37 protein-coding genes (1 of these 37 cut by a window edge) are annotated in these 43,279 nt (G+C 68.0%); 17 read left to right on the top strand and 20 right to left on the bottom strand.

Features of this window, described 5'->3' with window-relative positions:
- Positions 1-363: 363 nt before the first annotated feature.
- The 4 genes from LJ725_RS18120 to LJ725_RS18105 are packed head-to-tail and all read right to left on the bottom strand — an operon-like array spanning position 364 to position 4,767.
- A complete protein-coding gene (locus LJ725_RS18120; RefSeq protein WP_230552046.1) occupies positions 364-1,590 on the bottom strand; it encodes an ABC transporter substrate-binding protein in 1,227 nt (408 codons plus the stop codon).
- 12 nt (positions 1,591-1,602) lie between these two features.
- Positions 1,603-2,937 carry an MmgE/PrpD family protein gene (locus LJ725_RS18115; protein ID WP_230552045.1) on the bottom strand — a complete coding sequence of 445 codons (1,335 nt, stop codon included), beginning with the start codon at positions 2,935-2,937 and terminating at the stop codon, positions 1,603-1,605.
- A gap of 5 nt (positions 2,938-2,942) precedes the next feature.
- Positions 2,943-3,866, bottom strand: a complete 924-nt coding sequence (locus LJ725_RS18110) for a polysaccharide deacetylase family protein (protein ID WP_230552044.1) — start codon at positions 3,864-3,866, stop codon at positions 2,943-2,945.
- A 1-nt stretch (position 3,867) separates the two neighbouring features.
- A complete protein-coding gene (locus LJ725_RS18105; RefSeq protein WP_230552043.1) occupies positions 3,868-4,767 on the bottom strand; it encodes a polysaccharide deacetylase family protein in 900 nt (299 codons plus the stop codon).
- Positions 4,768-4,847: 80 nt separating this feature from the next.
- Between LJ725_RS18105 and xdhA the strand changes: the two genes are divergently transcribed.
- Positions 4,848-6,233 (top strand): xanthine dehydrogenase small subunit, encoded by a 1,386-nt coding sequence (gene xdhA, locus LJ725_RS18100; RefSeq protein ID WP_230552042.1) that lies wholly within the window; start codon positions 4,848-4,850, stop codon positions 6,231-6,233.
- Entirely contained in the window at positions 6,230-8,548 is a 2,319-nt protein-coding gene (gene xdhB, locus LJ725_RS18095) for a xanthine dehydrogenase molybdopterin binding subunit (RefSeq protein ID WP_230552041.1), read from the top strand. Before xdhA ends, xdhB begins: the two co-directional genes overlap by 4 nt.
- Here the strand turns inward: xdhB and LJ725_RS18090 are convergent.
- A complete protein-coding gene (locus LJ725_RS18090; RefSeq protein WP_230552040.1) occupies positions 8,481-9,119 on the bottom strand; it encodes a TetR/AcrR family transcriptional regulator in 639 nt (212 codons plus the stop codon). The two genes, xdhB and LJ725_RS18090, sit on opposite strands and share 68 nt — an antisense overlap.
- A gap of 67 nt (positions 9,120-9,186) precedes the next feature.
- On the opposite strand from LJ725_RS18090, the gene LJ725_RS18085 reads away from it, so the two are divergent.
- Positions 9,187-9,612 carry a VOC family protein gene (locus tag LJ725_RS18085; RefSeq protein WP_230552039.1) on the top strand — a complete coding sequence of 142 codons (426 nt, stop codon included), beginning with the start codon at positions 9,187-9,189 and terminating at the stop codon, positions 9,610-9,612.
- A gap of 47 nt (positions 9,613-9,659) precedes the next feature.
- A complete protein-coding gene (locus LJ725_RS18080; protein ID WP_230552038.1) occupies positions 9,660-10,457 on the top strand; it encodes an SDR family oxidoreductase in 798 nt (265 codons plus the stop codon).
- Positions 10,458-10,583: 126 nt separating this feature from the next.
- Here LJ725_RS18080 and LJ725_RS18075 read toward each other — a convergent pair whose 3' ends face one another.
- Positions 10,584-11,540 carry a hypothetical protein gene (locus LJ725_RS18075; protein WP_230552037.1) on the bottom strand — a complete coding sequence of 319 codons (957 nt, stop codon included), beginning with the start codon at positions 11,538-11,540 and terminating at the stop codon, positions 10,584-10,586.
- Positions 11,541-11,545: 5 nt separating this feature from the next.
- On the bottom strand, positions 11,546-12,715 hold the full coding sequence (locus LJ725_RS18070) for an acetyl-CoA acetyltransferase (RefSeq protein ID WP_230552036.1): 1,170 nt from the start codon (positions 12,713-12,715) through the stop codon (positions 11,546-11,548).
- Between the two features lie 189 nt (positions 12,716-12,904).
- Between LJ725_RS18070 and LJ725_RS18065 the strand changes: the two genes are divergently transcribed.
- The 12 genes from LJ725_RS18065 (at position 12,905) to LJ725_RS18010 (ending at position 25,733) form a co-directional block, all read left to right on the top strand.
- Positions 12,905-13,276, top strand: coding sequence for a hypothetical protein (locus LJ725_RS18065; protein ID WP_230552035.1), 372 nt, complete (start codon positions 12,905-12,907; stop codon positions 13,274-13,276).
- Positions 13,277-13,368: 92 nt separating this feature from the next.
- Positions 13,369-14,253, top strand: a complete 885-nt coding sequence (gene cyoA / locus LJ725_RS18060; protein ID WP_329958376.1) for a ubiquinol oxidase subunit II — start codon at positions 13,369-13,371, stop codon at positions 14,251-14,253.
- 3 nt (positions 14,254-14,256) lie between these two features.
- Positions 14,257-16,230: a cytochrome o ubiquinol oxidase subunit I gene (cyoB, locus tag LJ725_RS18055; RefSeq protein WP_230552033.1), complete on the top strand. Its 1,974-nt coding sequence runs from the start codon at positions 14,257-14,259 to the stop codon at positions 16,228-16,230.
- The gene (gene cyoC, locus LJ725_RS18050) at positions 16,227-16,841 is read left to right on the top strand and encodes a cytochrome o ubiquinol oxidase subunit III (RefSeq protein WP_230552032.1); all 615 of its coding nucleotides are present in this window, start codon (positions 16,227-16,229) and stop codon (positions 16,839-16,841) included. Before cyoB ends, cyoC begins: the two co-directional genes overlap by 4 nt.
- The gene (cyoD, locus tag LJ725_RS18045) at positions 16,841-17,155 is read left to right on the top strand and encodes a cytochrome o ubiquinol oxidase subunit IV (RefSeq protein ID WP_230552031.1); all 315 of its coding nucleotides are present in this window, start codon (positions 16,841-16,843) and stop codon (positions 17,153-17,155) included. Before cyoC ends, cyoD begins: the two co-directional genes overlap by 1 nt.
- A 15-nt stretch (positions 17,156-17,170) precedes the next feature.
- The gene (locus LJ725_RS18040; protein WP_230552030.1) at positions 17,171-17,683 is read left to right on the top strand and encodes a hypothetical protein; all 513 of its coding nucleotides are present in this window, start codon (positions 17,171-17,173) and stop codon (positions 17,681-17,683) included.
- A 216-nt stretch (positions 17,684-17,899) separates the two neighbouring features.
- Positions 17,900-17,989, top strand: coding sequence for a K(+)-transporting ATPase subunit F (gene kdpF / locus LJ725_RS18035; RefSeq protein ID WP_230552029.1), 90 nt, complete (start codon positions 17,900-17,902; stop codon positions 17,987-17,989).
- Positions 17,990-17,996: 7 nt separating this feature from the next.
- Entirely contained in the window at positions 17,997-19,706 is a 1,710-nt protein-coding gene (kdpA, locus tag LJ725_RS18030) for a potassium-transporting ATPase subunit KdpA (RefSeq protein WP_230552028.1), read from the top strand.
- A 12-nt stretch (positions 19,707-19,718) separates the two neighbouring features.
- Positions 19,719-21,767: a potassium-transporting ATPase subunit KdpB gene (gene kdpB, locus LJ725_RS18025; protein ID WP_230552027.1), complete on the top strand. Its 2,049-nt coding sequence runs from the start codon at positions 19,719-19,721 to the stop codon at positions 21,765-21,767.
- A gap of 11 nt (positions 21,768-21,778) precedes the next feature.
- The gene (gene kdpC / locus LJ725_RS18020; RefSeq protein WP_230552026.1) at positions 21,779-22,369 is read left to right on the top strand and encodes a potassium-transporting ATPase subunit KdpC; all 591 of its coding nucleotides are present in this window, start codon (positions 21,779-21,781) and stop codon (positions 22,367-22,369) included.
- Between the two features lie 15 nt (positions 22,370-22,384).
- The gene (locus LJ725_RS18015; protein ID WP_230552025.1) at positions 22,385-25,060 is read left to right on the top strand and encodes a sensor histidine kinase; all 2,676 of its coding nucleotides are present in this window, start codon (positions 22,385-22,387) and stop codon (positions 25,058-25,060) included.
- Complete coding sequence (locus LJ725_RS18010; RefSeq protein ID WP_230552024.1) at positions 25,050-25,733, top strand: response regulator; 684 nt, start codon at positions 25,050-25,052, stop codon at positions 25,731-25,733. Before LJ725_RS18015 ends, LJ725_RS18010 begins: the two co-directional genes overlap by 11 nt.
- 171 nt (positions 25,734-25,904) lie before the next feature.
- On the opposite strand, the gene LJ725_RS18005 is transcribed toward LJ725_RS18010, so the two are convergent.
- The 13 genes from LJ725_RS18005 to hemP form a co-directional block, all read right to left on the bottom strand.
- The gene (locus tag LJ725_RS18005; protein ID WP_230552023.1) at positions 25,905-26,387 is read right to left on the bottom strand and encodes a hypothetical protein; all 483 of its coding nucleotides are present in this window, start codon (positions 26,385-26,387) and stop codon (positions 25,905-25,907) included.
- Positions 26,384-27,478 carry a tetratricopeptide repeat protein gene (locus LJ725_RS18000; protein WP_230552022.1) on the bottom strand — a complete coding sequence of 365 codons (1,095 nt, stop codon included), beginning with the start codon at positions 27,476-27,478 and terminating at the stop codon, positions 26,384-26,386. Before LJ725_RS18000 ends, LJ725_RS18005 begins: the two co-directional genes overlap by 4 nt.
- 8 nt (positions 27,479-27,486) lie before the next feature.
- Positions 27,487-30,171 (bottom strand): virulence factor SrfC family protein, encoded by a 2,685-nt coding sequence (locus tag LJ725_RS17995; protein WP_230552021.1) that lies wholly within the window; start codon positions 30,169-30,171, stop codon positions 27,487-27,489.
- An 18-nt stretch (positions 30,172-30,189) separates the two neighbouring features.
- Positions 30,190-33,156: a virulence factor SrfB gene (locus LJ725_RS17990; RefSeq protein ID WP_230552020.1), complete on the bottom strand. Its 2,967-nt coding sequence runs from the start codon at positions 33,154-33,156 to the stop codon at positions 30,190-30,192.
- Positions 33,157-33,199: 43 nt separating this feature from the next.
- Positions 33,200-34,672, bottom strand: a complete 1,473-nt coding sequence (locus LJ725_RS17985) for a hypothetical protein (protein WP_230552019.1) — start codon at positions 34,670-34,672, stop codon at positions 33,200-33,202.
- Between the two features lie 8 nt (positions 34,673-34,680).
- Complete coding sequence (locus tag LJ725_RS17980) at positions 34,681-35,961, bottom strand: hypothetical protein (RefSeq protein WP_230552018.1); 1,281 nt, start codon at positions 35,959-35,961, stop codon at positions 34,681-34,683.
- A gap of 98 nt (positions 35,962-36,059) precedes the next feature.
- Positions 36,060-36,833 carry a heme ABC transporter ATP-binding protein gene (locus LJ725_RS17975; protein ID WP_230552017.1) on the bottom strand — a complete coding sequence of 258 codons (774 nt, stop codon included), beginning with the start codon at positions 36,831-36,833 and terminating at the stop codon, positions 36,060-36,062.
- A gap of 2 nt (positions 36,834-36,835) precedes the next feature.
- Positions 36,836-37,870, bottom strand: coding sequence for a FecCD family ABC transporter permease (locus LJ725_RS17970; protein WP_230552016.1), 1,035 nt, complete (start codon positions 37,868-37,870; stop codon positions 36,836-36,838).
- A gap of 2 nt (positions 37,871-37,872) precedes the next feature.
- Positions 37,873-38,736 carry a heme/hemin ABC transporter substrate-binding protein gene (locus LJ725_RS17965; protein WP_230552015.1) on the bottom strand — a complete coding sequence of 288 codons (864 nt, stop codon included), beginning with the start codon at positions 38,734-38,736 and terminating at the stop codon, positions 37,873-37,875.
- Positions 38,736-39,785, bottom strand: coding sequence for a hemin-degrading factor (locus LJ725_RS17960; RefSeq protein WP_230552014.1), 1,050 nt, complete (start codon positions 39,783-39,785; stop codon positions 38,736-38,738). The genes LJ725_RS17965 and LJ725_RS17960 overlap by 1 nt, the downstream gene beginning before the upstream one ends.
- An 11-nt stretch (positions 39,786-39,796) precedes the next feature.
- Positions 39,797-40,639, bottom strand: a complete 843-nt coding sequence (locus LJ725_RS17955; protein WP_230552013.1) for an energy transducer TonB — start codon at positions 40,637-40,639, stop codon at positions 39,797-39,799.
- The gene (locus LJ725_RS17950) at positions 40,633-42,879 is read right to left on the bottom strand and encodes a TonB-dependent hemoglobin/transferrin/lactoferrin family receptor (RefSeq protein ID WP_230552012.1); all 2,247 of its coding nucleotides are present in this window, start codon (positions 42,877-42,879) and stop codon (positions 40,633-40,635) included. Before LJ725_RS17950 ends, LJ725_RS17955 begins: the two co-directional genes overlap by 7 nt.
- A gap of 109 nt (positions 42,880-42,988) precedes the next feature.
- Entirely contained in the window at positions 42,989-43,162 is a 174-nt protein-coding gene (gene hemP, locus LJ725_RS17945) for a hemin uptake protein HemP (RefSeq protein ID WP_230552011.1), read from the bottom strand.
- A 96-nt stretch (positions 43,163-43,258) separates the two neighbouring features.
- Here hemP and LJ725_RS17940 point away from each other — a divergent pair, with 96 nt between their 5' ends.
- Positions 43,259-43,279, top strand: the 5' end (the start) of a protein-coding gene (locus LJ725_RS17940; protein ID WP_230552010.1) for a hypothetical protein. The gene runs 474 nt beyond the window's last position; 21 of the gene's 495 nt are visible here — the first part of the coding sequence; it begins with the start codon at positions 43,259-43,261; its stop codon lies beyond the right edge, outside the window.

The following is a 43,279-nucleotide window of genomic DNA, read 5'->3' as shown; positions in this document are numbered from 1 at the left end:
ATCCAGGCGATCCTTCGCCACATCGATACCTACGAACATGGATCTTGGCTCCCATCCTTGCGCATGCGGGCTCGCGGTTCGGCCCAGGCGACCGTTCGGGATCACAAAATCAACGGTGGAGGCACCGAGCTCAGGAACGGGCTTGTAGGCCCCAGGAGACTCCGGGCTCTCCACCGAGACCGCGCCCGCAACTCTACGCCGACGCGGCCGTCTCTTGATACAAGGAGGCCCGAAGGGCCGTCTCGAAGGATGGGCAGCAGACGCGGTGCTCGTCCCCACCCTTCGAGACGCTCACTGCGTTCGCTCCTCAGGGTGAGGTGATTGTTGGGAAATTCGACGCGATCCAATATCACCCGGAAGCCTTTAGAGCTTCGGCTTGGGGAACACGGCCTTGGCGGAGGCGAACTGCTCTGGCGCGATCACCTCGATTTCGCCCTTGAGCGACTGCATCGTTGCCGGCCGTCCACCCTCGTTCTGCCCGTTGACGAACTTCGTGGGCCCGTAGGGCATCAGCTCGGCCTTGAAGGTCGAGGCGGCAAGCGCCGCGATCAGCTTTTCCTTGTCGGCCGCACCGGCATGCTCCAGTGCGTCGGCCAGCAGCATGACGTTGGTGTAGGTGAGATAGACCTCGAAGGTAAACAGCGCGCCGGCAGCTTCCACCCGCTTCTTCAGCGCCTGGGCCTGCGGGCTCTTTGGATTGTACCAATGGTTCACGTCCATCATGTACTGGGAGACGTCGGGCATCTCCTTGACGAACTTGTAATTGAAGCCGCCGCCGAGGATCGAGAAGAAGCCCGCGACGTTCACCTTCTGCTGATAGAGCGTGCGCGCCAGCAGCATGTATTCGTTGCCGTAGTTCGACATCATGACGATGTCGGGCGCGAGCGAGCGGATGCGCAGCGCGATGTTGTCGAAGTTACGCGTGGGATTGTCGTGGGCGATCAGCTCCTTCGCCGCGATGCCGATCGAGGGCAGCTTGCCGGCCAGCAGCTTGGCCGTGCCGGTGCCGAACTCGCCCGATTCGTGGACGATCACGGCGGTCTTGGCGACGCCGTTGGCGGCCTTGTTCAGCGCCCCCAGCGAGGCGATGCCGTCGTCCACGCAGACGCCGAAGCCGGGCTTGAGGCGGAACACGTTCTTGAGACCGCGGCTCATCAGCAGGTCGGAGGCGCCGACATCGACCAGGAATGGCGTGCCGTACTTGGCAGCGGCCTGGCTGGCAGCGATGCCGACGGGGCTCTGGAAGCAGCCGATATAGGCCGCCACGCCCTGCTCGTTCATCTTCTCGACTTCGCTGACGCCGACCTCGACCTTGGACTGGCTGTCGCCCAGCAGCGCTTCGAGCTTCGCGCCGCCCATCGACTTGATGCCGCCGGCCTTGTTCACGTCCTCGATCGCCATCGTGCCGCCCAGCCTGCTCTGCTGGCCGTTGTAGGCGACGAAGCCGGTGACGGGATGGATCAGGCCGACCTTGACGGCGGCGGGCTGCGCGCCGGCCAGGCCGGGGGCACCGAGCGGGCCGGCGGCGAGTGCGGCGCCGCCCGCGAGGAGGGTCCGGCGTGAAACCGTCTGCGTCAGTCGCTTGGTCATGCGAGCCTCCCGTCAACGAGCGAAGATCGAGCGTATGTCGGCGATGCTATCCAACACCAGAATCTTCTTCCGCATTTCGTCAGCCACCTCGTGAGGCAACATCCGTGCCGTCAGCGAGAAATACTTCCCCGTGAGTTCCTCGTGCGAATAGGGATCCTGGTCGTCGCCGCGATTGGCCTCGACGGCGGCGGTGAGCGTGCGGCCGTCGCGCAGCCGGACATCGATCCTGGCCGGCCGGACCTGCGGCAGCCGGGCCGTCATCGCCTTGTCCTCGACCACGAACACGCGCTTGGCCATGCCCAGCACGCGCTCGTCGCGCAGGGCGTCCCAGGTGAAGTTCTCGACCCGGGAGGAGCCGCGCACCAGCCGCGTGGCCACGGCGAAGGGCACCGAGAACTTGGCCCCCAGCGTGTTGCGCGGCGCCTGGTCGTCGAGCTCGGCGGCGTAGAGATAGCTGGCGACATCCACGCGCTCGACCGAGTCTGCCGCGATGGCTTCCTTCGCGAGCAGGATGTCGAGTGCGTCCAGCGCGCCGTGATTGTAGCGGCAGCAGGAATGGAGCTTGAAATAGTTCTGGTCGATCTGCCAGTCGCGGCCGAGCCCGTCGATCATGCGCGCCGTGTCGAAGCGTTCCGACACGACCTTCCCGAACACGCTCGACAGTCCGTCGCGTTCGCCAATGAAGCCGGCCTCGACCAGGTCGATCGCCATCAGCGCCATCCGGTTGGAGATTCCGGCATAGGCGTTCCGCACCGTGCCGCCCTCCAGCATCGTGCGCTTGGAGCTGGCGAGGGTCAGCGAGGAGGCGACGTTGATCGTCTCGCGGATTTGCGCGGCGTCGTAGCCCAGCAGCTTGGCCACCGCCGCGGCGGCGCCCACCGTGCCCCAGGTGCCGTGCGGATGCATGTCGGGGCGCAGGGAGGCGGCGATGCCGATCCGCGCGCCGACCTCGTAGCCCAGGATCAACGCTTCCATCGCCGCCTTGCCGGACAGGCCCTTGATCTCGGCCATCGCCCAGACGGCGGGCAGGGCATGGATCGAGGGATGGCCCTTGGCGAAGCGGTTGCCCTCGTCCATTTCGAGGAAGGTGCCGGCGGTGCCGTTCAGGAAGGCGGCGGCGGCCGAGACGGCGGTCTTGCCGGTGCCCATCACCGCGGCGTCGCCGACCGGGCTGACGGTCAGCTTGGCGGTGAGAGCCTGCATCTCTGGCTCGGCCGCGCCGCCCACGATGGCACCGATCGTGTCGAGGACGACATAGGACGTCTGCTCGATCGTGGCCGGCTTCAGGGACTCCAGACGGAAGCCCGCGATGAACTCCGCGAGCGTATCGAGCCAGAACTGGGTCACGCGGATCAGCCCATCATCGTTTCGCGATAGTGCTTCGCCACTTCGCCGGGCGTCGCGTGCCAGACATTGCCGAAGCGTTCGACCCGGCGCAGCGCCTCGTCGAGATACTTGATGCGATGCGCCATGCCCATCAGCCAGGAGTGGATCGACAGGTTGAACACCTGTCCGCCCTCGTGGTGCAGCAGCTCGAAGGCGTCGCCCACGATGTCGGGATAGCGCGTGGTGTTGATGCGCCGCAGCCAGAGCTGCTGCACGTCGTCCCATTCCGGCTGGTTGGGCAGCGAGACGAACTTGGTGCCCTCGCCGACATGCATCGGATAGGGCTGGTCGTCGTTCGGCCAGTCGAGGACATAGTCGAGGCCGGCCTCGGCCAGCAGCTTCGGCGTGCGCTGGCTCTCGCCATATTCCTGGCCGAGCCAGCCCTTGGGCGCCGTGCCGGTCGCTTTCTCGATCGCGGCGAGAGAGGTCGAGATCTCCTGCCTCTCCTCGGCCTCGCTCATCTTCGAGCTGATCATGCGGTTGGCCGAGACACCGTGCCCGATGATCTCGTAGTTGCGCCTCTTGAATTGCTCCATGAGGAACGGGTAACGCTCCGCCGCCATGGCGTTGACCGCGACGCCGGCCCGGATCTGGTAGCGGTCGAGCACGTCGAGAACGCGGAAGATGCCGGTGCGGTTGCCGTATTCGCGCTGCGTCCAGGTGCGGTAATCGGGATGGTAGGTGCCGAACTCGCCGGTGAAGCGGCTGTCCTTCACCGCGCCGTCGGGCGGCAGCAGCTCGTAGTATTCGAGATGCAGCACGACATAGAAGGCGACGCGGGCATTGCGCGGCCAGTTGAGCTTCGGCCGCTTCGGATACGGGGAATAGTCGTACCAGGGATTGTCCATCCCGACGGGCAGCGGCGGCGGGTTCTTGGGAACGGTGCTCATGTCACGCCTCCTTCCCGAGATGCTGCTGGTAGGGTTTCAGCCCGTTGGCGACATACCAGTCGAGGATCTCCTCGGCGGTGCAGACCCAGGCGTCCTTGTGCTTGCGGATATAGGACAGCGCGCGGTCGAGATGCTTCAGCCGGTGTGGTGCCCCCATCATGTAGGGGTGTAGCGCGAGGCACATGACGCGGCCGTTCTCGCCGCCCTCGCGATAGACCGTGTCGAAATGGTCGATGATCATCTGGGCGAATTCCTCCGCCTCGACCGGCTGGCGGTAGATCATCGCGTCGTTGAGATCCATCGAGTAGGGGACGTGGATCAGCGGCCCGTGCTTGGTGGCGAGCGGCGTCGGCTGGTCGTCGTGGTAGAAGTCGCAGAAGTATTCGAGCCCGGCCTCCTTCACGATGTCGGGCGTGTTCAGCGTGTTGGAGACGGCGGGCGAGAACCAGCCGCGCAGCTTGCGGCCGGTGAGCCGCAGGTGTGTGGCCTTGCTGTGCTCGATGACCTCGCGCTCTTCCTCCGGCGCATAGCCCCAGTGGTAGCGCGTGTTGAAGTAACCGTGGCTCATATACTCCCAGCGGCGCGCTTCCATGGCCTCGAGGATCTCGGGATACATCTCGATCACCGACATCGAGAGCGAGACGGTGCAGCGGATGCTGTGCTTGTCCAGCACCTCGAACATGCGCCACAGGCCGACCCGGTTGCCGTAGTCGCGGCCGCCGTAGCCCAGCACGTCTGGATGCGGCATGCGCGGCCACGGATTGCGCACGCGCACTTCCGCGGGCAGGTATTCGTAGTGCTCGATGTTGGGGCAGACCCAGACCGCGACCCGCGCATTGTTGGGCCAGGAAAGCTTCGGTCGTTCGACGATGGGGGAATAGCCGAATCGATAGGGGTCCATCCGGGGACTTTCTTTCTTGGGTTGGCATGCCGAGTGCAACACGGGTTGCGTCGCACTTCAACGCCCAGCATCCTGTTCGCATGGCGGATAACGTTCGGTTCACCCTCAATGACTGCCCAGTGGAGATCGCCGGCGTTTCGCCGATGACGACCCTGCTCGACTGGCTGCGCGACCATCGCGGCCTGCGCGGCACCAAGGAGGGCTGCGCCGAAGGCGATTGCGGCGCCTGCACCGTGGTGCTGGAACGCGAGGGCCGGCGCGACGCGGTCAATGCCTGCATCGCCCTGCTGGGTCAGCTCGACGGCCAGTCGGTGCGTACGGTCGAAGGGCTGCGCGGCCCCGGCGGCGGCCCGCACCCGGTCCAGGTCGCGATGGCCGAAGCCGATGCGACGCAATGCGGCTTCTGCACCCCGGGCTTCGTCATGTCGGCGCTGGCACATGCGAGCAACGGCGGCACGGCCGACCCCGACGCGATCCACGAAGCCCTGGCCGGCAATCTCTGCCGCTGCACCGGCTACCGGCCGATCGTCGAGGCGATGACCCGGATCGCCGGCCTCGCCGTCGAGCCGCCGTCGGCGCCTCTCCTGTCACCGAGAACGACGTCTGCCGCCTTCGATGGCGCCTTCTTCGCGCCGCGCAGCCTGGACGAACTGCTGGCCCTGCGCGCCGCTCATCCCGAGGCGTTGCTGCTGGCCGGCGGCACCGATCTCGGCCTGCTGGCCAGTCGTGAGCGCAAGCCGCCGAAGGCGGTGATCCACCTCCTGTACGTGCCCGAGCTGGCGGTGATCTCCGCGTCTGCGGACCAGATCACGATTGGCGCCGCAGCCACCTATGAAGCCGCTGCGCCGACCCTGATCGAGGCTTTTCCTGCCTTGCGCGCCTATCTCTCCCGTCTGGGATCGCGGCAGATCCGCAACATGGGCACGATCGGCGGCAATATCGGAACGGCCTCGCCGATCGGCGACATGCCGCCGGTGCTGCTGGCGCTGGAAGCAAGCCTGACCCTGGTCTCGCCGCGCGGGACCCGCGAGATCCCGCTCGACGACTTCTTCCTCGACTATCGCAAGACCGAGCTGGCGCCGGACGAGATCATCCAGAGTCTTTCGATGCCGCGCCTTTGGGAAGGCGAGACGTTTCATTGCGACAAGGTGAGCAAGCGCCGCGACCAGGACATCTCCACCGTCGCCGGCGCCTACCGCGTGCGCATCCGCAACGGCAGGATCGAGGATGCGCGTCTGGCCTTCGGCGGCATGGCGGCGACATCGCGCCGGGCGCGGGCGACCGAGGCGGCGCTGCTGAAAGACGGGTTTGCGGCGGCGATCGCCGCGGTGGAGAGCGACTTCAAGCCGCTCGACGACTGGCGCGGTTCGGCCGCCTATCGCCGGCAGGTCGCGGCCAACCTGCTGCGGCGGCTGGAACTGCGTCTCGCCGAGCCGGGTCGCGCGCTGGAGGTCGAGGCACTGTGAGCGACAAGATCCATGTCGCGCGACGCCATGACAGCGCGCTGAAGCACGTCACGGGGCAGGCGCTCTATATCGACGACATGCCCGAACCGCCGGGCACGCTCCACGCGGCCCTGGTCCTGAGCAAAGTCGCCTGCGGGAGGCTCATGCGGCTCGACGCCGATGCCGCGAAGACCATGCCGGGCGTGGTGGCAGTGCTGGGGCCCCATGACATTCCCGGCCGCAACGACATCGCGGCCATCGGCAAGAACGAGCCGCTGTTCGCCCTCGACCGGGTCGAGTTCGCGGGCCAGACGCTGGCGATGGTCGTTGCCGAGACGCTCGATGCCGCGCGGGCGGCCGCCGCGAAGGTGGTCGTCGAGATCGAGGCCGGGGAGCCCATCCTCGACATCGCAACCGCGCTCGCCCGCGAATCCTACGTCCAGGCGCCGGCCACGATCCTGCGCGGCGACCCGGACGCGGCGCTGGCCGCGGCGCCGCATCGGCTCACCGCCGAATTCAGCGTCGGCGGGCAGGAGCATTTCTATCTGGAGAGCCAGATCGCCTTCGCACTGCCCGGTGAGGATGGCGACATCACCGTCCATTCCTCGACCCAGCATCCGACCGAGGTCCAGCATGTCTGCGCCCGGGTGCTGGGCTGGGACTTCAATCGCGTCACAGCGGTGGTGCGCCGTCTTGGCGGCGGCTTCGGCGGCAAGGAGAGCAACGCCACCTGGGTGGCCGCTGCGGCGGCGATCGCCGCTAACCATACAGGGCGGCCGGTGAAGCTGCGCCTGCCGCGCGAGGTCGACATGGTGACGACCGGCAAGCGCCACGGCTTCGACTATCGCTACACGGTGGGCTTCGACAGCGAGGGGCGCGTGCTGGCGCTCGATGCGGTGCTGGCGGCGGATGCCGGCTGGAGCCTCGACATGACACCCGGCGTGGTGACGCGGGCGCTCACCCATACCGACAACGCCTACTGGATCCCGCACTTCCGCGCCGTGGGCTACGCCTGCCGCACCCACAAGCAGTCGAACACGGCGTTCCGCGGCTTCGGCGGGCCGCAGGGCGTGGTGGTGATGGAGGATGCGCTCGACCGCATCGCCCATCATCTCGGCCGCGATCCCGTCGAGGTGCGCGCGCTCAACTTCTATGCCGAGGGCCGGGACGAAACGCCTTACGGCCAGACGGTCGACGAGAATCATCTCGAACGGTGCTGGGCCGAGGTGAAGGCAGGCGGCGAACTCGAGCGGCGGCGCGCCGAGATCGATGCCTTCAACGCCGCGAACCCGGTGCTGAAGCGCGGGCTGGGACTCTTTCCGCTGAAGTTCGGCATCTCCTTCAACCTGCCGCACATGAACCAGGCCGGCGCGCTGGTGCATGTCTATACCGACGGGTCGATCCGCCTGAACCATGGCGGCACCGAGATGGGGCAGGGCCTGTTCATCAAGGTGGCCCAGGTGGTGGCCGAGGTCTTCCAGGTCGATGTCGATCGCATCCGGCCCTCCGCCACCTCGACCGCCGAGGTGCCCAACACCTCGCCGACCGCCGCCTCGACGGGGTCCGACCTCAACGGCTGGGCGGCTTGGGATGCCGCGAACACGATCCGCAGCCGCATGGTGGCCTATGCCGCCGAGCATTTCGGCGTGGCCGAGACCGACATCGAATTTGCCGACGGCACCGTGCGCATCGCCAGGCCCGGCAGCAACCAGGTGCTGACATTCGGCGAGTTGGCGAAGCTCTGCTGGCTCGGCCGCGTCTCGCTCTCCGCGACCGGCTACTACAAGACGCCGAAGATCCATTGGGATCCTGTCTCGATGCGTGGCCGGCCGTTCTTCTATTTCTCATTCGGCGCGGCCATGGCGGAAGTGGCGATCGACACCCTGACCGGCGAGAGCCGCGTGTTGCGCGCCGATCTCGTCCAGGATTGCGGCCGCTCGCTCAACCCCGCCATCGACCTCGGCCAGATCGAGGGCGCTTTCGTGCAGGGGCAGGGATGGCTCACCTGCGAGGAACTCTGGTGGGACGCGAGCGGCCGGCTGCGCACGGCGGGGCCGTCGACCTACAAGATTCCCGGCAGCCGCGACGTGCCGCCGGTGTTCAACGTGACGCTGCTCGACAATGCCCCGTCGCGCGAAGCGACGATCTTCCGCTCCAAGGCGGTGGGCGAGCCGCCGCTGATGCTGGCGACCGCCGTCTGGACCGCGCTCAAGGACGCGATCGGCGCGGTGGGGAGCCGCAGGACGCCCGTGAGGCTCGACGCGCCGGCTACGCCCGAGCGCGTGCTCGCGGCGGTCGAGCGGGCTCGGCGGGAGAGCCGAACAGCCGCTCCATGAGCTGAACCAGCGAACGGTCCATCTCGCGGCGTGCGGTCTTTTCGTCTTTCGCTTCTGCAACCCAGAGAGCGGCCTCATTGAAGGCGCCGGACAGCAGGAACGTGACGGGTTCGACGCTCAGCCCCTGGCCGGGTCGCTCAGCGAGCACCGCCGTCACGCCTTCGCGCAGGGAGCGCAGGCCGTGCGGCGCGTCGATTTCGCGCCAGCGATGCCAGCCCAGCACGGCGGGCGCATCGATCAGGTAGATGCGGCGGACCGCAGGATCGAGACAGGCATCGAGAAACGCGCGCGTGCCCTCGATCAGCGCCTGTAGGGGATCGCCGACGGGGTCGGCCTTCCGATCAATCGCCGCCGCGATCTCGCGCGCCACCTCCTCGACGATCGCCTCGAACACCGCCCGCTTGTCCTTGAAGTGATAGTAGAGCGCGCCGCGCGTGACGTTGGAGCGCTGCACGATCTCCTCCGTCGCGGCGGCATCGTAGCCCGAGGCGGCGAAGATCAGCCGGGCCTCTCGCATAAGCGTTGCGCGCGTGGCGGCCAGTCGCTCGGCCTGGGTTCGGGGTCTTGACATACATACAGCCTGTTTCTAAATGTCGTACCGACAGACTGCATGTAAGTCGCAACGCAGGAGAGGGCAAATGCAGCTCAAGGAGTTCTACACGGTGCTTTGCACCGACGACGTCGCCGGTACCGCGGCCTTCTGGGAAAAGCACTTCGGCTTTCGTCGCGCCTTCGAGGCGGACTGGTACATCCATCTCACCAGTACGGCATCGGACAAGGCGAACCTCGCGATCCTCGACTATCGCCACGAGACGATTCCCGCGCCGTTCCGCAAGAAGGCTTCGGGCGTGCTGGTGAATTTCGAGGTCGAGGATGTCGATGCTCTCTATGCAAGGGCGCAGGCGGAGGGGCTGCGGATCCATCTCGCCTTGCGCGACGAGCCTTTCGGCCAGCGGCACTTCATCACCGAGGATCCCAACGGGATCGCCATCGACGTGATCAAGCCGATCCCGCCCAGCGCCGAGTTCGCCCAGCAATACGCACCGGACTCGCTGCCCCGCTGATCGATGGATATGGTGTCGCCCGATTTCGCTGACTTCGGGAGGACAAGATGGACGTACGTATGGATGGCCGCGTGGCCGTGATCACCGGCGCGAGCACGGGCCTCGGCCTGGCCATGGCCAAGGAGTTCGCGGCGTCGGGCGCGTCGGTCGCACTGCTGGCCCGCAAGGCCGATGCGCTCGCCGCGGCCAAGGCCGAGGTCCAGAAGGCGGCCGGCAAGGCCAACATCAAGATCGAGGCCTATTCGTGCGACGTCTCGCAGGCCCAGCCGATCGCCGACACGTTCAAGAAGGTCGAGGCCGAGTTCGGCAAGGTCGACATCGTCGTGAACAATGCCGGCATCAGCCATGCCAAGTCGTTCGAGACCGTGACCGACGAGGACTGGCAGGGCGATCTCGACCTGAAGCTGTTCGCCGCCATCCGTCTCAGCCGCGCGGCCATCCCCGGCATGCGCGCGCGCAAGTGGGGCCGCATCGTCAACGTGCTGAACATCGGCGCCAAGGCTCCGACCGCCAACTCGACACCGACCAGCGTCAGCCGCGCCGCGGGCCTCGCGCTCACCAAGGCGATGAGCCAGGAGCTGGCCAAAGACAACATCCTCGTGAACGCGATGCTGGTCGGGCTCATCGAGAGCGACCAGTGGGCGCGCCGGCACAAGACCGCGGCCGGCGAGGGCAAGACCTACGAGGAATTCCTCGCCGGCATGGCCAAGGGCCGCATCCCGCTCGGCCGCATGGGCAAGGCCGAGGAGTTCGCCCGCATGGCCTGCTTCCTCTGCTCCGATGCGGGGTCGTTCATCACCGGCGTTGCCATCAACGTCGACGGCGGCGCGAGCCCGGTGGTGTGAGGCGCAAAGGTCCCTCGCTACGCCCGGGATGACAAATTTGTTGTGATTCGCGCAGTGCGCCGATCCAAGAACAGCTGTCATCCCGGGCGTAGCGAGGGACCTTTCGCTTTCTTCAATCGCGTCGACTTAACGCCGGTTCCCCGGCGGCGTCACGTTCCATTGATGGCGCAGCGCTTCGAGGTCGTGCTCGACCCAGTCCCAGACGCTCCACTTCGGATCGAAGAGATCGACCGTCATCTCCGCGCCGCGCGCCCAGGCATGCCAGAACTCGTCGGGATCGAGGCCGCCCTTGCCGGCATGGCCCACGTCGTTCAGCTGCTCGCCGAAATGGAAGAAGAAGATCACCGGCAGGATGTGGCCGCTCATCGGATTGATGGGGTGCATGCCGGCCGTGAAGGTCGAGACCAGCAGCTCGCCGCGCGCGCTGGTGTCGTAGCCCGAAATGACGTGCGTTGAATCGTGCGCCGTGCCGAAGGCGGCGTTCAGCGCCATCGGGTCGCCGGGGAAGGGATAGCCGTTCTCCTTGTCGAAGTCCCAGAGTGCCTTTCCGAACGTGTTCTGCGGCAGACGGCCCAGCGCCTCGTAGCGCTCGACCAGCGCCGGATCGGCGTTGGCGCCCGCGTAGGGGCGGATCCAGACATTGGGATCGAGGCCTTCGGAGGAGCGGCTGAGTACGCTGTGGAAATTCTTGCGCCACATGTCGGCGGTGGCCCAGGCAATGTGACCGGAGGCCGCCTCGACGAGGTCGGTGAGATAGTCGGCCTCGATGTCGAGGGCGCGGGAGTATTCGAGCACGCGCTTCAGTTTGCCGTGGTCGAGCGAGCCGTCGACCATGGCCATGATGGCGAGGTACTTCACCGCCTCCTCGGCGAGCGCGCGATCCTTCAAGACTTCGACCAGATCGGCCGGTTCGGCCGCGGGCAGCGTGCCGAGATCGACCAGCCCGTGGCGGCGCAGCAGATAGTGCGCCGCCGCCCGGATGCTTGCCGTGTCGGCGTAGGTGATCGTGTGTCCGCCGGCCAGCGCCACCTGGCGCATGGCGCCCAGGATGACGTCGCTTTCGCGAGGGCCGACGGCGCGCAATGGTTCTAGCGCAGCGGCTCGAGGATGCTCACATAGTTGGCGACGGCCGCGCCTCCCATGTTGAACACGCCGCCGAGCTTGGCCTTCGGCAGTTGCAGGCCCTCGGGCGCGGTGCCGGCGAGCTGCATGGCCGTCATCACGTGCATGCTGACGCCGGTGGCACCGACCGGATGGCCCTTGGCCTTGAGACCGCCCGAGACGTTGACCGGCAGCTTGCCGTCGCGCTCGACCCAGCCTTCATGGATGGCGCGCTCGCCTTCGCCCGGTGCCGTGAGGCCCATCGCCTCGTATTCGATCAGCTCGGCGGAGGTGAAGCAGTCGTGGCTCTCGACGAACGAGAGATCGAGCAGGTCGAGATGCGCGGACTTGAGTGCACGCTGCCAGGCAAGCTGCGGCCCCTCGAACTTGATGATGTCGCGGCGGCTCATCGGCAGGAAGTCGTTGACGTGCTCGGCGGCGCGGAAGGCGATCGCCTGCTTCATGCCGAGCGCCGTGCCGACGTCGGTCAGGATCACCGCCGCCGCACCGTCGGTGACCGGCGAGCAGTCGGTGCGCTTCAGCGGGCCGGCGACGAACGGGTTCTTGTCCGAGGGCGTGCGGCAGAACTCGTAGGCGAACTCCTTCTGGAAGTGGGCGTAAGGATTCTTCGCGCCGTTCCGGTGCGCCTTGACCGCGATCTTCGCGAGCGCGTCGGACTTGTCGCCGTAGCGCTGGAAGTAGGCCGAGGTGATCTTGCCGAAGATGCCCGCGAAGCCCGCCTCGATATTGGCTTCCTCGGCGACGTACGACGCCTTGATCAGCACCTCGCCGGCCTGCGCGGAGTTGAGCTCGGTCATCTTCTCCACGCCGACCACCAGCACGAAGCGCGCCTTGCCGGCGGCCAGCGTGTTGAGGCCCATGTGTATCGCGGCCGAGCCGGTCGCGCAGGCATTCTCGACGCGGGTCGAGGGCTTGAAGCGCAGGTCGGGGTGGGTTTGCAGCGGCAGCGAGGAGTGGAACTCCTGGCGCACGAAGCCGCCGTTCATGTTGCCGACGTAGATCACGTCGACGTCCTTGGGCTCGATGCCGGCATGCGCGATCGCCTCGGACGCTGCCTTGACGATCAGCGATTCGCTGGTCTCGCCGTCGAGCTTGCCGAATTTGCCGTGGGACCAACCGACGATGCACGCGGTCATGGAAACTCTCCTTGGTTCGTGGCGGCGACCCTAGACGCGGCCGTGCTGCCGGTCGAGAGGCCGGTGAGTGCATATACACTTATATCTCATTCGGGACCGCGCAAGAGCCCCGCGTTGGCCCGCCCGGCGCCCAAATTCCGCCGCGGGGCGGGTATTGACTGCGCTGTCCAACGGGAGCCTCACTGGCACATGGCCGAACCCTCTCAGACCCAAGAACAACCGACGCCGCGCTGGCCCTGGATTCTGGGCGGCCTGGTGGGCGGTTTCTTCCTGCTCGCGGCGGGCCTCGGGCTGGGCTGGTATCTCTTCTACCGTCCGATCGTGAACGTTGCCGTCCAGCTTCCCGCACCGCCGGCGCCCCCCGCACCGGCCGGCCCTGACGCGGCGCAAGTGAAGGCGCTCGAGGAGCAGATCGAGAAGCAGAAGGCCGCCAACAAGCAGATCGAAGACCAGATCGCGACGCTCAAAGAGCGCCTTCGCGCCGACGTCTGCACGGCCAAGGATCCCGCCGGCAAGACACCGCCGGCGTCGACGCCGGCGCCTCCGGGTCAGAAGACCTGATTGTCGGACTGAAACGTCACAAAAGAATCGTTGCTCAATACAACAGCTAGCTTCAATCTGCCCTGACAGTTCAATAGGTCGGGCGGGGGAGCGTGAGGCTGGCTGTAACTCGATGGCGGGCAGCGGCGTCGGCGGCCGGCTTGGCCCTATTGGCAGGCGCCTGCGACCTGAAACGCGCGCCCGTGCTTGATCCGAAGGGGCCGATCGCCCTCGCGGAACGCGATCTCCTGTTCGATGCGTTCTATGTGATGATGCTGGTGATCGTCCCGATCATCATCCTCACCCTGTGGTTCGCCTGGAGGTACCGCGCCTCCAACACCAAGGCCAAATATACGCCGACCTGGGCCAACTCGGTCACGATCGACGCCATCACCTGGCTTATCCCGGCGGTTATCGTCATTGCCGTGGCCGTGTTGCTGTGGCGTAGCACCCACCGGCTGGACCCCTACCGACCGCTGGAGTCCAAGGAGCCGCCGTTCGACGTCCAGGTCGTGGCCCAGGACTGGAAGTGGCTGTTCATCTATCCCGAGCAGGGGATCGCGGTGGTGAACCAGCTCGCCTTCCCGGCGGGCCGGCCGGTCAGCCTGCGCATCACCTCCGACACGGTGATGAACTCCTTCTACGTGCCGCAGCTCGCCGGACAGATCTACGCGATGGCCGGCATGCAGACCCGCCTGCAGATGCTGGCGGACCAGCCCGGCAAGTTCGTCGGGCGGAACAGCCAGTACAGCGGCGGCGGCTATTCCGAGCAGCATTTCGAGGTCCTGGCCATGACACCGGCCGACTTCGACGCCTGGGTGGCGCGGGCCAAGCAGAGCGGCCGGGCACTCGACGCCGCCGCCTACACGGCGCTGGCAGCCAAGAGCCGCGCCAATCCCATCACCTATTACTCGACGGTCGAGCCCAAGCTGTTCGACTCGATCATCGACAAGTACCGGCACAGCGGCCATGCGCAGCACGCGCCGGCGCGGAGATAGCGGATGTTCGGCAAACTGACGATCGACGCCCTGCCGTTCTACAGCCCGATCGCCGCGGGCGGCGCCGCCGTCGTCGTCGGTGGCGCGCTGCTGGTCGCGGCGGTGCTCACCTACCTCAAGGCCTGGAAGTACCTCTGGACCGAGTGGCTGACCAGCGTCGACCACAAGCGCATCGGCATCATGTACATCGTGCTGGCGCTGATCATGCTGGTGCGTGGCTTCGTCGACGCCATCATGATGCGGGCCCAGCAGGCTTTCGCGCTGAACGGCGGCGGATACCTGCCGCCCGAGCATTTCGACCAGATCTTCAGCTCCCACGGCACCATCATGATCTTCTTCATGGCGATGCCGTTCATGACGGGCCTGATCAACGTCATCGTGCCGCTGCAGATCGGCACGCGCGACGTGGCCTTCCCGTGGCTCAATGCCGTCAGCCTGTGGCTGAGCGCGGCCGGCGCGGCGCTGGTCATGGTCTCGCTGGTCATCGGCAAGTTCTCGACCGCCGGCTGGACCGGCTACCCGCCCTACTCGGGCATCGAATACAGCCCCGGTGTCGGCGTCGACTACTGGATCTGGGCGATCCTGATATCGGGCGTCGGCTCGACCATGTCGGGCATCAACTTCATCGTGACGATCCTGAAGCGCCGGGCCCCGGGCATGACGCTGATGCGCATGACGCCCTTCGTCTGGACCGCGCTGATCGCCTCCGTCCTGATGGCCTTCGCCTTCCCGGCGATCACCGTGGCCTGCGGCCTGCTCGCCCTCGATCGCCTTGCCGGCATGCACTTCTTCACGAATGCGCATGGCGGCAACATGATGAACTACGTCAACCTGTTCTGGATCTGGGGCCATCCGGAAGTCTACATCCTGATCCTGCCGGCCTTCGGTATCTTCTCCGAGGTCGTCTCGACGTTCTCGCGCAAGCGCCTGTTCGGCTACGAATCGCTGGTCTATGCGACCGCGGCAATCGGCATCCTGTCCTTCACAGTCTGGCTGCACCATTTCTTCACCATGGGCTCCAGTGCCGGCGTCAATGCCTTCTTCGGTGTCATGACGATGATCATCGCCGTGCCGACAGGCGTGAAGGTGTTCAACTGGCTGCTCACCATGTATCGCGGCCGCATCGAGTTCCATCCGTCGATGATGTGGAGCATCGGCTTCATCGTGACCTTCGTGATCGGCGGCATGACCGGCGTGCTGCTGGCGATCCCGCCGGCCGACTTCCTGATGCACAACACGACCTTCCTGGTCGCGCACTTCCACAACATGATCATCCCGGGCGTGCTGTTCGGCTATCTCGCCGGCTACATGTACTGGTTCCCCAAGGCCTTCGGTTTCGCCTTCAACCGCGGCTGGGGCATCGGCGCCTTCTGGTGCTGGATCATCGGCTTCTATCTCGCCTTCATGCCGCTCTACCTGCTCGGCCTGAAGGGCATGCCGCGACGCATGGAGACCTACAACGACCCGACCTGGCAGCCCTACCTGCTGGTGGCGGCGTCCGGCGCCGTGGTCGTGCTGTGCGGCATCGGCTGCATGGTGATGCAGCTCTACGTCTCGATTCGCGACCGCAACAAGACGCGCGACCTGACCGGCGATCCGTACAACGGGCGCACGCTGGAATGGTCGACCTCCTCGCCGCCGCCGCCGTACAACTTCGCGGTGATCCCGACGGTGGGCGATCGCGAGCCCTTCCTCGAGATGAAGGAGAAGGGAACCGCCTACCAGCGGCCCGCCAGCTACCAGCCCATCCGCATTCCATCGAACACGCCCATCGGCGTGATCCTCGGCGCGTTCGGCTTCGTGCTGGGCTTCGCCATGATCTGGCACATCTGGTGGCTGGTGCTCGCATCCGGCGCGATCATGCTCGCGGCGGTGATCGTGCGCTCGTCGAACGACGACCAGGAGTTCACCATGTCGGCCGCCGAGGTGAAGGCGATCGAGGACGAACGCTTCCGGGCGATGGGGAGCCGGCCATGAGCGCGGCCCACATGAGCGAGGCCTCCCTGAGCGAGCACGAGCGCGAGGAGATCGACACCCACGAGCAGCGGGCGTTCGGTTTCTGGCTCTACCTGATGGGCGACGCGGTCATCTTCGCGCTGCTGTTCGCGACCTACGCCATCATGATCCCCGGCACGGACGGCGGTCCCACCGGCAAGCAGCTGTTCGACCTGAACAATGCGGCCATCGAGACGGGATTGCTGCTGGTTTCCAGCATGACCTTCGGGTTCGCCAGCCTGCAGGTTAAGGCCGGCAACCGCGGCGCCGTCCTGGCCTGGCTCGCCATCACCTTCGTGCTGGGCGCGGCCTTCGTGTTTCTGGAGGTGCGCGAGTTCGCCGGCATGATCGCGCAGGGGGCGGGACCCGATCGCAGCGGCTTCCTGTCGGCCTTCTTCACGTTGGTCGGCACGCACGGTGTCCACGTCACCATGGGCCTGATCTGGATCGTGATCCTGGGCGCCCAGGTCGCGCTCAAGGGACTGACGATGCCGGTGGCCTCGCGGCTGCACCGGCTCGGCCTCTTCTGGCACTTTCTCGACATCGCCTGGGTCGGCATCTTCTCCATCGTCTATCTGCCGGGGCTGCTGTGATGGAACGTCCTCGGGAAAACGCTCACGGGCTGCGCTCCTACCTGATCGGCTTCGTGCTGGCCGTCGTGCTGAGCGCCGTGCCGTTCTGGCTGGTCTACACGCACGCCCTGCCGCCGCAGCGCACCCTTCTGGTCATCGGCATTGCCGCCGTGCTGCAGGTGCTGGTCCATCTGCGCTTCTTCCTGCACATCAACTTCACGACCACGCCGCGCGAGAACGTGCTGGCGCTGGTCTTCACCGCGCTGCTGCTCTTCATCATGGTGGGCGGCAGCTTCTGGATCATGTTCGACCTGCACGCCCGCATGGCGCTCTAGCCGCCGGCGCCCTCGATGGCCGAACCCAGATCGAAGATGACGCCGCTCCTGACGTGGGAGTGGGTGGTGGGCCTGTCGCCCATCGCGGCGACCGTCGTCGCCTATGTCGCGCTCGCGAACCTGTCGCTGGAGGGCGCGGCAGTCGGTTTCACGGCGGGGGCGCTCGACGGGCTGTGTGCCGGCGGCCTGCCGGCCTTCTGGTGTCGCATGCCGAAGCCGGTGACCCTGCTGGCTGCGGTGCAGTTCCTGGCCTTTCTCTGGTTCATCCTGGCCTCGGCCTACATGTTCTGGCGCGTGCGCTTCGCGCCCGGCTATCCGAAGCCCCCGGCCTACGTTCCCGGTTCGGCGTCGCTGTTCGAGATGGCCAGCTGGGGCGGCATCTGGCTGTTCATGCTGATCGGCGGCCAGATCTTTCCCTATCGCGGCCAGCCGCTCGCCGAACCCAGCCTGCTGTTCGCCATGCTGGGCCTCAGCCTCGCCATCCTCTCGCTGCGCATGCTGGCGGTCAGCCTGCGGTTCCGCGCCTAGCGGGCCGGCCGGCTCGCCGATCGGGCCGCCCCTGAAAGTCCTATGAGTTTCCTATGCCGGCTGCAGGCCCGCCGGCTCGAATTCCTATGCCCTGGCATCCTCTTATGCCGGCGAAGGAGTTCTTCATGTTCGACATCCTGTTCTTCGGCGGCGGCCTCGTGCTGTTCTGCCTATTGATCGCCTACGAACGCCTCTGTCGCAGGCTGTGAGGCGGCCATGAGCTTCGACTATCTGCTCGGCGGCGGCCTTGCCGTCCTTCTGCTCGTCTATCTGACGGTCGCGCTGGCGCGGCCGGAGAAATTCTGAGGCGATCATGACTCTCAATGGCTGGGCGCAGATCGCGCTCTTCTGCGGCCTCGTGCTGCTGCTCACGCGGCCGCTGGGCGGCTATCTCGACAACGTCATGGCAGGCCGGCGCACGCTGCTGTCGCCGGTGCTGCGGCCGGTCGAGCGCGGCTTCTATCGTCTTGCCGGCATCGATCCGTCGGAGGAACAGAGCTGGTGGGTCTATGCCCGCGCCATGGTGGTCTTCCACATTGTGGGCTTCGCCTTTCTCTATTTTCTGCTGCGCCTCCAGGATCTGCTGCCGCTCAATCCGCAGGGAATGTCTGCCGTGGCGCCCGACCTCGCGGGCAATACGGCCGTCAGCTTCCTGACCAACACCAACTGGCAGAGCTACGGCGGCGAGACGACCATGAGCTATCTCTCGCAGATGGCCGGCCTCTCGGTTCAGAACTTCCTGAGCGCGGCCACCGGCATTGCGCTCGCCGTGGCGCTGGTGCGCGGCTTTGCGCGCGCCGAGTCCAAAGGGATTGGCAACTTCTGGGCCGACATGGTGCGCGTCACGCTCTACGTGCTGTTGCCCTTCTGTCTGCTGCTGACGGTGTTCTACGTCTGGCAGGGCGTGCCGCAGAACCTGTCGTCCTATGTCGAGGCCACGACCGTCGAGGGTGCCAAACAGACCATCGCTCAGGGGCCGGTGGCCTCGCAGCTCGCCATCAAGATGCTGGGTACCAACGGCGGCGGCTTTTTCAACGCCAACTCCGCGCACCCTTACGAGAATCCGACGGCGCTCTCCAACCTTGTACAGATGCTGTCGATCTTCGCGATCGGCGCGGCGCTGACCAACCTGTTCGGCCGCGCCGTCGGCGACGAGCGCCAGGGCTGGGCGATCCTGGCCGCCATGAGCGTGCTGTTCCTGGCGGGCGTCGTCGTCTGCTACTGGGCCGAGGCGGGCGGCAATCCGCTGATCGGCGCGCTCGGCGTCGACAATGCCGCCGGCAACATGGAGGGCAAGGAAGTGCGTTTCGGCGCGCCTCTGTCGGCCTTGTTCGCGGTCATTACCACCGCCGCTTCATGCGGCGCCGTCAACGCCATGCTCGACAGCTTCATGCCGCTCGGCGGCATGGTCCCGCTGATCAACATGCTGCTGGGCGAGATCATCATCGGCGGCGTCGGCGCAGGCCTCTACGGCATGCTGCTGTTCGCCGTGCTGGCGATCTTCCTGGCGGGTCTGATGGTCGGCCGGACGCCCGAGTATGTCGGCAAGAAGATCGAGGCGCGCGAGGTGAAGTTCACCATGCTGGCGATCCTCTGCGTGCCGCTCGCCGTCCTGGGCTTCACGGCGCTGGCCAGCGTCGTGCCGGCGGGCCTCGCGGGCCCGGCCAATGCCGGCCCGCACGGCTTCAGCGAAATCCTCTATGCCTATACGTCGGCCGCGGCGAACAACGGCAGCGCCTTCGGCGGCCTGACCGCCAACACCGTCTTCTACAACGGCACGCTTGCCGTCGCGATGATGGTTGGCCGCTTCGCCATCATCATCCCGATGCTGGCGGTGGCCGGTGCGCTGGCCGCCAAGCGCAAGGCTGCGGCCTCGGCCGGCACCTTTCCGACCCACGGTCCGCTGTTCGTCGGCCTGCTGGTCGGCGCGGTGCTGATCGTCGGCGGTCTCACCTTCCTGCCGGCCCTGGCCCTCGGCCCCATCGTCGAGCACTTCGCCCTGCTCGCTGGCACGCTGTTCTAACGAGGCTTCATCATGAGCAAGCGCGAAAAATCGCAGTCCCTGTTGGACCCTGCGATCCTGAAACCCGCCCTGCTGGGCAGCCTCACCAAGCTCGACCCGCGCGAGCTGGTGAAGAACCCGGTGATGTTCACCGTCGAGATGGTGGCGCTGGCGGCTACCGTCCTCACGGTGCGCGACGTCGTGACCGGCGTGGCGGGCAGCGGCTTCCAGATCCAGATCGTCGTCTGGCTGTGGATCACCGTCCTGTTCGCCACCTTCGCCGAGGCGGTCGCCGAGGGCCGCGGCAAGGCGCAGGCCGACACGCTGCGCCGCATGCGCAGCGAGACCATGGCCAAGGTGCTGCTGGGCGTCGGCGACACGTTCGAGCCGCGCCGCGCCCACACGCTCAAGGTCGGCGAGAAGGTGCTGGTCGAGGCCGGCGACCTGGTGCCGGGTGACGGCGAGATCATCGAAGGCGTGGCCACCATCGACGAATCGGCCATCACCGGCGAATCCGCGCCGGTCATCCGCGAGGCCGGCGGCGACCGCTCGGCCGTGACCGGCGGCACGCGCGTCCTGTCGGACCGTATCAAGGTCCGCATCACCGCGGAGGAGGGATCGAGCTTCCTTGACCGCATGATCGCCCTGGTCGAAGGCGCGGCCCGCCAGAAGACGCCCAACGAGCTGGCGCTCAGCGTCCTGCTGGCCGGCCTCACCCTGATCTTCGTTCTGGCGGTCGTCACCATCCCGAGCTTCGCGACCTATGCCGGCGGCGCGGTTTCCGTCGTCGTCCTGATCGCCCTGTTCGTCGCCCTGATCCCCACGACCATCGGCGCGCTGCTGTCGGCCATCGGCATCGCCGGCATGAACCGGCTGGTGCGCTTCAACGTGCTGGCGACCTCCGGCCGTGCCGTCGAGGCGGCGGGCGACGTCGACACGCTGCTGCTCGACAAGACCGGCACCATCACGCTCGGCAACCGCCACGCCACCCGATTCATTCCGGTGACGGGCGTCACCGAGGACGAGGTGGCGCAGGTGGCCCAGCTCGCCAGCCTGGCCGACGAGACGCCCGAGGGTCGCTCGATCGTCGTGCTGGCCAAGGAGAAATACGGCCTGCGCGGCGTCGACGTGGCGGAGCTGCACGCCAGGTTCGTGCCCTTCACGGCCCAGACGCGCATGAGCGGCGTCGACCATGAAGGCGCGGTCATCCGCAAGGGTGCGATCGAATCGGTGATCGAGCATGCCCGCTCCCTCGGCATCACGCCGCCGGTCGATGAGGTGACCCGCATCGCGACGACCGTCGCCAAGGAGGGCGGAACGCCGCTCGGCGTGTCGCGCAACGGCCGCATCCTGGGTGTGGTCTATCTTAAGGACATCGTGAAGGGCGGCATACGCGAGCGCTTCGCCGAGCTGCGCGCCATGGGCATCCGCACGGTGATGATCACCGGCGACAATCCGCAGACCGCGGCCGCGATCGCCGCCGAAGCGGGCGTCGACGACTTCCTCGCGCAGGCGACCCCGGAGGCCAAGCTGCACCTCATCCGCGAGGAGCAGGCCAAGGGCAAGCTGGTCGCCATGTGCGGCGACGGCACCAACGATGCGCCGGCGCTCGCCCAGGCCGATGTCGGCGTCGCCATGCAGACCGGCACCAACGCCGCGCGCGAGGCCGGCAACATGGTCGACCTCGACAGCGACCCGACCAAGCTCATCGAGATCGTGGCCATCGGCAAGCAACTGCTGATGACGCGCGGCGCGCTCACGACGTTCTCGATCGCCAACGACGTGGCGAAGTACTTTGCCATCATCCCGGCGATGTTCATCGCCTTCTATCCGCAACTGGGCGTGCTGAACGTCATGGGCCTGGCGACGCCGCAGAGCGCCATTCTCTCGGCCATCATCTTCAACGCCCTGATCATCGTCGCGTTGATCCCGCTCGCCCTGCGTGGCGTGCAGTACCGGCCGAGCGGTGCCGCCGCGCTGCTGCGCCGCAACCTGCTCGTCTATGGAATCGGCGGCCTCGTCGTGCCCTTCGTCGGCATCAAGCTGATCGACGTGGTGGTCGCGGCCGCCGGCCTCGCCTGAAGGAGATCGTCATGCTTCGCCATTTTCGTGCATCCGTCGTCATGCTGCTGCTGATGACCGTCCTGCTGGGCATCGCCTATCCGCTGGCGATGGTCGGGGTCGCGGGTGCGGCCTTCCCGGGGCAGGCCGGCGGCTCGCTCGTCGAGAAGGACGGCAAGGTCGTCGGATCGACGCTGATCGGCCAGTCCTTCACCGGCGAAGGCTATTTCCACGGCCGGCCCTCGGCCACGACCGACACCGATCCGGCCGATTCGGCCAAGACCGTCGCCGCGCCCTACAACGCGGCCAATTCGGCGGGCTCGAACCTGGGGCCGACCTCCAAGGCCCTGATCGACCGCGTCAAGGAGGACGCCGACAGGCTTGGCAAGGGCGTGCCGGTCGACCTGGTGACGACCTCCGGCAGCGGACTCGATCCGCATGTCTCGCCCGCGGCGGCGGCCTGGCAGATCGCGCGCGTGGCCAGGGCGCGCGGCCTGCGCGAGATCGAGGTGCAGGCGCTGGTGAACCAGTACACCGAGGGCCGCATGTACGGCCTGCTGGGCGAGCCGCGGATCAACGTGCTGCAACTCAACCTCGCCCTCGACGGGCTGGCCAAGCGGTGACAATGATCGGCCCGAATGCCCGCGACCGCTGACGATCTCCGGCCCTCGCCCGACGCGCTCCTGAAGGCGGCGGAGAAGGAGTCGCGCGGCAAGCACAAGATCTTCCTCGGCGCGGCGCCGGGCGTCGGCAAGACCTGGGAGATGCTGTCGGCCGCCCACCGGCGGCTGCGCGAGGGGCTCGACGTGGTGGTGGGCGTCGCCGAGACCCACGGCCGCGTCGAGACCGAGGCCCAGCTCAAGGGGCTGGAGATCCTGCCGCGTCGCATGGTCGAGTATCGCGGCCGCACGATCGGCGAGATGGACCTCGACGCCATCCTGAAGCGGCGCCCGGCGCTGGTCCTGGTCGACGAGCTCGCCCACACCAACGCCGAGGGCAGCCGCCATCCCAAGCGTTACCTCGACGTCGAGGAGCTGCTGGCCGCCGGCATCGATGTCTATTCGACCCTGAACGTCCAGCACATCGAGAGCCTGAACGACGTGGTGGCGCGCATCACGCGCATCCGCGTGCGCGAGACCGTGCCCGACCGCGTGGTCGATGCCGCCGACGAGGTCGAGCTGATCGACCTGACGCCCGCCGACCTGATCGCCCGCCTCGCGCAGGGCAAGGTCTATGTTCGAGACCAGGCGCAGCGCGCCCTGCGCCACTATTTCTCGCCCGGCAACCTCACGGCCTTGCGTGAGCTGGCGCTCCGGCGCACCGCCGTGCGCGTCGACGAACAGATGCGCAGCTACATGCGCGAGCATGCGATCGCCGGTCCGTGGGCCGCCGGCGAACGGGTGATCGTCTGCCTCGATCCGGGACCGGGCGCCTCCAATGCCGTGCGCGCGGCCAAGCGCAGCGCCGACGCACTCGATGCCGAGCTGATCGCGCTCTACGTCGAGACCGACCGGCATGCCACCCTGTCGGATGCCGAGCACGCGCGGCTGGCCGAGGCGCAGCGCCTGGCGGCCCAACTCGGCGCCGAGATCGTAACGGTGCCCGGTCGCTCGGTCGTCGAGGAGGTCCTGGCCTTCGCGCGCTCGCGCAACGCCACGCGCGTCGTGGTCGGCAAGTCGCGACGCTCGCGCTGGTTCGAGCTGCGCCACGGTTCGGTCGTCGACGAGCTGGTCCGGGCAGGATCCGGGCTCGCCATCGAGGTGGCGCCGTCGGGCGAGGGGGAGCAGAAAGGCGGCCCGCGCGACTGGCTGCGCGACGTGCCGCTCACGCCCGGCCCCTATCTCGAAGGTGCGCTGGCGACAGCCGTGGCCACCGCCATCGGCGTCCTGGTCGACCGGCTGATCGTGCTGCCCAACATCTCGCTGGTCTTCGTGCTGCCGGTGCTGTTTTCGGCGGCGCGTTACGGGCTGGTGCCGTCGCTCTGGGTCTCCGCGCTCAGTGTCGCCTGTTTCAACTTCTTCTTCCTGCCGCCGCTCTACCAGTTCACCATCGCCGACCCGGCCAACGTGATGGCGCTGTTCCTGTTCGTCGTGGTGGCGGTGATCGCCAGCGCGCTGGCGGCGCGAACCCGCACCCAGACCGAATCGGCCCGTCGCGAGGCACGGACCACCGCCGGGCTCTACGCCTTCAGCCGCAAGATCGCGGGCGTCGTCGATCTCTACGATCTCCTCTGGATCGTGGTCTCGCATCTCGCCCGTTTGCTCGCCGCGGAAATCGTCGTGCTGATGCCGGAGGCGGGCGGCCTCGCGACCCGCGCGGCCTTTCCGCCGGACGGGGCGCTGAGCGAAGCCGATCTCGCGGCCGCGCGCTGGTCCTGGGATGCCGACCGGCCGGCGGGCCGGGGCACCGATACGTTGCCGGGCGGGCGCTGGTTGTTCGTGCCCATCCGCACCAGCCGCTCGGCGATCGCGGTGATCGGCGTGTTGCCGAAGAAAGAAGGCCATGAACTGACCGCGGGCGAGCGCCGGCTGCTCGAGGCGGTGGGCAATCAGGCCGCGGTCGCGATCGAGCGCGTGACGCTGGCCGAGGATATCGACCAGGCCCGACTGGGCGCCGAGCGCGAGCGTCTGCGCTCGGCGATGCTCACCTCTGTATCGCACGACCTGCGCACGCCGCTCGCCTCGATCATCGGAGCGCTGTCCAGTCTGCGCAGTTTCGGCGAGCGTTACGACGCAGCCGCACGCGAGGAGCTGCTGGCGACGGCGCAGGGCGAGGCCGAACGCCTCGACCGCTTCGTCGGCAACCTCCTCGACATGACGCGCCTCGACGCAGGCGCGATCGTGCCCCGGCGCGAGGCCGTCGAAGTGGGCGACCTGGTCTCGACCGCCCTGCGGCGTGCCGCACCGCTGGTCGCCGGCCACGCGACCTCGAGCACGGTGTCGCCTGACCTGCCGCCGCTGCAGCTCGATTTCGTCCTGGCCGAGCAGGTCCTGTTCAACCTGCTCGACAATGCCGCCAAATATTCCGCGCCCGGCGGCCGGATTTCGGTCGAGGCGAGGCGGGAGGGGAGCCGGGTCGAGATCGTGGTGCGCGACGAGGGACCGGGACTTGCAGAGGGCGATCTCGATCGTATCTTCGACAAGTTCTATCGCGCCGAATCGGGCGACCGGCGGCGGGCCGGCACGGGGCTGGGCCTCGCCATTGCCCGTGGCTTCGTCGAGGCGATGGGCGGTACGCTCACCGCGCGCAACAGGAGCGATCGCAGCGGTGCGGAGTTCATGGTGAGTTTCCCGGTGTCTCCGAATGACCGCTGACGGCGCCACGATCCTGATCGTCGAGGACGAGCCGCCGATCCGCCGGCTGCTGCGCACGACCCTGGCAGGGCACGACTATCGCACCTTGGAGGCGGCTACCGGTGCGGAAGCGCTGCAGGCGATGCGGCATCACCGGCCGGACCTGATCCTGCTCGATCTCGGCCTGCCCGATCGCGACGGCCTCGAACTGATCGCGGAGATCCGCAAGTTCGGGCCGGTGCCTATCGTCGTCCTCTCGGGCCGCGGCGAGGAGGCCACCAAGGTGGCGGCCCTCGATTCCGGTGCGGACGACTACGTCACCAAGCCGTTCGGCGCCGAGGAACTGATGGCGCGGCTGCGTGCGGCGCTGCGCCACCGGCTGCAGCAGCAGGGCGCGGACCGCGGTTTCGCCAGCGGCACGCTGAAGGTGGATCTGGTGCGGCGGCTGGTCGAGCGGGACGGCGAGGCGGTGAAGCTGTCGCCCAAGGAGTACGACATCCTCGAACAGCTCGCGATCCATGCCGGCAAGGTGCTGACGCATCGTCACCTGCTGCGCGAGGTGTGGCGCGACGAGGCCGTCGATCCGCAATACCTGCGCGTCTACATCCGCCAGCTTCGCCAGAAGATCGAAACCGATCCTGCTTCGCCGCAGCACGTCCTCACCGAGCCCGGCGTGGGATACCGGCTGGTCTGAGGACGAGCCGCTCCGCCCCGTGATCGAACGAGACGACGTCGAGGCCCGCGCCGGTCGCGCGGTCGCGAACGGCCGAAAGCCCGTCGATGCAGGCGCATTCCGGACCTTCCACGATCACGCACCCGCGGGCGCCGGTTCGGCGGCCTGCAAGGCCTCGCGGAGCTCGTCTTGCTAAAAGGCGCACTCCGCCCGCATGGCAGGGGTGATCGGATCGGCTGGCATGGTGAGCTTGCAGTGATAGTCGAAGGCGGTGCGGTAGGGCGCGGCGATGCGGCCCTTGGCCTGGATCGGCAGGATGACGCGGCCGCCGCGACGATCGATCTGCTGGCGGCCGTAGCCGATGTTGGTGCCGTCGGGAAAGTAGGCATCGAAGAAGGAGTGCCCGGCGGTCGACGTGAACTCGACCGTCAGCACGGCGCCCTCGAGGCACTCGAAGCGCGGGCCGCTCTTCAGCACGCCGGTCTCGGTGTTCTTTCCCGCCGGGCCTGAGACGGTCCAGTTCGAAGTAGAGCCCGTCTTCGAAGTCTCCGCCTTGAGTACACCGCAGGCGAGGTTGGTCGGCGGTGGCGGCGGGCTTGCGGGTTTTGCCGTCTGTGCCTGCGCCGGTCCGGCAAGAAGCGCCGCCGTCACCGGCAGCAGGAGACTCCACTTCATTTGGGCAGACCGTCCAGCGCCTTCTTTGCCTCGGCATCGTTCTGTGCCGCCGCCTGTTGTAGCCAAACCCTGGCCTTTGTCACATCGGCGCTGAGCCCGGCGCCGCCCTTGGCCAGCAACAGGCCGAGCTTGCGCTGCGCCTCGGCCAGTCCCGTCAGCGCCGCGCGCTCGTACCAGTCGGCCGCCTGCGTGCCGTCATGCGGGAATCCGGCCCGGGCGGGCTGTGTGGGATCGTAGAAGGACGCGAGTTCAAGCTGCGCGGCGGCGCTGCCCTGCTCGGCGGCGTGGCGATAGACCAGGAAGGCGGCGGAAACATCGCCGGCCTTGGCGAACTCCTGCGCCTTGGCGAGCATCGCGTCCGGCGCGGGCTTGGTCGCGAAATACTCGGCCACCGTCTCGCGCACCGACTTGGGCGGGGGCTGCGACGCGGCCGGCTGAAGGGGCGTCGGCGCGGGCGGGGGCGCCGCCACCACCGGCTCCGGCGGGTGCAGATGGTTGGTCCAGTAGTAATAACCGCCGCCCACCGCCAGCAGCACGAGGACGGCCGCGATCATCCAGCCCGTCGCGCCGGAGCGCTTCGGCACGTCGGCCATCGGATCGCGCGCCGCCCGCAGTTCGGGACGCGGCGGCGGGGGAGGCGGCGGCTCGGGCGGGATTTCCAGCGGTGGCGGCAGTTCGGGCGGAGGCGGCGGCGCGGCCTGCTGGCGGCGGCGCAAGCGCACCGTGTCGTCGTAGGTGCCGGAAGTGCCTGCCGCGCCCGACGTCAGCATCGCGGGCCAGGCCACGACCGTCGTGCCGACCACGCCGATGTCGGGCTCGCGCACGCGCAGGCGCACGGTGGCGATACCGGCCAGCCGGTCGCAGATCTCGGGGCCGAGATGGAACTCCAGCACGTCGCCGTTGCGGCTCACCTCGTCGGGCAGCAGCCAGGTCTCGGTGCGGCGCCATCCGTCATCGGCGAGATGCGTCTCGGGGCCCTGCTGGCGCTGGATCGAAAGGGTGAGGCCTTCGGGTGCCGCATCGAGTTCGCTCACGCGCAACAGCGCGTGGCCGGGTTCCGGCAGCGGGGCAATGGTCGCGCGGACGGGCATCGGAATCCTCAGGCCGCCACGGTGCGCAGGATGGCGCCCAGCCGGTCGTTCTGCTCGGGCGTGATCTCGCGGCCGCCTTCGTAGCCGACATTGTCCATTGCCAGCTGCAGGAAAGCGCGCATCCAGTCCTTGCAGTAGTCGGCGTAGATCGGCGCCGGGTTCTCGCTGAGCTGCGGGATGCCGTCGATCATGATCGTCGGCTGCTCGAACACCCGGCGCAGCGGCGCGTTGGGCGGCAGGCCCGGGCGCTGATCGAGCGGCAGCTTGTCGAAGCCCAGCGCGCTCACATAGCCGTTCAGCGCCGAAGAGGCCGTGCGTACCTGGCGCTCGGCGATCTCCTCCCACTTGGCGTTGGCCGCGTTCTCCAGCTCGCGTACCTCGTGGGAGAGCTGGTCGATCAGCTTCAGCCTGTGGGCGCCGACGATCAGCTCGTCGATCAGCCAGCCGAGATGCTGGCGATCGACGCCGAAGTGCGACAGCGCCTTCTCGTCGGCGCCGACGCGGCGCATGTTCTCCAGCCAGTATTCCGCGGCCTCGCGGGCGAAGCGCTCCGCCCGGTCCTCGATCACGCCGGACGGCGGCGGGGTGCGGCCGGTCTCCTCGCCGAACACGTCGGCGAAGATGGCGCCGATATCGACGGCGGCACCGGTCGATTGCGCGGCGGCCGGCTGCAGCTTGCCGTTCTTGCCCATCCCGTTCTTGCCCAGGCCCTCTTCGGAGGGCTGCGCCGTGGCGATGCGGAAGTAGATCTCGCGCAGCGCCGTGTCGGCCACCTGCAGCGCGGCCACCAGTTCGCCGAACAGCTGCTGCTGGATGACGTTGGCGAGACCGCGCAGCACCGTCTGGATGAGATCGCGCTTCTTGGCGCGGGCATCGCCGTCGGATGCGCTGTGGAAGCCGGCAAGCCGGTCGACCAGGCGGCGCAGCTGCACGTCGAGCTGGCCGCGGACCTGGGCGCGCTTGATGGCGGGATCGCAGACCGGGATCAGGCTCTTCACCAGGTACGCCACGCCGCCGTCGTTGGCGCGGAAGGCTTCGTCCCAGGCGAGGGCCGGATTGGCGAAGTGGCGGCGCACATCCTCGTTCTCGACGAAGTGGCGGCGCAGCTCGCCGGCGCGCTGGGCGAAGCTATCGGCGATGCCGACCTCGCGGCCGCCATCACACTCCATGAGCCGCTCGTCGATGACGGTCGGATTGCGCAGCCAGAAGCTGTTGTCGAACGGCTTGCCGTTCCAGTTGAGCGGCCACTCGCCCCGGAAGTTGTTGACCAGCGAGTTGCCGAGACGCGCGCTCCAGCGCAGGCGCCGCGATTCCTCGGTCTCGCCGGCCTTCTGCTCGAACTCGCGATCCATCTTGGTGAGTACGAGGAACAGCGCGTTCTTCTGCTTGGCGCGGTCGGCCGGGGTGGCGCCGATCGTCTGGTCGATCCACGCCGTCATCATGTCGGAGAGATCGCGGACTTCCTGGTTGCCGTCGGGAATGCAGAGAAGAATGGCACTGAGTTCGCGTTCGGCGGAGTAGCGCTGGAAAAGATAGGCCACCTTGCCGCGCAGCAGCAGCTCGCGCAGCGGGTTGGCGCCCTCGGCGACACCCTTGGTCTTGGCGACGTCGTCGAGGTTGGCGAGCTTCAGGCGCGAACGGGCGCCGGGAAAGTCGAGCAGGTCGGTGTGATCGAAGAAATCCCAAGGCTTCTCGTCGATCGCGACGTTCAGCTCGGCGGTGAGCGCGCAGACCAGCGAGCGTGGCAGGCGCGCGTCGGGCGAGGACCGGCCGTCTGCCTGGCGGGGCCGCACCAGCAGCGTGTCGTCGCCGTCGGCGCCGAGGCGGTCGAGCGTCAGGACGTCGACGATGCTCTTCTCGCGCGGAATCAGCGCGTCCATGCCCAGCAGGGCTTCGGGCGCGTGACCGAGCTTCTGCAGCCCGTCGTAGAGCGTGAGGTAGAGATCGGTAAAGGGCTGGAAGTCGTACCACAGGACCGACCACAGGCGGGCGCGGTCGGTGCCCGACAGGCGCGGCGCGAGTTCGATGGCCTCGCGCCAGTAGTCGGTGCGCAGCTCGGCAGTGACGCCGGCGAAGAACGTGTCGAAATACTCGATCAGGTCGAGCACGTCGTCGGACTCGAGGTCGCCGACCGGCGCGGGATGCGCCTTGGCGCGCAGCTCGGTCAGGCGCTTGCGGATCGCGGCGCCATCGGGGCCGATGAACTCGGCCTTCTGGTGGTCGAAGTCGAGCAGGAAGGAGTTGCCCAGGATCTTCACGATGTCGGTCTGCGTCAGCAGCCGCACACGCACCGGGAACTCCGTCGAGCCGTCGCTGAGGCCGAGGCCGAAGCGGGTGACGAGGCCGGTCGATTCGCGATTGCCCGGCGGGTTGATCTCGCGCAGGAAATCGTAGGCCTTGTCGGCGAAGCGCGCCTGCAGCGGGCGGCCGTCGCGGCTCGCCAGGATCGAGACGAGATAGGACTTGCCGGCCTGGCTGGGGCCAAACACGCCCACGCACATGCGACGTCGCGCGGCGCGTGCGAGCTTGCGGCTCTGATTGCGAACCTTCTGCAGCTCACCGACCAGCGACGGCGCCTGCTGCGCCACGGTCGGCGACTGCTCCGCCGCGTTGCGCAGCCACGCCACGCCCTCGCTCGCGGTGACGGCCAGCGCCTCGCAGTCCTGGGCCAGCTTGAGATCGACTGTGTCCATGATCTTCCCGAACGGTCCTTAACCGGTCTTGAGCATGCCCGTGTCGAGCCAGTAGCCCTCACGGCGCGGCAATGTCTGCAGGCGGAGAGTCAGGCGGTCGAGCGCGACGGCACGGCCATCGCGATTGGTCACCTGACGCAGACGGAAACGTTCGACGTCGCCCGAATCCTTGTCCTTGGGCTTCACCCGGGCCAGCGCAATCCGGAACGGCGTCTCGCGCGCATGGCGCTCGGCATACTCGGGCTTGGCAAATTCCAGCGCGTAGAGCCGCGCCGCCGGCCAGCGCACCAGGTCGAGTTGGCGCGCGCCCAGCCACATGGGGCCGCGGAACTCGAAGGCGATCTCCGGCAGCTCGTACTCGCGATTGTCGAGATCGACGTCGCGATAGACGAGGTCCTCCTTCTGCAGGCGACCGCCGCCGTCGAGCTTGCCGATGAAGCGGGCGATGCTCTTGGAGCGCAGCAGGTCGGAGCGGAAGGAGAAGTCCGGAAGCTGCGACTGCGCCAGCGCCGCGATCATGGCACCAACCGCGACCGTGGTCTTCGGATCCTCGACGCGCAGGCGCGCGTCGCGGAACGGATACCAGGCGCCGACCCGGTACTCGTGCAGCGAGATCACCCGCTCCGGCGGCAGCGGCAGCAGCTCCATCACCAGCGCGCGGATGCCGGGCAGGCGGGAGGGCCGACCCGAGAGCAGCAGCACGTCGCAATCGTAGGCGTGGACGATCTCGGCGAGCGGCGCCAGCACGCGGCCCATCTCGGCGCGCACCGTCTTGTCGAGGCCCGGCAGGTCGACCGGGAACACGACGGTGCGCAGGTCGAAGTTCTGGGCGCCGCGCTTGCGCGCCGCCTCGTTCACGAAGGTGACGACTTCGTCCGACGGCTTGGCGCCGCCCGGGAAGAAGGTCTCGTAGGCGCGCGGCTCGGCTGCGACGACACCGGAGGTGGGATCGTAGGTCTCCGCTGCGCGTAAAAACTCGAGCGCGATCGGCTGGGCGATCTGCAGCGCGAACTGCTGGCGCAGGTTGCGCTGGATCACGTCCTCGCCGCCGCGATCGCCACCCACCAGCTCGGCCATCAGGTCACCCGGATTGGCGATGCCGGCGGTGCGCAGTGCCGACTCGATCGGCGGCAGCACATGGCCTTGGACCACGCGCAGCAGGATGTCGTCGCCCGCCACGTTGAAGCCCTCGCGGAACTTCTGTTCCGGGAAGAGCGTCACCGACGTACCGGCGCCTTCGAGCCGGTAGGAATTGATGATCAGGTCGGTGGTGCCGCCGCCCACGTCGATGCTCGCGATGTTGAGCACGTCCTCGGGCGGCTTGCCGCGTGGCTTGCGCGTGATCTGGAAGAAGCGGCGTGCGTCGCCGCCGAAATTGCGCGCGACCTCCGTGTAGAGATAGACGAGTTGCGTGCAGCTCGCCTCGTCCCAGTCGGTGAGCACGCGCGGCGCCGGCGCCGCTGGATCGTCGAGCTTCCAGCCCATCATCATCCAGACGAGGTCGCGCGCGGCCTCGGCGCGCTTGCGGAAGATCAGCCGCTCGGCGAGCGGCATGCCGGTCGGCAGGGTGAGCACGATGCGGCGCAGGCGGCGCGGCGTCTCGGCATGGGCGCGGCGGCCGCGCTGCTGCGGCGAGTTCATCAGGGTGAGCGCCTGCAGCAGCACTTCGGTCAGCACGAAGGTCATCACCGAGGAGCGCGAGTAGAGCGGCTCGAACACCGGGAGGTGATCGGCGGAATCGGCGTCGGCATCGACCAGATGCAGCGGTTCACCCTTCTGGTTGACGAGCTGGGCCATCGGTCCGGCCGCGGCCGGCATCGCCGTCTGGTCCTGCGCATAGGCGACATTGAAGCGCCATTCGCGGGGCTGCGCTTCCTCGTCCCACAGGTAGCGCTTGGGGCTCGACATGCCGGTATTGCCTTCGGTGCCGCGCCGGCGCGCCGCCAGCCGCGTCGCTTCGGGACCGACGCGGGTCATGGTCGGCCAGACGAAGGCATCGGCGCGACCGCCCAGCCGCGAGAGATGGTTCTTGCCGAACCAGGCCTGGGCGAACTCCACGCGCGATTCGAAGGGGCGCGTGTGGACGACCTCGGGATGCGAGAGATCGCGCAAAGCGAGTTCGTAGGAATCGTTCAGGTTGACGCCCAACTCGCCCGCCGCCTCGATCAGCAGGCCGCAGGTACGCGAGTTGCCGACGTCGAGCACGAGGTCGACCTCGATGGCGCCGCGGCCGGGCCGTTCGGCGTCGCCGACCAGCTTGACTGGCGGGAAGTGCGCGGCCGCCGCGAGCAGGCCGAGGAAGGCGAGGTAGCGTGCGGTGGCTTCCTGAGGCTTCTGCTTGATGTCGTTGTCGATCTCTTCCGCCGTCGCGCGCGGATGCAGTTCGTGGAACAGCTCCTCGAGCCATTGCACCATCCAGCCCTGGCGCAGCAGCCAGTGGTTGGCCCGCTGCTGCGGCGCCAGTGCGAACAGCGCGCCCGAGGTCACGTCCTTCGGCGAAGGCGCCAGATAGGCGCGGCCCTCGGCCTCGGCGATCAGGCCGGTGTCGAACGCCAGCACCGCGCGATAGCGGTTGCCCTGCTCATCGCGATAGCCCGAGCCGTAGCGCGCCTCGAGATCGACCACGCGCACGCGGGCCCAATCGGCGGGGCCTTCGCGGAACTGGTTGTTGGGCCGCACCTGCAGGAACGGCACCGGCACCCATTTGTCGAGAAAGGGCGCGAGCGCGTCCTTGGCGGTGATGACCAGGTTGGGGTCGGCGGCGCGACGACGGCCGTTCTCGACCACCTCGTACTGGCCGCGGCCCTCGTCGAAGTCGAGCTGCACCAGATCGTCGACCGCCCTCGTGGCGGCGGCGTCGTGGAAGCCCCATTCGCGCACCTTGAGGCGCACGGGATCGAAGCCGAAGTCGAGGAACTGGATGCCGGAGCGGGCAATCAGCGTCGTCGGGCTGGGGTAGCTCGGCAGGCGGGCAAGGTCGCTCATGTCAATCCAGTACGGCCATCATGCTGCATGTGTATGTAGGGTCTCAGCGCCCGATCTGCACCTTGTAGCTGCGCGTGTCGCCGGGCTGGCTGCCCTTGCACTGCGCCGCACCATCGGCGCCGATCTCGCAGTTCACGGTATTGCGGGCGTAGGTCTTGCCGTCGCTGCAGCGTGGATTGCTCTTCTCCTCGATCACCAGCCTGGTGCCGTCCCAGCGCGCCTCGGCCGGGGCCTCGCAGGTGGCGCCGTTCTTCTGGGTGAACGACACCTTGCCCTTGCCCTTGTCGTCGAGCGTGTAGGAGGGGCGGATGTCGTTCTCCCCGGTCGCGGTGGCGAGGCCGGTGCGCGAGCGCCAGTCGCCCTTGAGGAAGGCCAGGTCCTGCTTCTGCTTGGCCTCGGGCGGCACAACCATCGGCTTCGGCTCGTCCTTCTTGGCAACGTCCTTGTTGCCGTTCTGGCCGTCGTTCTTCGACGCGCCGTTCTTGTCCTTGTTCTGCTCGTCCGGACCCTTGCCATCCTTGCCGTTTGGACCCATGGCCTCCTGCTGCCTGTCGAGGTCCTTGCTGGCATCCTTGCCGGGATCTGTGCCCGGCACGCCCAGGTCGGGGCCGGCCCCGCGCTCGATCGGCGGGCCGCCGACGGAGCCGACGATCACGCCGCCCGGCCCGAGCACGCCCGCGGCACAGTCGCCGCCACGGCGTGCGAGTTCGTCGGTCAGGCGCGCCAATTCGAGGCGCAGGGATTCGTTGTCCTGCACCAGGGTCGAGACGCGCGTCTGCTGCAGCTCCAGCGGCTGGCGCACGGCGAAGCGCAATGCCTGCTCGCGGGCCTCGGCCTCGATCCGCGGCTCGAGGTGCGGCAGGTAGGGGCGCACCAGCCAGGCAAGCAGCGCCAGGATCAGCATCAGCAACGCGCCAAGCAGCAACCATTGCCACCAGACGGTGCGCGTCGCCGCGACCGAAGCGACGGCTGGCGCGGAGGCCATCACGGCTTCCGGTCGGCCGACGGGGTTGGCGGCCAGGCGCGGCGCGACGGCAGGCGGCGGACTGTTGAGGAACACGCCCGGGAGCGCGGCGTCGGCGGTGAAGCCCCAGAAGGTCATCACCGGGTGGCCGTCGACGACGTAGAGCGTTTCCTCGCCCGGCGCGGTCAGCGCGTGGCGCAGCAGGCGGGCGAAGTTGCGCTCCGCGTTCGAGCGTTCGGCTGCTTCCATCTGCGTCGCGAGGCCGGCGATCTCGCCGTGCAGGCGTTGCACCTTGTCGAGGACCTCGCGCCGCTCGGCATCGCCGAGATCTCCGAGCCGCCTCACCTCGCCGTCGAAAGGTGCGTACCAGTTGATGCTGCGCCCGCCCGGATCGGCCTCGGGCAGAGCCAGGAGATCGGCATGCTCGCGCGACAGGCGCGCGGCGATGGCGGCGCGCAACTGTCCGGCGGCGCGCCACACCGGATCGCCGGCCAGGCCGAGCGCGCGGTAGCGCTGCAGCGGCTCACTGACGAGTAGCGGACCTGCGGCCATCTAGTTCCTCACCGTCTGCCGGCCCGCGGGCAGGAAATCGCGTAGTTCCAGCGCGTGCCCCATTGTTCACCCGTTACGATCACGTCGACCGAATAATCCCCCGCGACGGGGTTCCAGTCGAAGCCGAAGCCGCCGCGACCGCTGCGCGGGCCGCCGGTGCCGGCGATGTTCTGCCCGCGATACATGACCTTGATGTCGTCGGGCCGCACGAAGAGCTGGTAGTTGAGCGCCACAAAGCCCGGCTTGTCGCCGAGATAGTGCTTGTTGCGCGTCACGCCCTCGCCGCCCGAATCGCCCGACCAGTCGCAAGGGAGCTGGCCCGGCGGCGGCCGGTTGACCGGCGGCGCGGAGGCCTGCTGCGGCGGCTGTGGCTTCGGAGCCGGCGGAGGCGCCGGCTTGGGCGGATCGACCTTGGCCACGGGCGGCGGGGCCGGCGGTGGCTTGGGGGGCTCGATCGGCTTGCACTGTTCGAGCTTGTCCTTGAGCTCGGCCTGCAGCGCCACGAGCTCCGCCTTGACCTTGCGTTCCTCGTCGCCCGCCGAATCGAGCGCGGCCTTCAGCAGCGGCGTCGGATCGGGGGGCGCCTCCGGGGCAGGCGGCGCCGGCGTCTCCAGCGTGGCGACATTCAGCGTCGGGTCGACCGGCGCGCAGGCCCGCAGCATCCACGAGGTCAGCAGCAGCAGGAGCAGCAGGAGCAGTCCGAACAGCAAGGCGCTGAACCACGGGGCCCATCCGACGATGCGCGTCGCGGGCAGGGCGGCGGCCGGTGCGCTGGCGAACACGGCCTGCGGCGTGGCAGCCGGCGGCACCGTGGCCAGCGTGAAGGCTTGCTGCAGGCTCGCGGCGGCGTCGGCCTCGTACCCCCAGGCGACGATCACCGGCTGCCCATCGACCACGAACACGAAATCGTCCGAGGGACGCGACGTCGAGAGTTCGAGGGCTCGGCCGATCAGCCGCGCTTCCTCGCTGGTCTCCGACCCTTTGAGCTGTGCGCCGAGGGCACGGATGGCAGCGAGCCGTTCTTCCGCCTTGTGCAGGATCTCCGCGCGTTCGTAGTCACTCAATTTCGAGAGACGCTGGACCGTGCCGCCCCGATGCGCATACCAGTCGATGCCATCGCCGGATTCGCGAAGTTGCGGATCGGCCAGCAGCTCGGCCGTCCCATCGCCCAGCCGTCGGCGGATGACCGAGAGAAGCTGGCCCGCCACCGAATGCAGCGGTTCGCCACGCACGCCGAGGGGGCGCACGCCGAGACGCGTCGTCGTCAAGAGAATGGGGCGTTCGCCCATGGATGCCCGCGGTCAGAAATCTGAGTTCTGGCTGAAGCATCATATCATCGACCGAATCCGGCGGGTTTATGTCGGATTGAACACCGATTCACGGTGAATCAGCCGGGGCTCAAGAATGCAGTCCCACTGCCAGTCTCGATTCGCACGATCGGCGTCGCAAAGACGTGCGACAGACGATCGGGAGCGAGCGTTTCGCGCGTCGGTCCCAGATTGGTCACACGCCCGTCCTCGACGATGCCCACGCGGTCGGCATAGCGCGCCGCCATGTTGAGATCGTGCAGGACGGCGAGCACGCCCAGTCCACGATCGACGCGTCGCCGTGCGCTGGCGAGGGCGGCATGCTGGTGCGAGAGATCGAGGCCGGTGATCGGCTCGTCGAGCAACAGGAACGGCGTGGCCGCCGGATCGGCGTCGCATTGGGCCAGCACGCGGGCAAGCTGCACGCGCTGGCGTTCGCCGCCGGACAGAACGGTGTAGGGCCGGTCGGCGAAGGCCAGCGCCTCGGTCTCGGCGAGCGCCCTTTCGGCCAGCGCCTGCATCTCGCGTTCCGACAGGCTGCCGCGGAAGGCGAGCAATCCCAGCATGGCGATCTGCAGGCCGGTGAAGTCGAAGGCCACCGCCGAGTGCTGCGGCAGCACGGCGCGGCGTCTCGCCAGTTCGCGCTTGCTCCACTGACCGAACGGCCGGCCATCGAGCAGGATCTCGCCCGAGCTCAGGGGGCGGTCGCCTGCCAGGGCGTTGAGCAGTGTGCTCTTGCCTGCGCCGTTGGGACCGATGATCGCCACGAACTCGCCCGGCGCCACTTCGAGCGAGACGTCGCGCAACAGGGTCCGGGCGCGCGCGCGGACCTCGATGCCGATCGCCTGGAGCATTTTCACAGTCCACCCCGCGCGGCGCGGCTCGCCAGCAGCCAGAGGAAGAACGGGCCGCCGACCAATGCGGTGAGCACGCCGATCGGCAGTTCGGCCGGCGACACCATGGTCCGCGCCAGCGCGTCGGCGAGAACGAGGAAGGCGCCGCCGAACAGGGCGGCGGCCGGGAGGAGGGTGCGGTGCGAGGGACCGAGCAGCAGACGAACGATGTGCGGCGCGATCAGGCCGACGAAGCCCACGATGCCCGAGATCGCCACGCCTGCGCCGACGGCCAGCGCCACCTGGGCCACCAGCCGCTTCTTCAGGCGTTCGACGTCGACGCCGACATGACCGGCCTCGCGCTCGCCCAGCGCCAGCGCATCGAGCAGGTGCGCGGTCGGCAGCAGGGTCGGCACGCTGATGGCAAGGATCAATAGTGCGGGTACGATCGCCACCCAGGTGACCGAGCCGAAGCCGCCCATCGTCCAGAAGATCAGGGTGCGGAGCTGCTGGTCGTCGGCCACGAAGACCAGCATGCCGATGCCGGCCGAGGTGAGCGCGTTGATGGCGATGCCGGCCAGCAGCAGGGTGCCCACCAGCGTCACGCCCTCGCGCGCGGCAATGCGATAGACGAGGACGGTGGCCGCCAGTCCCCCGAGGAAAGCCGCGACCGGGAGCGACCAGGGCCGCAGCTCCGGCGGTACGACGTGCATCACCCGCTCGCCCAGCACGATCGTCGCGACCGCCGCGAGCGCGGCGCCGCTCGACACGCCCAGCAGGCCAGGATCGGCCAGCGGGTTGCGGAACAGGCTCTGCATCGCCGCGCCCCCGGCCGCCAGCGCGGCGCCGACGGCGAAGGCCGCGACGACCCGCGGCGCACGGATGGCATAGAGGACCGCCGCCGTCGTGTCGTCGAGCGGCGCGCTCGACAGGCCGAGGGCCGACAGGATCTGGCCCGGTCCCACCGGAAACGCGCCGATGCAGAGGCTCGCGACCACGCTGGCCACGGCGGCCAGCGCGAACAGGGGAATCGGCCGACGGAGGGCGAGCGCGGTCATTTTCACGGCGCGCGGGCGAGTTCCGGATGCAGCGCCATCGCCAGTTCGGTCGCCGCCTCCGGGGTCCGCGGGCCGAAGCCCAGCAGGAGCAGCGTATCGAACTCGATGAGCCGGCCGGCCTTGCCCGCGGGCGTGCGGTTGAGCGAGGGCTGGTCGAGGATCGCCTGCCGGCCGCCCATCGCCTGCACCGTTTGACGCGTCACCAGCACGTAATCGGCGTTGGAGGCGAGGACCGATTCCGGCGTCAACGGCCGGTAGCCCGCATAGCCATCGATCGCATTGACGCCGCCCGCCAGCTTGATGATGCCGGCCGCGGCGGTGTCGCGGCCCGCGGCCTGCGGGGCGCCGCCGGTCATGGAGAGCAGGAACAGGACGCGCGGATGACGGGTCGTCCTGGCGAGCGTCGCTGCCAGCGATTTCATGGCGTCGCGGCCCCGGGCGATCATCGCGTCGGCTTCCGCGACCTTGCCGGTTACCTTGCCGACCGCCGCGATCTTGGCGACGACGCTGTCGTAGTCGTAGTGGTCGGGCAGGACCATGATCTCGATACCCGTCGCCTTGAGCTGGTCGAGCGCGCCGGGCGGTCCGGCCGCGGTCGTCGCGATGATCAGCGTCGGCTTGAGCGACAGCACGCCCTCCGCCGAAAGGGCGCGCATGTAGCCGACCTGGGGCAGCGCGCGCGCCGCCTCCGGATAGAGGCTGGTCGTGTCGACGCCGACCAGCATGTTCTCGGCGCCCAGCGCATAGACGATCTCGGTGATGGCGCTGCCGACCGACACGATCCGCGGCGGCCGTTGCGCATGGACCGGGAGCGCCGTGGCGGCGGCCGCGACGGCGCCCAGTCCGAGGACGGTGCGGCGCTTCATCACGACGCCGCCTGCTTCTCGACACGCGCCACGATGGCCCGCCAGTCCTCGAGCTCGGGCTTGCCCGGCTTGCGGGCGCCGAACATCAGCAGGATGTTGCGGCCGTCCGCGTCGAACGCCTCGAGTGAGGTCACGATGCCGTCCTCGGTGGGCTTGCGGACCGAGAAGACACGGGCGACGCCGTCGTCGCGCAGGTGCAGGTTGAAGTCGGGATCGAGCACGTTGAACCAGCCGGGCGTGGCCACCAGGCGCTTCACCGGCCCGCTATGGATCTGGATGCAGCCGCGGTTGCCGACGAAGACCATGACGGGCGTGCCGTCGGCCGCCGCAGCCTCGAAGGCCGAGCGCAGCGACCGCGCCGGCAGCTCGCGCGCCAGATCCTCGCCGACCAGGCGCAGCGCCTGGACGCGGCCGACCTTGAACTTGCCCAGCATGCCGAAGAATTCATGGGTGTCCTTCATGCCCCGCCAGGCCGTGCGCAGCCCCTCCAGGTCGATCTCGGAATCGGGACGGTCGGCGGTTTCGGACGCGCGGGCCACGATCTTCAGCTCGGGCGGCGTCGCGGCCGCGTAGCGCGCGATCAGCGTGTCGAAGGCCGGACGGTCGGTTTCGTCGGTGGCGTAGATCTTGTGCACGGCTTCGCCGGCTGCATCGAAGAACTGCAGGCTGAGGCGCTCGCCCTGCTTCAGCGGTTCGCGCACCGCGAAGGCATGCTTCCACTGTCCGAGGAACAGGCGCAGGTCGATGTCCGTGCCGAGAACGATGCCATGCGGGCCCTTCACGTCGACGTCCTCGAAGCGGCCATGGCGCTCGTGCACGCAATGCTCGTTGCGCGTCAGGCACATCACGCGGCCGACGCCCGGCATGTCGTTCAGGATGCCGCGCCAGTCGGCGACGAGCGGCGTCGCGGTCTGACCGACACCGAGCGCCACCAGTTCGGCCTCGCCGACGCCCAGTGTCGCGGCGGCGTCGCGGATGCGCAGGGCGGGCTTCTCGCTGCGCAGGCGGCTCCAGCGGGCGGCGAGGTCGGAGTTCGAGGGCGAGAGCATGGGCAGTCCTTTCAACGGAGATGAAAACGAACGGGGATTTCCACCCAGGCGGCGACCGGCCGGCCGTCGCGCAGGGCGGGAAGGAATTGCCAGCCGCGCACCGCGGCCAGCGCCGAGCGGTCGAGCAGGGGGAAGTTGCTGCTGCGCCACAGGACGATCTCGGCGGCGGCGCCGTCGGGCTGGAGACGCACGCGCACCAGCACCTCGCCCTGCTGGCCGAGTTCAATGGAGCGCGGTGGATAGACCGCAGGCGTCGGCGGCACGCGATAGCGCGGCTTGCCCTCGAACACGATGAGCGACGAGGAGGACGCCGCCGCCTGCTGCGTGAGGCTGGCGTTGCCGGCATCGGGCGAGGGCGCCTTCGTGACGGCGGCCTGTGCCGTCGGGCGTGGCGCGGCGGCCGGTTTGGGCTGCGGCGGCCGGGGCTTGGGCACTTCGACCGGCTTCATCTCGGCGGCGGTCGGCGGCGGCGGCTCATCCGGTGGCGGAACCTCGACCTTGATCTCGGGCTCCACGGCCGCAACCTCTTGCGGAGGGGGCGGCTCCGGCTCGGGAGGCGTCGTCGTCTCGGCTTTCTCGACCGGAGGCGTCGGCGGTTCGGGTTGGAGGAGCGGCTCGGGAGTCGGATCGGGTTGGTTGGCTTCCGCGGCGGGACCGGGAGTCGGCGCGGCCAGCGAGAGCTCGACCATCAACGCCGGCTGGTCGTCGCTGGCGCTGCTGCCGGACATGCCGGCGAGAAAAAGAGGAACGATGGCCAGCCCGTGCAGGGCAAGCGACAACGCCACCGGCACGCGCGGACCGCGTGCCGGTGGCGCCGGCAGTCGCTCGGCAGAGAGGGCTGCCGGGACTACCATTTGGCCAGAAGGTTGACGCCGAAGTACCGGCCGGGCTGGGCATAGAGATCGAGCTGCGGATTGGTCGGCGTGATGCCGATCGTGTCCGGCGCGTTCCAGTACTTGGCGTTGGTGATGTTGAAGGCGCCGGCGTTGATCTTGAAGTGATCGTTGATGACGTAGCCGACGGTGGCGTCGAGGTTGAAGTAGGCCGGTGCCTGGAAGTAGGTCGGGTTGCTGACGGCGGTGTGCGCGGCCGCCACCGTACCGATGAGCTGCGCCACGAGGCCCTTGTCGAAGCCGTAGCGGATGCGGGCCTGCGTGGTCCAGGGCGACACCGAGTCGACCGGCAGGCCGGTTCTCGTGTCGGTGCCCTGCGCGAAGGCCGTCCAGCCGGCAACGGCCCATTCCGGGGCGAAGCGGTACTCGCCGCGCGCCTCGATGCCCCAGATCGTCACGTTGGTGAGGTTGACGTACTGGTACTGCGTGACCGGACCCACCATGCCGACGACGGTGGTTTCGAGGAAGTTGTTGTAGAGATTGTAGAAGCCGGTGAGCTGCCAGCTCGAGCCGTTCTCGTACTTGCCGCGGAAGCCGACTTCGAAGGAGTTGGCGGTCTCCGGCTTCAGGTTGGCGTTGGGCAGGATCTGGTAGAACGATGCGGCATTGGTGAAGCCGAAGTTCGCGTTGTCGTACGGCGGCGCGCGGAAACCCGTCGCATACTGGAAGTAGCCCGAATAGGTATCGTTGAAATGGTACAACAGGCCGAGCTTGGGCGAGGCCGAAACATAGGTGGTGGCCGAGGGCACGGCGTTGAGCGTAGCGCCCGTGGAGTTCCAGAAGTACTTATCGGGATTGGGCGTCATGTTGTAGTAGTCGAGACGCACCGCCGGCGTGATCTTCAGACGACCGCCCAGTGCGCTGATCTCGTCCTGAACGTAGATGCCGGCCTGGACCGTGTCGGTATCGGGAAAGTTCTTGTTCGGATAGAGTTCGCCGCCCACGGAGTTCGTCGTGGCGCCGGTCGCCAGCGTGATCTGTGTGCGGTTGCGCGGCCGGGTCGTGGTCGTCCACGAGAAGCTCAGTCCGTAGGTGAAGAAGTTGTCGAGGCCGCCGATCTCGCGATCGGTGTGCATCTGCAGCTCGGCACCGGTGACGTTCTGCGTGTAGTAGAACTGCGAGGTGCGGGCATTGCTCGGGACGACGCTGGTGACTCCGCCGCGCAGCGTATAGGTATCGGCCTGGGTATAGACGGAGTTGAAATAGGCGAGGAAGCTCAGCCGGTCGACGAAGCCGATCGGCGCGTTGTGCTCCCACTGGGCGCTTATCCGATAGGTGTTCGTATAGTCCTGTCCCCATTCGTCGTAGACCCGAGCGAACAGGCTGGGGAAGGTGCCGACGGCGCTGAGGACGTTGGTGCTCTGTCCGCTCTGGTTGTACGAGCCGGTGAGCCGGATCGTGTCGACCTCGGTCGGCTTGATCACAAGCTTGGCGAAGAAGTTGTTGTTGTACCAGGTCGTGGGGTTCGGGCTGATCGTCGTCTGGGCCGGCTGGTACTCCTGACCGTCGCGCCTCGTGTAGATGCCCATGAACTCGACGTTGCCCGAGCGAACCGCGCCGGTGAACGATTCGGTGAACTGCTGGTTGGCGCCGCTGTAGGCAGCCTTGGCGCTGGCATAGACGTTCTTGCCGTCACGGAAGTAATCGCCGGGATCCTTGGTCGTGTAGGCCACAACGCCGCCGATCGCGTCCGAACCGTAGAGTGCGGAGGCGGGGCCGCGGATGATCTCGACGCGCTTGATGTCCTCGAGGTCGGGCTGTTCGCGCGAATAGGTGCCGGCGCCCTGGTTGCTGTCGGGGAAGTCGGGCGTGCGCATGCCGTCGACCATGAGCAGCACGCGGTTGCCGCCGATGCCGCGGATCACGAAATTCTGGAAGCCGGCGCGATTGGGATTGTTGCCGACGGTGACGCCCGGCTCGTTGCGCACGAGGTCGCGAACGTCCTGCATGTTTTCGCGATCGATGTTCTCGGTCGTGATCACCGACACGGTGGCCGGCACGTCGTCGAGCGGGCGCCGGCTGCGCATGGCGGCGGTCGTCACGGCATCGAGCTGGGTCGGCACGCCTTGGGTGGCGGGTGCGGGCTGGGTCGGGTCGGCGGAGGGCGGCGCGGTCTGGGCCTGCGCCCAGGCGGGCGTGAGGGAAGGCGCCCCGAGGGCGGTTGTCGCCATCAGCGCATAGAGCAGTCTGCGGGTTTTCATTTGAGCCGGGTCCCCAAGATAAAAAGGACGCCTGGCTCGCGGGGGCCCGCGAAGGGACCGGCTGGCTGGGCAGTTTAGCCGAGGAGGGATGGCCCCTCGGGGTCTTCGATCACTTGGTCAGGATGAGCTTGTTCGAGGCGGTGAGGCGCAGGCGATACAGTTCAGCGCCATGGCGGATGAGGACCTCGCGGCGCCCCTGCAGGATCGCGACACTCTCCACCGCCGGCATCGTCAGTTCCGGCCTGTCGCGCTGCGTTTCGTCGGTCCGAAACGGGCGGCTCATCTCGCTCATCTCCCCTGCACATCCTTTTGAGTTGCGAACGAGTCTCAATTGCATAAACTACCACTCCGGTCAAGGTCCTTCAGCAGTGGTGAGGCGATGGAATTCACGCAACAACAA

The organism is Reyranella aquatilis, assembly GCF_020880995.1.
Lineage (GTDB): Bacteria > Pseudomonadota > Alphaproteobacteria > Reyranellales > Reyranellaceae > Reyranella > Reyranella aquatilis.
This window is presented reverse-complemented; position numbering and strand designations above follow the sequence as displayed.

Excerpts from the sequence above, each read along its gene's own strand:
- LJ725_RS17955 (WP_230552013.1), bottom strand. The coding sequence starts at position 40,639 with ATGGTAGTCCCGGCAGCCCTCTCTGCCGAGCGACTGCCGGCGCCACCG.
- kdpF (WP_230552029.1), top strand. The coding sequence starts at position 17,900 with ATGAGCTTCGACTATCTGCTCGGCGGCGGCCTTGCCGTCCTTCTGCTC.
- LJ725_RS18070 (WP_230552036.1), bottom strand. The coding sequence starts at position 12,715 with ATGACCGCGTGCATCGTCGGTTGGTCCCACGGCAAATTCGGCAAGCTC.
- LJ725_RS18040 (WP_230552030.1), top strand. The coding sequence starts at position 17,171 with ATGGCCGAACCCAGATCGAAGATGACGCCGCTCCTGACGTGGGAGTGG.
- kdpB (WP_230552027.1), top strand. The coding sequence starts at position 19,719 with ATGAGCAAGCGCGAAAAATCGCAGTCCCTGTTGGACCCTGCGATCCTG.
- xdhA (WP_230552042.1), top strand. The coding sequence starts at position 4,848 with ATGGCGGATAACGTTCGGTTCACCCTCAATGACTGCCCAGTGGAGATC.
- LJ725_RS17970 (WP_230552016.1), bottom strand. The coding sequence starts at position 37,870 with ATGACCGCGCTCGCCCTCCGTCGGCCGATTCCCCTGTTCGCGCTGGCC.
- LJ725_RS17985 (WP_230552019.1), bottom strand. The coding sequence starts at position 34,672 with ATGGCCGCAGGTCCGCTACTCGTCAGTGAGCCGCTGCAGCGCTACCGC.
- LJ725_RS18005 (WP_230552023.1), bottom strand. The coding sequence starts at position 26,387 with ATGAAGTGGAGTCTCCTGCTGCCGGTGACGGCGGCGCTTCTTGCCGGA.
- LJ725_RS17980 (WP_230552018.1), bottom strand. The coding sequence starts at position 35,961 with ATGGGCGAACGCCCCATTCTCTTGACGACGACGCGTCTCGGCGTGCGC.
- kdpA (WP_230552028.1), top strand. The coding sequence starts at position 17,997 with ATGACTCTCAATGGCTGGGCGCAGATCGCGCTCTTCTGCGGCCTCGTG.
- LJ725_RS17950 (WP_230552012.1), bottom strand. The coding sequence starts at position 42,879 with ATGAAAACCCGCAGACTGCTCTATGCGCTGATGGCGACAACCGCCCTC.
- LJ725_RS18015 (WP_230552025.1), top strand. The coding sequence starts at position 22,385 with ATGCCCGCGACCGCTGACGATCTCCGGCCCTCGCCCGACGCGCTCCTG.
- kdpC (WP_230552026.1), top strand. The coding sequence starts at position 21,779 with ATGCTTCGCCATTTTCGTGCATCCGTCGTCATGCTGCTGCTGATGACC.
- cyoC (WP_230552032.1), top strand. The coding sequence starts at position 16,227 with ATGAGCGCGGCCCACATGAGCGAGGCCTCCCTGAGCGAGCACGAGCGC.
- cyoD (WP_230552031.1), top strand. The coding sequence starts at position 16,841 with ATGGAACGTCCTCGGGAAAACGCTCACGGGCTGCGCTCCTACCTGATC.
- LJ725_RS18105 (WP_230552043.1), bottom strand. The coding sequence starts at position 4,767 with ATGGACCCCTATCGATTCGGCTATTCCCCCATCGTCGAACGACCGAAG.
- LJ725_RS18110 (WP_230552044.1), bottom strand. The coding sequence starts at position 3,866 with ATGAGCACCGTTCCCAAGAACCCGCCGCCGCTGCCCGTCGGGATGGAC.
- LJ725_RS18090 (WP_230552040.1), bottom strand. The coding sequence starts at position 9,119 with ATGTCAAGACCCCGAACCCAGGCCGAGCGACTGGCCGCCACGCGCGCA.
- LJ725_RS17975 (WP_230552017.1), bottom strand. The coding sequence starts at position 36,833 with ATGCTCCAGGCGATCGGCATCGAGGTCCGCGCGCGCGCCCGGACCCTG.
- LJ725_RS18010 (WP_230552024.1), top strand. The coding sequence starts at position 25,050 with ATGACCGCTGACGGCGCCACGATCCTGATCGTCGAGGACGAGCCGCCG.
- LJ725_RS17960 (WP_230552014.1), bottom strand. The coding sequence starts at position 39,785 with ATGCTCTCGCCCTCGAACTCCGACCTCGCCGCCCGCTGGAGCCGCCTG.
- cyoB (WP_230552033.1), top strand. The coding sequence starts at position 14,257 with ATGTTCGGCAAACTGACGATCGACGCCCTGCCGTTCTACAGCCCGATC.
- LJ725_RS18120 (WP_230552046.1), bottom strand. The coding sequence starts at position 1,590 with ATGACCAAGCGACTGACGCAGACGGTTTCACGCCGGACCCTCCTCGCG.
- LJ725_RS18080 (WP_230552038.1), top strand. The coding sequence starts at position 9,660 with ATGGACGTACGTATGGATGGCCGCGTGGCCGTGATCACCGGCGCGAGC.
- hemP (WP_230552011.1), bottom strand. The coding sequence starts at position 43,162 with ATGAGCCGCCCGTTTCGGACCGACGAAACGCAGCGCGACAGGCCGGAA.
- LJ725_RS17995 (WP_230552021.1), bottom strand. The coding sequence starts at position 30,171 with ATGGACACAGTCGATCTCAAGCTGGCCCAGGACTGCGAGGCGCTGGCC.
- LJ725_RS18000 (WP_230552022.1), bottom strand. The coding sequence starts at position 27,478 with ATGCCCGTCCGCGCGACCATTGCCCCGCTGCCGGAACCCGGCCACGCG.
- LJ725_RS18065 (WP_230552035.1), top strand. The coding sequence starts at position 12,905 with ATGGCCGAACCCTCTCAGACCCAAGAACAACCGACGCCGCGCTGGCCC.
- LJ725_RS17965 (WP_230552015.1), bottom strand. The coding sequence starts at position 38,736 with ATGAAGCGCCGCACCGTCCTCGGACTGGGCGCCGTCGCGGCCGCCGCC.
- LJ725_RS18085 (WP_230552039.1), top strand. The coding sequence starts at position 9,187 with ATGCAGCTCAAGGAGTTCTACACGGTGCTTTGCACCGACGACGTCGCC.
- LJ725_RS17990 (WP_230552020.1), bottom strand. The coding sequence starts at position 33,156 with ATGAGCGACCTTGCCCGCCTGCCGAGCTACCCCAGCCCGACGACGCTG.